The organism is Streptomyces sp. NPDC051105 (genome assembly GCF_040682795.1).
Taxonomy (GTDB): domain Bacteria; phylum Actinomycetota; class Actinomycetes; order Streptomycetales; family Streptomycetaceae; genus Streptomyces.
On the sequence record NZ_JBFBBR010000006.1, the window covers coordinates 171144 to 221646 of the forward strand.

45 protein-coding genes, 1 pseudogene and 1 riboswitch (1 of these 47 running past the window's edge) are annotated in these 50503 nt (G+C 68.7%); of the genes and pseudogenes, 26 read left to right on the forward strand and 20 right to left on the reverse strand.

Annotated features, from left to right (window positions below):
* The 6 genes from AB0N16_RS17145 to AB0N16_RS17170 form a co-directional block, all read left to right on the forward strand.
* Positions 1-1387: the 3' portion of an SDR family oxidoreductase gene (locus tag AB0N16_RS17145; RefSeq protein WP_365797405.1), read on the forward strand. 374 nt of this gene lie to the left of the window's left edge; 1387 of the gene's 1761 nt are visible here — the last part of the coding sequence; the start codon falls outside the window, past its left edge; its stop codon occupies positions 1385-1387.
* Positions 1384-2334: a MerR family transcriptional regulator gene (locus AB0N16_RS17150; RefSeq protein WP_365797407.1), complete on the forward strand. Its 951-nt coding sequence runs from the start codon at positions 1384-1386 to the stop codon at positions 2332-2334. The genes AB0N16_RS17145 and AB0N16_RS17150 overlap by 4 nt, the downstream gene beginning before the upstream one ends.
* A gap of 187 nt (positions 2335-2521) precedes the next feature.
* The gene (locus tag AB0N16_RS17155; RefSeq protein WP_365797881.1) at positions 2522-3091 is read left to right on the forward strand and encodes an RNA 2'-phosphotransferase; all 570 of its coding nucleotides are present in this window, start codon (positions 2522-2524) and stop codon (positions 3089-3091) included.
* Positions 3092-3109: 18 nt separating this feature from the next.
* Positions 3110-3574, forward strand: a complete 465-nt coding sequence (locus AB0N16_RS17160; RefSeq protein ID WP_365797409.1) for a hypothetical protein — start codon at positions 3110-3112, stop codon at positions 3572-3574.
* A gap of 42 nt (positions 3575-3616) precedes the next feature.
* On the forward strand, positions 3617-4519 hold the full coding sequence (locus tag AB0N16_RS17165) for an LLM class flavin-dependent oxidoreductase (protein ID WP_365797411.1): 903 nt from the start codon (positions 3617-3619) through the stop codon (positions 4517-4519).
* Positions 4520-4635: 116 nt separating this feature from the next.
* The gene (locus AB0N16_RS17170) at positions 4636-5523 is read left to right on the forward strand and encodes a Cof-type HAD-IIB family hydrolase (protein WP_365797413.1); all 888 of its coding nucleotides are present in this window, start codon (positions 4636-4638) and stop codon (positions 5521-5523) included.
* A gap of 133 nt (positions 5524-5656) precedes the next feature.
* Here the strand turns inward: AB0N16_RS17170 and cydD are convergent, their stop codons facing one another.
* The 4 genes from cydD to hisC form a co-directional block, all read right to left on the reverse strand.
* Entirely contained in the window at positions 5657-9493 is a 3837-nt protein-coding gene (gene cydD, locus AB0N16_RS17175; RefSeq protein ID WP_365797415.1) for a thiol reductant ABC exporter subunit CydD, read from the reverse strand.
* A 104-nt stretch (positions 9494-9597) separates the two neighbouring features.
* Positions 9598-10605, reverse strand: coding sequence for a cytochrome d ubiquinol oxidase subunit II (gene cydB, locus AB0N16_RS17180; RefSeq protein WP_365797417.1), 1008 nt, complete (start codon positions 10603-10605; stop codon positions 9598-9600).
* An 18-nt stretch (positions 10606-10623) separates the two neighbouring features.
* Positions 10624-12132 (reverse strand): cytochrome ubiquinol oxidase subunit I, encoded by a 1509-nt coding sequence (locus AB0N16_RS17185; protein ID WP_365797418.1) that lies wholly within the window; start codon positions 12130-12132, stop codon positions 10624-10626.
* 268 nt (positions 12133-12400) lie between these two features.
* Positions 12401-13480, reverse strand: a complete 1080-nt coding sequence (gene hisC, locus AB0N16_RS17190) for a histidinol-phosphate transaminase (protein ID WP_365797420.1) — start codon at positions 13478-13480, stop codon at positions 12401-12403.
* A gap of 438 nt (positions 13481-13918) precedes the next feature.
* Here hisC and AB0N16_RS17195 point away from each other — a divergent pair, with 438 nt between their 5' ends.
* From AB0N16_RS17195 to AB0N16_RS17205, 3 genes are all read left to right on the forward strand, one after another.
* The gene (locus tag AB0N16_RS17195; RefSeq protein WP_351748148.1) at positions 13919-15031 is read left to right on the forward strand and encodes a LacI family DNA-binding transcriptional regulator; all 1113 of its coding nucleotides are present in this window, start codon (positions 13919-13921) and stop codon (positions 15029-15031) included.
* Positions 15032-15316: 285 nt separating this feature from the next.
* Positions 15317-16405 (forward strand): metallophosphoesterase, encoded by a 1089-nt coding sequence (locus AB0N16_RS17200; RefSeq protein WP_365797422.1) that lies wholly within the window; start codon positions 15317-15319, stop codon positions 16403-16405.
* Positions 16406-16585: 180 nt separating this feature from the next.
* A complete protein-coding gene (locus tag AB0N16_RS17205) occupies positions 16586-17455 on the forward strand; it encodes a hypothetical protein (RefSeq protein ID WP_365797424.1) in 870 nt (289 codons plus the stop codon).
* An 89-nt stretch (positions 17456-17544) separates the two neighbouring features.
* Here the strand turns inward: AB0N16_RS17205 and AB0N16_RS17210 are convergent.
* Positions 17545-17652: pseudogene (locus AB0N16_RS17210) on the reverse strand (LysR family transcriptional regulator); the annotation flags it as partial.
* Positions 17653-17903: 251 nt separating this feature from the next.
* The gene (thiC, locus tag AB0N16_RS17215) at positions 17904-19724 is read right to left on the reverse strand and encodes a phosphomethylpyrimidine synthase ThiC (protein ID WP_365797426.1); all 1821 of its coding nucleotides are present in this window, start codon (positions 19722-19724) and stop codon (positions 17904-17906) included.
* Positions 19717-19894: riboswitch (TPP riboswitch) on the reverse strand. Its footprint overlaps the gene before it by 8 nt.
* Positions 19895-19965: 71 nt before the next feature.
* Here thiC and AB0N16_RS17220 point away from each other — a divergent pair.
* A complete protein-coding gene (locus AB0N16_RS17220) occupies positions 19966-21486 on the forward strand; it encodes a YibE/F family protein (protein WP_365797428.1) in 1521 nt (506 codons plus the stop codon).
* 150 nt (positions 21487-21636) lie between these two features.
* Here AB0N16_RS17220 and AB0N16_RS17225 read toward each other — a convergent pair whose 3' ends face one another.
* The 4 genes from AB0N16_RS17225 to AB0N16_RS17240 form a co-directional block, all read right to left on the reverse strand.
* Entirely contained in the window at positions 21637-22074 is a 438-nt protein-coding gene (locus tag AB0N16_RS17225; RefSeq protein ID WP_365797430.1) for an SsgA family sporulation/cell division regulator, read from the reverse strand.
* Positions 22075-22177: 103 nt separating this feature from the next.
* Entirely contained in the window at positions 22178-22903 is a 726-nt protein-coding gene (locus tag AB0N16_RS17230) for an IclR family transcriptional regulator C-terminal domain-containing protein (protein ID WP_365797883.1), read from the reverse strand.
* Between the two features lie 274 nt (positions 22904-23177).
* A complete protein-coding gene (locus tag AB0N16_RS17235) occupies positions 23178-23390 on the reverse strand; it encodes a DUF5326 family protein (protein ID WP_351695787.1) in 213 nt (70 codons plus the stop codon).
* A gap of 169 nt (positions 23391-23559) precedes the next feature.
* The gene (locus AB0N16_RS17240; RefSeq protein WP_365797432.1) at positions 23560-23877 is read right to left on the reverse strand and encodes a cupin domain-containing protein; all 318 of its coding nucleotides are present in this window, start codon (positions 23875-23877) and stop codon (positions 23560-23562) included.
* 60 nt (positions 23878-23937) lie between these two features.
* On the opposite strand from AB0N16_RS17240, the gene AB0N16_RS17245 reads away from it, so the two are divergent.
* From AB0N16_RS17245 to AB0N16_RS17265, 5 genes are all read left to right on the forward strand, one after another.
* Positions 23938-24315, forward strand: a complete 378-nt coding sequence (locus AB0N16_RS17245) for a phage holin family protein (RefSeq protein ID WP_365797434.1) — start codon at positions 23938-23940, stop codon at positions 24313-24315.
* A 7-nt stretch (positions 24316-24322) separates the two neighbouring features.
* A complete protein-coding gene (locus AB0N16_RS17250; protein WP_365797436.1) occupies positions 24323-24814 on the forward strand; it encodes a low molecular weight protein-tyrosine-phosphatase in 492 nt (163 codons plus the stop codon).
* Positions 24811-25959, forward strand: coding sequence for a cystathionine gamma-lyase (locus AB0N16_RS17255; protein WP_365797438.1), 1149 nt, complete (start codon positions 24811-24813; stop codon positions 25957-25959). The genes AB0N16_RS17250 and AB0N16_RS17255 overlap by 4 nt, the downstream gene beginning before the upstream one ends.
* A gap of 230 nt (positions 25960-26189) precedes the next feature.
* Positions 26190-27095: a LysR family transcriptional regulator gene (locus AB0N16_RS17260; protein WP_365797440.1), complete on the forward strand. Its 906-nt coding sequence runs from the start codon at positions 26190-26192 to the stop codon at positions 27093-27095.
* A gap of 83 nt (positions 27096-27178) precedes the next feature.
* Positions 27179-27661 carry an NUDIX hydrolase gene (locus AB0N16_RS17265; RefSeq protein WP_365797442.1) on the forward strand — a complete coding sequence of 161 codons (483 nt, stop codon included), beginning with the start codon at positions 27179-27181 and terminating at the stop codon, positions 27659-27661.
* A gap of 4 nt (positions 27662-27665) precedes the next feature.
* On the opposite strand, the gene AB0N16_RS17270 is transcribed toward AB0N16_RS17265, so the two are convergent.
* Together AB0N16_RS17270 and AB0N16_RS17275 are read right to left on the reverse strand one after the other, a co-directional pair.
* Complete coding sequence (locus AB0N16_RS17270; protein WP_365797444.1) at positions 27666-29123, reverse strand: globin domain-containing protein; 1458 nt, start codon at positions 29121-29123, stop codon at positions 27666-27668.
* A 275-nt stretch (positions 29124-29398) separates the two neighbouring features.
* Entirely contained in the window at positions 29399-30058 is a 660-nt protein-coding gene (locus tag AB0N16_RS17275; RefSeq protein ID WP_365797446.1) for an HAD-IB family phosphatase, read from the reverse strand.
* A gap of 193 nt (positions 30059-30251) precedes the next feature.
* Here AB0N16_RS17275 and AB0N16_RS17280 point away from each other — a divergent pair, with 193 nt between their 5' ends.
* The 3 genes from AB0N16_RS17280 to AB0N16_RS17290 all read left to right on the forward strand — a co-directional run bounded on the left by AB0N16_RS17280 (position 30252) and on the right by AB0N16_RS17290 (position 32255).
* The gene (locus AB0N16_RS17280; protein ID WP_365797448.1) at positions 30252-31118 is read left to right on the forward strand and encodes a GNAT family N-acetyltransferase; all 867 of its coding nucleotides are present in this window, start codon (positions 30252-30254) and stop codon (positions 31116-31118) included.
* Between the two features lie 216 nt (positions 31119-31334).
* On the forward strand, positions 31335-31793 hold the full coding sequence (locus AB0N16_RS17285; protein WP_365797450.1) for a MarR family transcriptional regulator: 459 nt from the start codon (positions 31335-31337) through the stop codon (positions 31791-31793).
* A gap of 9 nt (positions 31794-31802) precedes the next feature.
* On the forward strand, positions 31803-32255 hold the full coding sequence (locus AB0N16_RS17290; RefSeq protein ID WP_365797452.1) for a GNAT family N-acetyltransferase: 453 nt from the start codon (positions 31803-31805) through the stop codon (positions 32253-32255).
* A 66-nt stretch (positions 32256-32321) separates the two neighbouring features.
* Here the strand turns inward: AB0N16_RS17290 and AB0N16_RS17295 are convergent, their stop codons facing one another.
* Together AB0N16_RS17295 and dnaB are read right to left on the reverse strand one after the other, a co-directional pair.
* Positions 32322-33707 carry a serine hydrolase domain-containing protein gene (locus AB0N16_RS17295; RefSeq protein WP_365797454.1) on the reverse strand — a complete coding sequence of 462 codons (1386 nt, stop codon included), beginning with the start codon at positions 33705-33707 and terminating at the stop codon, positions 32322-32324.
* A gap of 54 nt (positions 33708-33761) precedes the next feature.
* A complete protein-coding gene (dnaB, locus tag AB0N16_RS17300) occupies positions 33762-35237 on the reverse strand; it encodes a replicative DNA helicase (RefSeq protein ID WP_365797456.1) in 1476 nt (491 codons plus the stop codon).
* A 460-nt stretch (positions 35238-35697) separates the two neighbouring features.
* Between dnaB and AB0N16_RS17305 the strand changes: the two genes are divergently transcribed.
* Positions 35698-37035 (forward strand): MATE family efflux transporter, encoded by a 1338-nt coding sequence (locus AB0N16_RS17305; RefSeq protein ID WP_365797458.1) that lies wholly within the window; start codon positions 35698-35700, stop codon positions 37033-37035.
* A 165-nt stretch (positions 37036-37200) separates the two neighbouring features.
* Here AB0N16_RS17305 and rplI read toward each other — a convergent pair whose 3' ends face one another.
* The 4 genes from rplI to rpsF form a co-directional block, all read right to left on the reverse strand.
* The gene (gene rplI / locus AB0N16_RS17310; RefSeq protein ID WP_351695817.1) at positions 37201-37647 is read right to left on the reverse strand and encodes a 50S ribosomal protein L9; all 447 of its coding nucleotides are present in this window, start codon (positions 37645-37647) and stop codon (positions 37201-37203) included.
* 18 nt (positions 37648-37665) lie between these two features.
* A complete protein-coding gene (rpsR, locus tag AB0N16_RS17315; RefSeq protein ID WP_006381652.1) occupies positions 37666-37902 on the reverse strand; it encodes a 30S ribosomal protein S18 in 237 nt (78 codons plus the stop codon).
* Between the two features lie 47 nt (positions 37903-37949).
* Positions 37950-38546 (reverse strand): single-stranded DNA-binding protein, encoded by a 597-nt coding sequence (locus AB0N16_RS17320; protein ID WP_365797461.1) that lies wholly within the window; start codon positions 38544-38546, stop codon positions 37950-37952.
* 74 nt (positions 38547-38620) lie between these two features.
* Positions 38621-38911 (reverse strand): 30S ribosomal protein S6, encoded by a 291-nt coding sequence (rpsF, locus tag AB0N16_RS17325; protein WP_005482942.1) that lies wholly within the window; start codon positions 38909-38911, stop codon positions 38621-38623.
* 266 nt (positions 38912-39177) lie between these two features.
* Between rpsF and AB0N16_RS17330 the strand changes: the two genes are divergently transcribed.
* The 3 genes from AB0N16_RS17330 (at position 39178) to AB0N16_RS17340 (ending at position 41864) form a co-directional block, all read left to right on the forward strand.
* Entirely contained in the window at positions 39178-39480 is a 303-nt protein-coding gene (locus AB0N16_RS17330) for a hypothetical protein (RefSeq protein WP_351748180.1), read from the forward strand.
* 164 nt (positions 39481-39644) lie between these two features.
* Positions 39645-40766 (forward strand): peptidoglycan bridge formation glycyltransferase FemX, encoded by a 1122-nt coding sequence (gene femX / locus AB0N16_RS17335; RefSeq protein WP_365797464.1) that lies wholly within the window; start codon positions 39645-39647, stop codon positions 40764-40766.
* A 66-nt stretch (positions 40767-40832) separates the two neighbouring features.
* On the forward strand, positions 40833-41864 hold the full coding sequence (locus tag AB0N16_RS17340; RefSeq protein WP_365797466.1) for an alanine racemase: 1032 nt from the start codon (positions 40833-40835) through the stop codon (positions 41862-41864).
* A 105-nt stretch (positions 41865-41969) separates the two neighbouring features.
* On the opposite strand, the gene AB0N16_RS17345 is transcribed toward AB0N16_RS17340, so the two are convergent.
* Entirely contained in the window at positions 41970-43469 is a 1500-nt protein-coding gene (locus AB0N16_RS17345) for a glycosyltransferase 87 family protein (protein ID WP_365797468.1), read from the reverse strand.
* Between the two features lie 168 nt (positions 43470-43637).
* Between AB0N16_RS17345 and AB0N16_RS17350 the strand changes: the two genes are divergently transcribed.
* Entirely contained in the window at positions 43638-44072 is a 435-nt protein-coding gene (locus tag AB0N16_RS17350; protein ID WP_365797470.1) for a hypothetical protein, read from the forward strand.
* 85 nt (positions 44073-44157) lie between these two features.
* On the opposite strand, the gene AB0N16_RS17355 is transcribed toward AB0N16_RS17350, so the two are convergent.
* The gene (locus AB0N16_RS17355) at positions 44158-46338 is read right to left on the reverse strand and encodes a transglycosylase domain-containing protein (RefSeq protein WP_365797472.1); all 2181 of its coding nucleotides are present in this window, start codon (positions 46336-46338) and stop codon (positions 44158-44160) included.
* A gap of 828 nt (positions 46339-47166) precedes the next feature.
* On the opposite strand from AB0N16_RS17355, the gene AB0N16_RS17360 reads away from it, so the two are divergent.
* The 3 genes from AB0N16_RS17360 (at position 47167) to AB0N16_RS17370 (ending at position 50354) form a co-directional block, all read left to right on the forward strand.
* A complete protein-coding gene (locus AB0N16_RS17360) occupies positions 47167-47847 on the forward strand; it encodes a helix-turn-helix transcriptional regulator (RefSeq protein ID WP_365797474.1) in 681 nt (226 codons plus the stop codon).
* A gap of 43 nt (positions 47848-47890) precedes the next feature.
* Complete coding sequence (locus tag AB0N16_RS17365; RefSeq protein ID WP_365797476.1) at positions 47891-48973, forward strand: inositol-3-phosphate synthase; 1083 nt, start codon at positions 47891-47893, stop codon at positions 48971-48973.
* A gap of 118 nt (positions 48974-49091) precedes the next feature.
* A complete protein-coding gene (locus AB0N16_RS17370; protein ID WP_365797478.1) occupies positions 49092-50354 on the forward strand; it encodes an MFS transporter in 1263 nt (420 codons plus the stop codon).
* Positions 50355-50503 lie beyond the last annotated feature (149 nt).

Below are 50503 nucleotides of genomic sequence, written 5' to 3' on the forward strand. Positions count from 1 at the left end.
TATCGCCTCCTTCACCTCGATGTCCGGGCCGTCCCTCGACCACTTCGGACACTGGATCAACGCGCGCGTGAAGCGCCCGACACCCCGCCGGGTGGGCCAACTCCTCGGCCAGGGCGCCAAGTCCTGGTACGTGTACCTGCTGCACACCCCCGTCGTCCCCGAACTGGCTTGGCGCGGCCCGCTCGGCAAGGCCTGGCCGGGAATCCTCCGACGAGCCGAGAAGCTCCCCGCCGGGGACTACCCGACCGGCTCCCTCCGCTCCGACGCGGCGCACGGTGCCTGGCTCTACCGCGACAACGTACGGCCCCGGCTGCGCCGCCCACGCGAGGACGCGTACGCACACGCGCCCGTGCAGCTCATCACGCCCCTGGGCGACGCGTTCCTCTCCGCGCGGCTGTACGACGACCTGGAGCGCTGGGCACCCCAGCTGACCCGCCGCACCCTGCCCGACAAGCACTGGGTCCCGCGTACCCGCCCGGACCAGGTGGCGTCCTGGATCGAGGAGTTCGTGATCTCCGTCGAGGACGGCCGGGGCACCGAGCCGAAGCGGGCGGACCGCCATGCCCAGCGGTTCGGCGGCCAGTTGGTGCTGGTCACCGGGGCGGGCAGCGGCATCGGCCGGGCCACGGCGTTCGCGTTCGCGGAGGCGGGCGCGCGCGTGGTGGCCGTGGACCGGGACGCGGAGGCCGCCGCCCGCACCGCCGAGCTGTCCCGGCTGATCGGAGCGGCGGACGCATGGGCCGAGACGGCCGACGTCTCCGACGAACAGGCCATGGAGAAGCTCGCCGAGCGGGTCCACCGCGAGCGCGGGGTCCTGGACGTACTGGTCAACAACGCCGGCATCGGCCTGGCCGGCTCGTTCCTCACGACGACCACGGAGGACTGGCGCAAGGTCCTGGACGTCAACCTCTGGGGCGTGATCCACGGCTGCCGTCTGTTCGGCGCGCGGATGGCGGACCGCGGCCAGGGCGGCCACATCGTGAACGTCGCCTCGGCGGCCGCCTTCCAGCCGTCACGGGTGTTGCCGGCCTACAGCACCTCCAAGGCGGCGGTCCTGATGCTGTCCGAGTGCCTGCGCGCCGAACTCGCCGCTCAGCGCATCGGCGTAACCGCGATCTGCCCCGGCATCGTCAACACCAACATCGCGTCGACCGCCCGCTTCACAGGGGTCGACGAGGAGGAGCAACGACGGCGGCAGAAGCGCTCGGCCCGCTGGTACGGGATGCGGAACTACCCGCCGGAGAAGGTGGCTTCAGCGATTCTGGAGGCGGTGGAGCACAACAGGGCGGTGGTGCCGGTGACACCGGAGGCGCGAGGGGCTCGGACGCTGTCGCGGGTGGCGCCGGGGGTGCTGCGGAGAATCGCGAGGATGGAGCCGAGACTGTGACGGCCGACCACCCACCGCACAGGACGTACCGCATCGAAGACCTGGCCCACCATTCCCGGACCAGCGTCCGCACCATCCGCGCCTACCAGGACAAAGGCCTGCTGCCCCGCCCGGAGCGCCAGGGCCGCGCCAACCTCTACTCCGACGCCCATCTCACCCGCCTCCACCAGATAGCCGACCTCCTCGCCCGCGGTTATACCCTCGCCTCCATCAAGGAACTCCTCGGTGCCTGGGACACCGGCCGCGGCCTGGCCGGCGTCCTCGGCCTCGTCACCGAGGCCGAGGGCCCCTGGACCGACGAGGAACCGGCCCGTCTCTCCCGCGCCGACCTGGACGCCCGCTTCGGCGGCACCCCCGACGACACGGCCGTGGCCGAGGCCGTGGCACTCGGCGTCCTGGAACCGGTACCGGGCGACCCCGACTCCTTCCTGGTCCCGAGTCCCCAGGAGCTGGCCGTGGCAGCCGAGTTGCACGCTGCCGGGGTACCGCTCACCGCGATCTCGGACCACCTGCGGGAGTTGAGGACCCAGGTGGAGCACATCGCCGCCCGCTTCCTCGAGTTCACCACCGAGCACGTCTTCGCCCGCTACCTCGACGACCCGCACCGCCGCACCGACGCGAAAGCGGCCGAAGCGGCGTCCCTGGTGCGGCGCCTGCGCCCGCTCGCCCAGCAGACGATGGACGCCGAACTGGCCCGGGCCATGCGCCTGTTCGCCACTCGCGAGGTGCGCCGGCGACTTGGTGCCGGGGAGCAGCCGAAGTCCCGGGAGGAGACGCGTACCGTGTCTCTCCCCGCCGACACGATTCAGGCCGTACGGCGCCTGGTTGGCCCGGACCATATCGCCGAGTTCATCGCACTGGCCGCCGAACGAGAGGCACGCGCACGCCGCTTGGACGCGCTGGCCGCACATCACAACCCTGTTACCGATCTTGACGAACCATCCTGAATCGCCCAGCGGTTGTCCACAGCGCTGTCAATTCCCTTGTGGATAACCGAACTTGGTTGTGGATCAAACCTCCGCCAAAAAATAACTGCGTGATCCGTGTCTCTCCCGGCACGCTGGTGGTGTGAACGACAAGAAGAGCCACAGAAGGAACGACAGAACGAACGACGTACAGAACGACAAGCCTGATATCGGACAGAACGACAAGGGGTGGGACGACCGGCGCACCGTGAAGGTGTCGAAGTACCTCTCGAAGCACCTGCGCCACCAGCCGGAACGCATCGGGCTCACGCTCGACGAGGCCGGCTGGGTGGAGATCGACACGCTGCTCGCGGCGGCAGCGGCACACGGCTTCCCGGTCACCCGCGAGGAACTCGACCACGTCGTCGCCGCCAACGACAAGCAGCGCTTCGCGATCGAAGGCGCCCGGATCCGCGCCAGCCAGGGCCACAGCATCGACGTCGAGCTGGGACTGCCCCCGGCGACCCCGCCGCCGTACCTCTACCACGGGACCGTCGCCCGGTACCTGGACGCGATCCGGACCGCAGGTCTCCGCCCGATGAGCAGGCACGACGTGCACCTGTCGGCCGACCGCGAGACCGCCACCCGGGTCGGTGCCCGGCGCGGCCGCCCGGTCGTGCTGTCGGTGGACGCGGGCGCGATGCACCGGGCCGGCCATGTCTTCCACGTCAGTGCGAACGGGGTGTGGCTGACGAAGGCCGTACCGCCGGAATACCTGCGCTTCCCCGACCCGCACTGACCCCGCATGATGGCTGGTATGGACCAGAGTGACCGCAGGGACCACCTCCCCACGACCGAGGCGGCCGTGACCGTTCTCCGAGCGATCGCCGCCGAGGGCGGCCGCGAGATCGAGGTGACGCACGACATCGGCGCGGACCAGACCTCCCGGCGCAGCGCGGCGGGCTTCGGGGTCACCGCGGACCCGGACGGTTCGCTGCCGCACGAGGCATACGCCGAGTTCGGCGGGGTGCCCCGGGTGAGCGTGCGGCTCTACCCGGACGACGACGCGCTGATCACGGTGGAGGGCGTCGAGTTCCACGACCTCCCGCGCGACGACGTGCCGGCCTTCCTCCGCGCCGTCTTCGGCGGGCTGGCCCATGTCCGCGCCCGCCGTTTCCCGCCGACGGCCTCGCTGGTCGTACCGCTGCCCGGGGACCGTACGTACAAGGAGCACCTGGCCGCGAGCTTCCTCACGCCGTGGCTGAACAGCCGCATACGGTGACCGTTTCGTCCGCTGTCGGTGTGGCCCCTTAGTCTCGGACGCATGAGTCTGCGCCTGAGCACCGTGATCCTGCCGTACCGCCGCTGGAGCGAGGGCGGCCGTGCCGCCTGGACGCGGGCCGAGGAGCTGGGGTTCCACACCGCGTACACCTACGACCACCTGTCGTGGCGGAGTTTCCGGGACGGCCCGTGGTTCGGCGCGATTCCGACGCTGACCGCCGCCGCGTCCGTCACCGACCGGCTGCGTCTGGGCACGCTGGTCACCTCGCCGAACTTCCGGCATCCGGTGACGCTCGCCAAGGAGCTGATCTCCCTCGACGACATCTCGGGCGGTCGGGTGACGCTGGGTATCGGCGCCGGCGGCACCGGCTTCGACGCCACCGCGCTGGGCCAGGAGCCGTGGACCGCACGCGAGCGCGCCGACCGGTTCGCCGAGTTCGTGCCGCTGCTCGACCGGCTGCTCACCGAGGACTCGGTGACGTCCGAGGGCGAGTTCTACTCGGCCCACGAGGCGCGGGACATTCCGGGTTGTGTGCAGCGGCCCCGGCTGCCCTTCGCGGTCGCGGCCACCGGCCCGCGCGGGCTGAAGCTGGCCGCGCGGTACGGACAGGCGTGGGTGACCACCGGCGATCCGAAGCTGTACGAGAACGGCACGCCCGAGCAGTCCGTCGAGGCGCTGCGCGGTCAGACGGCGAAGCTCGGCGAGGCCTGCGCGGCGGTCGGCCGGGACGCGTCGGAGCTGGAGAGGATCCTGCTCACCGGCTTCACGCCGGACCGTGCCCGGCCGCTGGAGTCCCTGGACGCCTTCGTGGACTTCGCGGGCCGTCACCAGGAACTCGGCTTCACCGAGCTGGTGATCCACTGGCCCATCCCCGACTCGGACTTCGCGGCCGAGGAGAAGACCTTCGAGCGGATCGCCATGGAGGCTCGGGCCCAGCTGGCCTGAGACCTACGGGCGGGGGCCGAGGTGGGTGGGCCGAGGTGGGCGCACAGGGCCGGGGAGGCGCTTCGGGAGTCGTCTGTGTCTCATCTGCGCGGAGCACCGCACTGGCGTGCGAGCACATGCGCGAGAATGGCCCGGTGACCTCAGCGACCCGACAGCCCGAGACCTCTGCCTTCACGACTCCCCCCCGGCTGATCGCCACCGATCTCGACGGCACCCTGCTGCGGGACGACAAGTCGGTCTCGCCGAGGACGGTCGCCGCGCTGGCCGCCGCCGAGGAGGCGGGCATCGAGGTCTTCTTCGTCACCGGCCGCCCGGCCCGCTGGATGGGCGTCGTCAGCGACCACGTCCATGGCCACGGCCTGGCAATCTGCGGCAACGGCGCCGCCGTGGTCGACCTGCACGGCGGCCCCGGCGCCCACCGCTTCGTGAAGGTGCGTGAACTGGCCAGGGAGAACGCGCTGGACGCGGTACGGCTGCTGCGCGACGCCGCGCCCGGCACGGTGTACGCGGTCGAGCAGACGTACGGCTTCCACCAGGAGCCGGCCTATCCCAAGCTGCACCTGGAGACACCGGACCATCTGCTGGCCGCCGAGGAGATCCTGGCGGCCGACGGCCCGAGCGCCGGCGAGCCCGTAATCAAGATCCTCGCCTACCACCCCGACCTCGACCCCGACGCCTTCCTCGCCCTCGCCCGCCTCGCCGTCGGTGAGCGCGCCAACGTCACCCGGTCCAGCCCCAGCGCCCTCCTGGAGATCAGCGGTCCGGGGGTCTCCAAGGCCAGCACGCTGGCCCTGGAGTGCGCCGAGCGCGGCATCTCGCACGAGGAGGTCGTGGCCTTCGGCGACATGCCCAACGACGTCGAGATGCTGACCTGGGCCGGGCAGTCGTACGCGATGGGCAACGCCCACCCCGACGTGATCGCCGCCGCCTCCGGCCGCACGGTCGCCAACAACGAGGACGGTGTGGCGGTCGTGATCGAGCAGTTGCTGGCCGCGCACATCTGAAGCCACCGGATGCGGTACGGCGCTCACCGCCGCCATCGCTACGGCACCCACCGCCGCCATCGGTACGGCGCTCACCGCCGTCTCGGGTACGGCACAGCCTGCCGGTTCCGGTTTCGGTGCGGCGCCTGCCAGGTCACCCTCGTCCCGCCCCTGTCGGGGCCGATACCGGGGCTGTGACGGCTGTCGCCGCCTCCCGCTCCGCCATCCCCCGCAACGGGCCGGCCACGGCGGCCAGCTCCGCGTACGGCCCGCGCTGCACCACCCGGCCCTCGTCGAGCACGATCACCTCGTCCACGGCCTCCAGGCCCGCCAGCCGGTGGGTGATGAGCACGGTCGTACGGCCCTCGGTGGCGGCCAGCAGATCCGCGGTGAGCGCGTCCGCCGTCGGCAGGTCGAGATGCTCGGCGGGCTCGTCCAGGACGAGCACCGGGAAGTCCGCGAGCAGCGCGCGGGCGAGCGCCAGCCGCTGCCGCTGGCCGCCGGACAGCCGGGCCCCGTGCTCGCCGACCAGGGTGTCCAGTCCGTCGGGCAGCCCGTCCACCCAGTCCAGCAGCCGGGCTCGGCCCAGCGCGTCCCGCAGGTCCTCCTCGGTGGCGTCCTTGCGGGCGAGCAGCAGGTTCTCGCGAACGGAACTGTCGAAGAGGTGCGCGTCCTGGGCGCACAGCCCGACGAGCCGCCGTACGTCGTCGCTGTCCATGTCGTACGCGTCCACGCCGGCCAGCGAGTAAGAGCCCGCGTCCGGGTCGAGGAACCGCAGCAGGACCTGGGCGAGGGTCGTCTTACCGGAGCCGGAGGGACCGACCACGGCGATCCGTCGCGCCTCGTGGAGGGTGAGGTCGAGCCCGGCGAGCGCGTCCCGACGCTGGCCCTCGTGGCGGGCGGACAGGCCCTTCAGTACGACGGGGAAGGGCGCGGCGGGCGCCTGGCGCGGCCGCTCGGGCTCCCGAACGGGCTCGGGCGCGTCCAGCACCTCGTAGACGCGCTCGGCACTCTTGCGCACCCGCTGCCGGTGCCGCACGGCGAGCGGGAGTCCCAGTACGGCCTCGAAGGCGGCCAGCGGCGTGAGCACGACGACCGCCATCGCCACCCCGCTCAACCGGGCGTCGGCGACCCCCTGGGCGCCCAGCAGCGCCGTGGCCGCGACGGTCAGGCCGGTCAGCAGAGCGGTCAGTCCGTCACCGAGCGCGGTGGCGGCGGCGGCCCGCGAGGCGATCCGGGTAAGCGTGCCGTCGGCCTGCCGGGTGTCGTCGGTACGGGCGGGCAGCGCGCCGGCGACGGTCAGTTCGGCGGTGCCGGTGAGCAGGTCGGTCACCCGGGTCGCGAGCAAGCCGCGGGCGGGTGCCAGCCGCTGCTCGGCGCGTCGGGCCACCGCGGAGGTCACCAGCGGAACACCGACACCGGCCGCCAGCAGCCCGACGGCCAGAGCGGCGCCCGCCTCGGGCAACAGCCAGGCCGTGAACCCCACGGCCCCGGCGGACACGGCCACCGCGACCCCGGCGGGCAGCAGCCACCGCAGCCAGTAGTCCTGCAGGGTGTCCACGTCGCCGACGAGCCGGCTGAGCAGATCCCCGCGCCTGGTCGCCCGAAGCCCGGCAGGTGCGAGTCGTTCAAGGCGCCGGTACACGGCAACCCGGGTGTCGGCCAGCATCCGCAGGACGGCGTCGTGCGACACGAGCCGCTCGCTGTACCGGAACACGGCCCGTCCGATGCCGAAAGCCCGCGTGGCCGTCACGGCGACCATCAGATACAGCACCGGCGGCTGCTGCGAGGCCCGTGAGATCAACCACCCGGAGGTCGCCATCAACCCCACAGCGCTGCCGAGCGCGAGAGCCCCCAGCAGAAGCGCGAGCGACAACCGCCCCCGCCGAGCCCCAGAGGCCGCACGAACCCGCCCCAGAACACCCTGCTGAGCCCCAGCCACCGACTTCCCCGAGCCCTCCGCGGAAAGACCGACCCGCCCCACCAAGCCACTCCCGGACAGACCGAGCCCCTCCACCGACCCACTTCCCGACCGACCAGGCACTTCGATCTGCCCGAGCAAGTCCGTCGACCCGCTTTCCAGCCCACCAAGCAACTCCGCCGAACCGCTTTCCAGCCCACCGAGCAACTCCGCCGAACCGCCTTCCAGCCCACCGAGCAACTCCGCCGAACCGCCTTCCAGCCCACCGAGCAACTCCGCCGAACCGCCTTCCAGCCCACCGAGCAACTCCGCCGGTCCGCTTTCCAGCCCACCGGCCTGCTCGATCGCCTCGCCTTCCCATCGACCGAGTCGGGTGGTGGGTGGGCGAAGGGGTTGGAGGTCCAGGGGGCGGAGCCCCCTGGGGGCCTCGCTGCCCGAGAGTGTCACCACCCGGTCTGCCGCAGCGAGCAGGGCCGGCCGGTGCACCACCAGCAGCACCGTCCGCCCCGCGGCAAGCCGCCGTACCGCCGCCACAACCTCCGCCTCGGTCGCCCCGTCCAGCGCAGCCGTCGGCTCATCCAGCAACAGCACAGGCCGGTCCGCAAGGAACGCCCGCGCCAGCGCCAGCCGCTGCCGTTGCCCGGCGGACAATCCGGCCCCGTCCTCACCGAGCACGGTCCCCGCGCCCTCCGGCAACGCGTCCACGAACTCCAGCGCCCCCGCGTCCCGCAACGCCCGCCGTACCGCCGCGTCGTCCGCGTCGGGACGCGCGAGCCGTACGTTCTCGGCGATCGTCCCGGCATACAGATGGGGCCGCTGCGGCACCCACGCGATCCGCGACCGCCACGCCTCCAGGTCCACCTCGCCGAGTTCGGCTCCCCCGATCCGCACCCGGCCGGCCATCGGCCGCACGAACCCCAGCAGCACGTTCAACAGCGTCGACTTGCCCACCCCGCTCGGGCCGATCAGTGCAACGGTCTCGCCGGGTTCCACGGTGAACGACACGTCGGTCACCGCGTCCGCCGAGCGATCCGGGTAGCGGACCGTCACTCCTTCGAAGGCCAGGGCAGCATCAGAAGGGATCTCCCCCGCACCGGACGCCGGCACCGGCGTCTCCAGCACCGCGAAGATCTCCTCCGCCGCCGCGAGCCCCTCCGCCGCCGCGTGGAACTGGGCACCCACCTGCCGCAGCGGGAGGTACGCCTCGGGCGCCAGCACCAGAATGACCAGCCCGATGTACAGGTCCATATCGCCGTGCACCAATCGCATACCGATGGTGACGGCGACCAGCGCCACCGACAGCGTGGCCAGCAGTTCCAGCGCGAAGGAGGAGAGAAAGGCGATCCGCAGGGTCCGCATGGTTGCCTGCCGGTACTCGCCGGTGATCCGGCGGATGGACTCGGCCTGTGCCTTGGCGCGCCCGAACACCTTCAGCGTGGGCAGTCCGGCGACCACGTCCAGGAAGTGGCCGGACAGCCGGGACAACAGCCGCCACTGACGGTCTGTACGGGACTGGGTGGCCCAGCCGATCAACACCATGAAGAGCGGGATGAGCGGCAGAGTGCCGACGATGATCGCCGCGGACACCCAGTCCTCGGTGACGATCCGGGCGAGCACCGCGACCGGTACGACCACCGCCAGCCCCAACTGGGGCAGATAGCGGGAGAAGTAGTCGTCGAGAGCGTCGACGCCGCGCGTGGCGAGGGTGACCAGCGACCCGGTCCGCTGACCGCTCAGCCAGCCGGGACCGAGCGCCACCGCACGGTCGAGAAGCCGCCCCCGCAGTTCCGACTTGACGGCCGCGCTCGCCCGGTGCGCGGCCAGTTCAGTCAGCCAAGAGACCAGCGCCCGGCCGAGGGCGACTGCCGCCAACAACAGCAGGGGAGTGCGGAGTTCGGATACCGAATGGCCATGCTGGAAGGCGCCGACCACCACTTCGGCGACGAGCATCGCCTGGGCGATGACCAGTCCGGCCCCGACCGCACCGAGGCCGACGACCGCGATCAGGAAGAGACGAGTGGCTCGGGCGTAGCGCAGCAGGCGCGGATCGATTGGTTTCACGTGAAACATGCCCTTCGGTCCGGAGTGGGTGTTTCACGTGAAACACCCACTCCTTGGACTCATACGGACTCAGTGCAAGGCCGATGCGGGGTGGGAGCCGACTCCGTGCCGGCTCAGTGCGCGGCTTCGGCTGCGATGTGCTGCGTACCGATCCGCTTGCGGAACACCCAGTACGTCCACCCCTGGTAGAGCATGACGAGAGGTGTGGCGATCGCCGCGAGCCACGTCATGATCTTCAGGGTGTAGGGGCTCGACGAGGCATTGGTGACCGTAAGGCTCCAGTCCGCGTTGAGCGACGACGGCATGACGTTCGGGAAGAGCGACAGGAAGAGCATCGCCACGGCGGCCACGATGGTGATGCCGGACAGGGCGAACGCCCATCCCTCACGGCCCCGCAGGTTGGCCCCGAGCGCGGCGACCAGCGCGGCGACCGCCACCACCAGGGCCACCAGGCTCTTGCCGTCTCCACTGTCGACCTGCGTCCACAGCAGGAAGGCCAGCGCCAGGAGGGCGGCGAGCAGACCGACCTTGGTCGCCAGCTTCCGCGCCCGTACCCGGATGTCACCCACGGTCTTGAGTGCGGTGAACACCGCCCCATGGAAGGTGAACAGGGTCAGCGTCACGAGTCCGCCGAGCAGGGCATGCGGGTTGAGCAGGTCCCAGACGGTGCCGACGTACTCGAAGTGCTGGTCGATCTTCACGCCCCGCACGATGTTCCCGAAAGCCACGCCCCACAGGAACGCCGGGATCAGCGAGGTCCAGAAGATCGCGGTCTCCCAGTTGCGCTGCCATTTCTCCTCGGGCCGCTTCGCCCGGTATTCGAAGGCGACCCCCCGGACGATCAGACAGACCAGGATGACCAGCAGGGGCAGATAGAAGCCGGAGAAGAGCGTGGCGTACCACTCGGGGAAGGCGGCGAAGGTCGCGCCGCCCGCGGTGAGCAGCCACACCTCGTTGCCGTCCCAGACCGGGCCGATCGTGTTGATCAGCACCCGCTTCTCGGGCCGGTCACGGGCGAGCAGCTTGGTGAGGATGCCGACCCCGAAGTCGAACCCCTCCAGGAAGAAGTAGCCGGTCCACAGGACGGCTATCAGGACGAACCAGACGTCGTGAAGTTCCATGACTGCGTCTCCCTCGGCCTAGTACGAGAAGGCCATCGGCTTGTCGGCGTCACGCGCCTCGCCGCCGATCTTCGTGGGCGGGTTGAGGTCGTCCTCGGTGAGCTCGGGCGGGCCGGCCTTGATGTACTTCACGAGCAGCTTGACCTCGACGACGGCGAGGACGGCGTAGAGCGCGGTGAAGGTGATCATCGAGATGAGGATCTCGGCCTGGGAGACACCGGGGGAGACGGCGTCACGGGTCTGCAGGACGCCATAGACGACCCAGGGCTGACGGCCCATCTCGGTGAAGATCCAGCCCCAGGAGTTGGCTATCAGCGGGAAGCCCAGCGTCCAGATCGCCACCAGCCAGTACAGCCTGCCGAGCTTCGGGCTGAGGGCCTTGTTCTTGAAGAGGACAAGATGCGGCACCTCGTCCTCACCGACCCGCAGATGCTGCGGCAGCATGAACTTCTTGCGGGTGAGCCAGAGTCCGGCCAGGCCGATGGCGAAGGACGCCATGCCGAAGCCGATCATCCAGCGGAACGCCCAGAAGGTGACGGGGATGATCGGGCGGTAGTCGCCCGGACCGTACTTCTGCTGCTCGGCCTTGTTGGTGTCGTTGATGCCGGGGACGTACGAGTTGAAGTCGTCGTCGGCCAGGAACGACAGCAGGCCGGGGACGGACAGTTCGACGGTGTTGTGGCCCTTGCTCACGTCCCCGTAGGCGAAGATCGAGAAGGGCGCCGGCTTCTGGCCGTCCCACAGGGCCTCGGCGGCGGCCATCTTCATCGGCTGCTGCTTGAACATGACCTTGCCGAGGGTGTCACCGCTGATCGCGGTGAACATGCCGGCGATGACGACGGTGACCAGACCCAGCCGCAGCGAGGTCTTCATCACGGTGATGTGCTTCTTGCGGAACAGGTGGAAGGCGGCGATGCCGACCATGAACGCGCCGCCGGTCAGGAAGGACGCGGACAGCGTGTGGAAGGCCTGGGCCAGCGCGGTGTTCTGGGTGAGAACGGCCCAGAAGTCGGTCAGTTCGGCGCGCCCCTTCGCCTTGTCGATCTTGTACCCGACGGGGTGCTGCATCCAGGAGTTGGCCGCGAGGATGAAGTACGCGGACAGGATCGTGCCGATGGAGACCATCCAGATGCAGGCCAGATGGATCTTCTTGGGCAGCTTGTCCCAGCCGAAGATCCACAGTCCGATGAAGGTGGACTCGAAGAAGAACGCGATCAGCGCCTCGAAGGCGAGCGGGGCACCGAAGATGTCACCGACGAACCGCGAGTAGTCCGACCAGTTCATGCCGAACTGGAACTCCTGCACGATGCCGGTGACCACACCCATCGCGATGTTGATCAGGAAGAGCTTGCCCCAGAACTTGGTCGCCCTGAGGTACTTCTCCTTCTCCGTGCGCACCCATGCGGTCTGCAGTCCGGCCGTGAGGGCGGCCAGTGAGATCGTCAGCGGGACGAACAGGAAGTGGTAGACGGTGGTGATGCCGAACTGCCAACGCGCCAATGTCTCCGGCGCCAGGGCCAGGTCCACGTCGTCAGCCTCCTTACGTCGCCGTAGTGCAGCGGCAGGTTGCCCCTTTTGTCGCAGACATCGCGGATCAAAAGGGACACGCTTGTGAATGCATTCACATTCACAAGCCATTATGACGTACGGATTTTCAACGCAGGCAGGGGGGTCCTGTCTTCTCCGTCACGTCGCCCCACCGGCCTCGGTTTCACGTGAAACCCATACGCAACGGGGCCGCCTCGACAGCGACCCCGTGCGTGTGGAACTGGCCTACTGCTGGAGCTTCTTGCGGCTAGAACTCCTTGCGGAAGTTCTCCGCCGCCTTCACGAAGATGTCGTTCGCCTCGGTCTCCCCGACCGTCACCCGGACACCCTCGCCCGGGAACGGCCGGATGACCACGCCATGCTCCTCACAGAGCTGCGCGAAGGCCGTCGTACGCTCCCCCAGCCGCAGCCACACGAAGTTTGCCTGGGTCTCCGGAACCGTCCAGCCCTGGGCGCGAAGCGCCCCGACCACACGCTGCCGCTCGCACACCAGCGAGCCGACCCGGCCGAGCAACTCGTCCTCCGCCCGCAGTGAGGTGATCGCCGCCTCCTGGGCGAGCTGGCTCACGCCGAACGGCACCGCCGTCTTACGCAGCGCGGCCGCCACCGGCTCATGGGCGATCGCGAAGCCGACGCGCAGCCCGGCGAGGCCATACGCCTTGGAGAAGGTCCGCAGGACACAGACGTTCGGTCGTTCCCGGTAGATCTCGACGCCGTCGGGTACCTCGGGGTCGCGGATGAACTCCCGGTAGGCCTCGTCGAGCACCACCAGCACATCGCCGGGGACCCGGTCCAGGAACCGCTCCAGCTCGGCCCGCTTCACGACCGTGCCGGTCGGGTTGTTGGGGTTGCAGACGAAGATCAGGCGGGTGCGGTCGGTGATCGCGTCCGCCATCGCGTCCAGGTCGTGCACGTCGCCGGGCGTGAGGGGCACCTGGACCGAGCGGGCACCGCTGATCTGCGTGATGATGGGGTACGCCTCGAAGGACCGCCAGGCGTAGATCACCTCGTCGCCGGGGCCACTGGTCGCCTGGATCAGCTGCTGGGCGACTCCGACCGAGCCGGTGCCGGTGGCCAGATGGCCGAGCGGGACGCCGAACCGGTCCGACAGCTCGTTCATCAGTGCCGTGCACGCCATGTCCGGGTAGCGGTTGAAGGCGGCGGCGGCCGCGGTCACGGACTCCATCACGCCGGGCAGCGGAGGATACGGGTTCTCGTTGGAGGAGAGCTTGTAGGCGACCGGGCCGTCCGCCGCGGCAGGCTTGCCCGGCTTGTAGGTGGGGATACCCTCCAGCTCGGCGCGCAGCTTGGGGCTCGTCTCGCTCACCACAGTCCTCCTCGCGACCACCGACGGAACCGTCCGCACCGCCGGCATCCAATACTGCTCACCTTATGAGGATTCGGCTCCGCTGCGTACAGCAGCGGAGCAGGCCCGTAGGCGGCGACCTGACCTCATCCGTCCCACCGGCATCACGGGCATCACCGCACGAAGGCGCATTTTTCGGGGGCGCGCCCTACATATATCTACGCGCCGGTGGCTCGCGCCGTGGCGCGCATCACCCGTGAAGGTGAGTTGAGACCTCTTCGAGACATGGGGCACTTGGCAGGCCCATACGTGCCGACACGTCACGTCTCCCCATTGGATCGTTCAACTGACTTTCTTTCTAAGGTAGTTGACCCCCTTTGCCCTTGCAGAAACGTGCCTGTCAACGCGTGCATATGCGTCCGCACTACCCCACCGCATGAGCCCTACTATCGGCTCGCCATGACAGCAGCAGGGAAGCACCAGGTGAGCCGCGCGGAAACCTCTCGGCGAGGCAGCCGGCCGGGCCGGGCGGGCATCAGAGATGTGGCCGCCGCCGCCGGAGTCTCCATCACGACCGTCTCCGACGCCCTGAACGGCAAGGGCCGGCTCCCGGACGCCACCCGGCGCCACGTCCGCGAGGTCGCCGACCGGCTGGGGTACCGCCCCTCGGCCGCCGCCCGTACCCTCCGTACCGGCAAGTCGGGACTCATCGGCCTGACCGTGACGACGTACGGGGATGAACCTTTCACCTTCACGGAGTTCGCGTACTTCGCCGAGATGGCACGGGCCGCCACCTCCGCCGCGCTCGCCCGCGGCTACGCCCTGGTGATCCTGCCCGCGACCTCACGCCACGACGTGTGGTCGAACGTCGCCCTGGACGGCACGGTCGTCATCGACCCCTCCGACCAGGACCCGGTGGTCAGCGAGCTGGTCCGGCAGGGACTGCCGGTGGTCTCCGACGGCCGCCCGGCCGGCTCGCTCCCGGTCACCGCCTGGGTGGACAACGACCACGAGGCCGCCGTACTCGGCATCCTCGACCATCTCGCCGACGCCGGCGCCCGCCGGATCGGCCTCCTCACCGGCACCACGACGGACACGTACACCCATCTGTCCACCACCGCCTATCTGCGCTGGTGCGAACGCGTCGGCCAGGACCCGGTCTACGAGGCCTACCCGGCGCACGACCCCTGTGCGGGCGCCGTCGCCGCCGACCGGCTGCTGGCCCGCCCGGACCGCCCCGACGCCGTCTACGGCCTCTTCGACCCCAACGGCACCGACCTGCTCGCCGCAGCCCGCCGCTACGGGCTGCGCGTGCCGGACGACCTGCTCCTGGTGTGCTGCAGCGAGTCGACCGTGTACGCCAACACCGAGCCGCCCATCACCACGCTCTCCCTGAAGCCACGCCGCATCGGGACAGCGGTGGTGCAGCTGCTCATCGACGCGATCGAGGGAGTGGAGTCGGACCAGCCGGTCGAGCAGGTGATACCGACCGAACTGATCGTGCGTACCTCCTCCCAGCGACGCCCGCAGCGCACCACGGTCAGCCCGCCTCGGGCACCGGAGGAGGAGTAGCACGGACGGCCCGTACGCACGCACGGCCGATCCGTACGCACACGGAGGCGGCCGACGCGCCTGCCGGGCGTCGTCGAGTGACGGCCGGCAGGTGAACGGCGGGTGGTCGAACCCCTGCCCAATCGGGGCGAAAGCCGCGCTGAACTGGAGTCCTGCTCCGATTCACCACCCCTGGGTCATCACACGGCGCGACGGGCGTTCCTATGATGGGCGCACGACACCGCGGGCCGCTGCGACCAGGCAGTCCGAAGCGGTGCAGATGCGGCGCGATGGTGGAGGGGTCTGATGACTCAGGGGGCCGGTCAGGGACCCGAAGCGGAACGGACGGCGGCGTTGCGCGACTTCCGGGTGCCCGCGTACGTCAACGAGACCGGTCCGTACGTCCAGAGCACCCACCCCGGCGACGTCGCACCGGCGCTGGACGAGCCGTACCCCGACGGATATCCCGAGGGGTACACGCCCACCCAGCGCGATCTGCCCGTCATCAACCGCGGGGACACGCTCCAGATGCCCGTGGACCCGGCCACCGCCCCGGCCGCTCAGCTCGCGGCGGGTCCCGGCCCGCTGTACGTGGTCGGGGACGTGCACGGCTACTTCGACGAGCTGATCGACGCGCTGCGGGAGCAGGGGCTGATCGACGCGGACGGGCACTGGTGCGCGGGCACGGCCCGGCTGTGGTTCCTCGGCGACTTCACCGATCGGGGACCGGACGGGATCGGAGTCATCGACCTGGTGATGCGGCTGTCCGCCGAGGCGGCCGCGGCCGGCGGCTACTGCAAGGCTCTCATGGGCAACCACGAGCTGCTGTTGCTCGGTGCCAAGCGGTTCGGCGACACCCCCGTCAACTCCGGCGCGGGTACCGCCACCTTCCAGGCGGCCTGGCTGCTCAACGGCGGCCAGAAGACCGACATGGACCGGCTCCAGGACCACCACCTCCAGTGGATGGCCCGCCTGGACGCGGTCGAGGAGGTCGACGGCTATCTGCTCGTCCACTCCGACACCACCGCCTACCTCGACTACGGCGACTCGATCGAGGCGGTCAACGACACGATCCGCGAGACCATCACGCGAAACGACGCGGACGAGGTCTGGGATCTCTTCCGTAAGTTCACCAAGCGGTTCTCCTTCCGGGACGAGGGAGGTGCAGACGCCGTCCGTTCCCTTCTCGATACGTACGGCGGTACCCGCATCGTTCACGGGCACAGCCCGATTCCCTATCTGCTGGGCGACGTCGGCTCCGAGGACGGCGAAGAGAACACCGGCCCCGTCGTGGAAGGACCGCACGTCTACGCGGACGGGCTCGCCATCGCCATGGACGGCGGAGTGACCATGGCCGGAAAGCTGCTGGTCAGGCAACTTCCGCTGGACGTCTGAGCGTTCGGCACGCTGTTCTGTACCCCGATGTCACACGCGGGCCACCCCCAATTTCCGGCAACCCCCTGTCACCGCGTGCCTTAACGGCTCTACCATCGGTTTATCCGTAGCAGGCTCCCCTCCGTTTCTGCCCGACGGCTCGCTGGCGTGCGAGCCCCAAGCCCTACGGAGCATCGGGGGATGCACATGAACAGCGTTCCGCAGCACCTGCACAGCGAGGACCGCCAGGAATACGAGCGGATCCTCGATGAGGCGCTGCGCTCCGCCCCTTACCGTCCCGAACTGGCCGGTTCCGGCCAGCATTTGAACTCCGAACAGCTGCGCACCATGGCGCTCAACGCCACCGCACTGATAGCGGCGGCCGCGGCGACCGAGTACCAGCACTATGTGAAGGTCCGCGAGGAACTGCGCAATCCGGCGCGGTCCACCCCGGCCACCGTCCATGAGGCCGACTCCGCGGAGTCGGCCACGGGCGGTGCGATGGGGCTCGCCACCACCCTCGGCGAGGCCGCCGAGACCACCGGCGCCGGCGGCTTCGCGCTCGCCCTGGTCCTGGCGCCCGTGCTCGCCGGTACCGCCGCCGCGATCTTCCTGCTCGTCGGCTACGCCCTGAAGATGCTGGACCCGGCTCCGGCGTTCGCCCAGACCATGCTCACCGCGGGCTGGGTCTTCGGCGTCGTGACCGCGGCCGCCATCCTCATGGCCGGCACCGGGCTGCTGCTCACCGCACTGCGCAACAGTCCCTCGCTGGAGGCCGGAGCCTACGGTGAACCCGGTGGGGAGGTGGCCAAGGCCAGGGACGCCTGGCGGGACGCCCTGCTGGAGCGCGGCATCCTCCCCTTCCTGCGGGAAGCTCTGGCCACCGAACCCGGCACGGCCGGACTGCGCCCTACGACGCCGTCGGCCCCGGGGGGCCGGATGCCGCGTCTCGGCTACGACCGTCCCGGTTTCAGCACCGACGACGGCACCGCACCCACCGCCCGGCCGAGCTTCACGAGCCCGGACTACACCAGCCCGGACTTCGGAGGCCCGGAACACCAGCCGGAATAACCCGGCTTGCGCCCCCGCCCGGGGGCGCAAGCCGGACACCCGGTCACGAGACACGGACGCGAAGCCGACCGGCAGAGCGCTCGCGGAGTCATCTGGCGCACCCGCCCGGTCGTGATCCCCAACACCTCGGCGGTCCGCCCGAAGTGCAGTTCCTCGGCAAGCGTCAGGAAGATCTCGGTCTCCAGTCGCTCCAGCATGAGCCCACCTCGGCGCTTAATCCGGCTCAACGGTCGTATGCCGATCACGCCTTGATGGCTCGCCCCCCGGCCGATCATGGAAGGCACCCCCATCCAGTCACTCATGAGACCGGATCCGCAGGTCTACCTCCGCGACCCGGACGGCAACGCGGTGGAGCTGCGCTGGTACCCGCAGGACGCCGAAGGGTGACCGAGCCGACGGCGTCGGTCCAGGGTGTCCGACAACCCGGACCGGCACCTCGGCCAGGAACTCACTCCGCCAGCGGCAGATACACCCGGTTTCCGCTGGCCGCGAACTCCTTCGACTTCTGGAGCATCCCCTCCGCAACCTCCTCGGGAGACACCCCCTCAGCCGCCCCAGCACCGAACCGCTCCGTGATGCTGTGGCTGATCTTCATCGAGCAGAACTTCGGCCCGCACATGGAGCAGAAATGGGCCGTCTTCGCCGGCTCCGCCGGAAGCGTCTCGTCGTGGAACTCGCGGGCCGTGTCCGGATCCAGGGCGAGATTGAACTGGTCCTCCCACCGGAACTCGAAGCGGGCGTCGGACAGCGCGTCGTCCCACTCCTGCGCACCCGGGTGGCCCTTGGCGAGGTCGGCCGCGTGGGCGGCGATCTTGTAGGTGATCACGCCGGTCTTGACGTCGTCGCGGTTGGGCAGGCCGAGGTGCTCCTTGGGCGTGACGTAGCAGAGCATCGCCGTGCCCCACCAGGCGATCATCGCGGCACCGATACCGGAGGTGATGTGGTCGTACGCCGGCGCGACGTCCGTGGTCAGCGGGCCGAGCGTATAGAACGGAGCTTCATCGCAGATCTCCTGCTGAAGGTCGATGTTCTCCTTGATCTTGTGCATCGGGACATGGCCCGGGCCCTCGATCATCGTCTGTACATGGAAACGCTTCGCGATCCGGTTGAGTTCCCCGAGCGTGCGCAACTCCGCGAACTGAGCCTCGTCGTTGGCGTCCGCGATGGAGCCCGGGCGCAGGCCGTCACCCAGCGAGTAGGTGACGTCGTAAGCGGCGAGAATCTCGCAGAGTTCCTCGAAGTTCTCGTACAGAAACGATTCCTTGTGGTGCGCGAGGCACCAGGCCGCCATGATCGACCCGCCGCGCGAAACGATGCCGGTCTTGCGGTGGGCGGTGAGCGGCACATACGGCAGGCGCACTCCCGCGTGGACGGTCATGTAGTCCACGCCCTGCTCGGCCTGTTCGACGACTGTGTCCCTGTAGATCTCCCAGGTCAGCTCCTCGGCCCGGCCGTCGACCTTCTCCAGGGCCTGGTAGAGCGGAACCGTGCCGATGGGGACGGGGGAGTTGCGCAGCACCCACTCGCGCGTGGTGTGGATGTTGCGTCCGGTGGAGAGGTCCATGACCGTGTCGGCGCCCCAGCGGGTTGCCCAGGTCATCTTCTCCACCTCCTCCTCGATGGAGGAAGTCACCGCGGAGTTGCCGATGTTGGCGTTGACCTTCACCAGGAACCGCTTGCCGATGATCATCGGCTCGATCTCCGGGTGGTTGACATTGGCCGGCAGCACGGCCCGTCCCGCCGCGATCTCCTCACGGACGACTTCGGGGGAGACGTTCTCCCGGATGGCGACGTACTCCATCTCCGGGGTGACCTCACCCCGGCGGGCGTACGCGAGCTGTGTGACCGCCTCGCCGTCCCGGCTGCGGCGCGGCTGGCGCGGGCGGCCCGGGAAGACCGCGTCCAGGTTGCGCAGCCCGCCACGCGGCGAGGTGTGCTTGATCCCGTCGTCCTCGGGACGGACGGGGCGGCCCGCGTACTCGGCGGTGTCGCCGCGGGCGATGATCCAGTTCTCCCGCAGCGGCGGCAGGCCCCTGCGGACGTCGGTCTCGACGAGCGGATCGGTGTACGGGCCGGAGGTGTCGTAGAGCGTGACCGACTGCCCGTTGGTGAGATGCACCTGACGGACCGGCACCCGAAGGTCGGGGCGCGAACCCTCGACATACCCCTTGTGCCAGCCGATGGACTTCCCTGCTCCTTGGGGGGTTTCGCCCGCAATGGGCTGTTCGTCCTGGCTGAAGGCAGGCGTGCGTACGTCCTTGTTGGCCATGAGACCTACTCCCTACGCCGGCATTACCCGGTAACAGGTTCGGCGGTCGACGCAGCGGCTTCCGTCAGGCGGCGTTTCATGTGAAACATCACTCGTTCCACGTGGAACATCGCGAATACGGAGGTCAGCGCCCTCTCAGCCCGGTGCTCCGAGCTCCCGCGTGTGCAAAGGTGCCTCCACGCTAGCGTCAATTCGGGCGCGGTGAACAGAGGGCCCCTGCCGTTCTTGCGATGATCGGGCGGTGACCACGACACAGCAGCACCCCTATCCGCCCCCCGACCCAAGGCGCGGCAACGGCGCCGCACAGGGCGGCGGAACCGGCCACGGGGGCCATGGTGCCGGTGACGGACACGACCACGGGCAGGGCCACCAGTACGACCAGGGGCACGCCCACAGTCACGACGACGGCCATACTCTCGGCCACCCGCCCGGCCAGGGATCCGGCCAGGGCGGCTCCGGGTCAGGCGGCGGGCACGGTCACTCGCACAGCCACGGCCCCGCCGCGCCGGTCTCCAAGCATCTGCGCAAGGTCATCGCGGCGATCCTCATCCCCTTCACCGCCGCGGTCGTCGTCGGCCTCGTGGTGCTCTGGCCCGGTGGCGCCCCGTCGCACGAGCGCACCGGCGTCGGCTTCGACCGGCAGACGCAGGCGGCCACGGTCACCAAGGTCGTCTCGGTCAGCTGCAAGTCGGTCAACGCTTCCGGGGACAGCTCGACCGGCGACACCTCCACCTCGGAGGGCAGCTCCGCGAAGCAGGAGGAGGACGGCACCTGCAAGAAGGCCACGGTCCGGGTCGACACCGGCAAGGACAAGGGCCGCACGTTCACCGAGATCGTGCAGCCCGATCAGTCACGTCAGCTGGACGAGGGCGAGAAGGTCGTGGTCGCGTACGAGCCCTCGGCGCCCAAGGACCTGCAGTACTCGGTCACCGACGTGAACCGGAAGTTCCCGATGGCCCTGCTGGCCGGGATCTTCGCACTCGCCGTCGTCGTGGTGGGCCGGCTGCGTGGTGTGATGGCGCTGGTCGCGCTGGCCGTCAGCTTCCTGGTGCTGACCCTGTTCATCCTGCCCGCGATCCTGCAGGGCTCGAATCCGCTGCTGGTGGCGGTGGTCGGGTCCAGCGCCATCATGCTGATCGCCCTGTACATGTGCCACGGCCTGTCGGCCCGGACCTCGGTGGCGGTGCTCGGCACGCTGGTCTCGCTGTGCCTGATCGGCGTCCTCGGCTCGGAGTTCATCGACTGGGCCGCGCTCACCGGCAACACCGACGACAACACCGGGCTGATCCACGGCCTGTACCCGTCGATCGACATGAGTGGTCTGCTGCTGGCCGGCGTCATCATCGGTTCGCTGGGTGTCCTGGACGATGTGACGGTGACCCAGACATCGGCCGTCTGGGAGCTGCACGAGGCCAACCCGACGATGGGCTGGCGCGGGCTGTACCGGGCGGGCATCCGCATCGGCCGGGACCACATCGCCTCCGTCGTCAACACTCTCGTCCTGGCCTACGCGGGCGCCGCGCTGCCGCTGCTGCTGCTCTTCTCGATCGCACAGAGCAGCGTGGCGACGGTCGCCAACAGTGAGCTGGTCGCCGAGGAGATCGTGCGCACGCTGGTCGGCTCGATCGGCCTGGTCGCCTCGGTGCCGGTCACCACGCTGCTCGCGGCGCTGGTGGTCTCGGCCGACCGGCAGAGCAAGGAAGCCGTCGCGGCCGTGGAGGCCCCGGCACGTGGCGGGCGAGGGCGTCGCCGGAAGCGGTGACCGTGCGGCGAGGGGGCGGTGGGCGGCGCAAGAGGAGGGTCCGCACGAGGAGAAGCGCGCCGGCAGCCGCCCACGGACGCGCAGAAGCGTTCCTGCGCGTCCTCACGCGGTTCGGTGGAGCGTCTCGCGTCCCGTGCCGTATCGCTCGCTTCAGCCCGCGCTCTGTTCCTCGGCCAGGATGCGGTCCAGTGCCTCGTCCAGATGGGCGTCGAAGTCGGCGAGCGTACCTTCCTGGCCCAGCGGCACCAACTTGTCGGTACGGTCGAGAAAGGCCACCAGCGGTGGTGCCGAAGACCGGAACACCGCCTGGTCGCCGCCGACCTGAAGCCTGATCAGGATCTCGCCCAGCACCTCGGAATCGGCGGGTGCGATATGCACATCGCCCTCCCCGCACGGCCGGCCCACCCCGTCGATCAGCAACTCACGGCCGAAGGCCCAGGTCACCGGCGCATCCCCGGGCAGATGGAAGGTGAGCCGCACGGCATACGGATCACAGGTCTCGTAGCGCAACTCCACGGGGATGCGGAAGGAGAGCTCCTCCGAGACGAGAAAGCTCATCATGACTTCTGCTTGTACGGACTCGCGCATCGCCTACCCCGTCATATGACACCGACTGGCCGGGATTTATCTATCCCTTTGATGGTGGTCAAATCTTGCTGAACGTACACAGCAGATCACAAGGAGTGAGTTTTCAGATACTGATAGCGATCGCCAGAGAACCCAGATGCCGTCCCACCTCCGTCTGCAACTGCCGTGCGGCGGGCAGCAGCCGGTCTGCCTGGTGAAGAGGGAGGGAGATGGCCACCGTGGCCGCCGTGGTGCCGACAGTGATGGGGATCGCCGCGCACACCGTGCCCAGTGCGTACTCCTGGCGCTCCACCAGCGGCGCCATCCGCCGCGTCCGCTCCAGCCGCCGTAGCAGCGCGTGATCGTCACGGACCGTGTAAGGGGTGAGGGGCTGCAGGGGATAGCGGTCGAGATGGTCACGGCGGGTGTTCTCGTCCAGCTGGAAGAGCAGACACTGGCCGACGGCATGGGCGTGCCCGGTCTCGCGGAAGTCGGCCCACTCCTCGACCGCCGGGTTGCTCGGGGAGTCGGAGACGCACACGACCTCGATCTCGCCGTCCCGGTACATCGCGTAGTAGACCGGCGCGCCGATCGAATCCCGCCAGTGGGCGAGGGTGTCGACTACCGTGCTGCGACGTTTCTGCTGCGCTCCGCTGCTGCTCAGCCGCTCCGCCGCTTCACCGAGGAAGAACAGGCCCTTGTCGCGGCGCAGATAGCCCTCGTGGACGAGGGTGCGCAGCAGGTGGTAGGCGGTGGGCAGCGCGAGGCCGGTCTCGCGGGCCAGTTGTTTGGCGGGGGCGCCGTGTTCGTGTCCGGCGACACACTCCAGCAGCCGCATCGCACGCTGCACGGAGCCGATGAGGGTGGCCGAGTGCGGCTGTGCGGGGTCGGCCGAGGTGGCCGGCCGCTGCACGGGGGGTGTGCCGGAACGGCGTTGGGTGGGGGGCGGTGGAAGTTCCGTGGGTGCGGAGGTGGCGTCAAGCGTGGCCAAGGGTCACTCCCGGAGCGCGAGGGGGTCAGCGACTCTAACCGTCCGCCACCGCTTCCAGTCGGCCCGTGCGGGAAACTTCCCTCCCCCGAGGGAACCGGTGATTCCTGTTACCGGTCACCGATTCCCACGGTCCTCACCAGTCGCTCTTCGACGAGGAGTTCGACATGAACTTCCGCACGATGTAGATCAGTCCCCCGACAAGCGCCACGAAGATCAGCAACTTGAAGAGCAGGTAGGCCAGGAAGCCGACGATGGAGCCGATCAGACCGCCGAAGACCACCAGTGCGATGACCGGCACCGCGATCCACTTCACCCACCACGGCAGACCTGTGAAGATCTCTCGCATTGCCCTGCCCTCTGCTTTCCCGTGCGCTTCGGCACGTACGGTCGGTCTCGTGCCTGCCGCACGATGCGATGTCCTGCACTCGATGCTAGAGCCGCGAGGGTGCCGTTCGGGGGCCTCTGATCCCTTGTCCTCCCCTGACCTCTCCCCTAGGGAACCCTGAGGGGAGAGGTCAGGCCTCGGGCGGAGAGAAGACGACCAGGACCCTCAGGTCCTCGCTGATGTGATGGAACCTGTGGGCCACCCCGGCCGGCACGTACACCACGCTGCCTCGCGCCACCTGCGTGGTCTCCAGGCCGACGGTGATCGCCGCGCGGCCGCTGACGACGAAGTAGACCTCGTCCTGGTTGTGCGGCTTCTGCGGGTCCTGCTCGCCCGCGTTCAGGGCGTAGAGGCCGACCGACATGTTCCGCTCCCGCAGGAACTGCAGGTAGGCCCCGTCGTTGGCGGCGCGTTCCGCCTCCAGTTCGTCCAGCCGGAATGCCTTCATCGCCGTTGTCCGCCCTCGCCCCACTGCTCGTATCTGATCTCGTCTGCCACGATCAGACACATGAAGAATTTCGTAGTCAAGACGATCGCCAACGCGGGCGCCCTGGCCGTCGCCGTGTGGCTGCTCGACAAGATCACCCTGACCGGCGACAGCACCACCAAGAAGGTCTGGACGCTGATCCTGGTCGCCCTGGTCTTCGGCCTGGTGAACTTCCTGGTCAAGCCGATCCTGAAGATCCTGACCTTCCCGCTGTTCATCCTCACGCTCGGTCTGATCACCCTGGTGGTCAACGCGCTGATGCTGCTGCTGACGTCGTGGGTGTGCGACAAGCTCGACCTGAGTTTCCACGTGGAGGGGTTCTGGACGGCCGTTCTCGGCGGTCTGATCATCTCCATCGTGTCCTGGGCCCTGAACATGATCCTTCCCGACTCGGACTGAGTCCCCGATGACCTACCGCGTCTGCTTCGTCTGCACCGGCAACATCTGCCGTTCCCCGATGGCCGAATCCGTCTTCCGGGCCCGCATAGCCGAGGCCGGGCTCGACGACCGTGTCGAGGTCGACAGTGCCGGCACCGGTGGCTGGCACGAGGGGGACGGCGCCGACCCGCGCACCGTCCGCGTCCTCCAGGAGCACGGCTACTACGGCGACCACACCGCCCGCCAGTTCCAGGCGTCCTGGTTCGCCCGCCTCGATCTCGTGATCGCCCTCGACTCCGGCCACCTCAAGTCCTTGCGCCGCCTCGCCCCCACCGAGCAGGACGCACGCAAGGTCCACCTGCTGCGCTCCTACGACCCCGGTGCCGCCGACGACCTCGACGTACCGGATCCGTACTACGGCGGTCTGGACGGCTTCGAGGAGTGTCTTGAGATGGTGGAGGCGGCGAGCGAGGGCCTGCTGACCGCGGTACGCGACACAGTGGAGGGAACGACGGCATGAGCGATTCCGAGTCCGGCTTCGGCTCCGTGGCGGGTGATGGCACGCGCGCGGTGCGCGCGGGACTGCCCGAGCCGGTGAAGAACGAACCGACCCTTCCCGGGCCGGTGTTCGCCGCACACTTCCACCTGCCGGGCGAGGTCAGCGGACCGTACGCCTACGGCCGTGACGAGAACCCGACCTGGACCCATCTGGAGCGCGCCATCGGCGAGCTGGAGGCGCCCGGTGAGGACGTCGAGACGCTGGTGTTCGCCTCCGGTGTGGCGGCCGTCGCGGGCGTGCTCTTCTCGCAGCTGCGCGCCGGAGACGCGGTCGTGCTGCCGTCCGACGGCTACCAGGTGCTGCCCCTGGTCCGCGCCCAGCTGGAGGCGTACGGCATCGAGGTGCGCACCGCGCCGACCGCCGGCGACGCCCAGCTCGACGTCCTGGACGGGGCGAAGCTGCTGCTGATCGAGTCGCCGTGCAACCCCGGGCTCGACGTGTGCGACATCCGGCGGCTTGCCGAGGCGGCACACGCGCGTGGCGCCCTCGTCGCCGTCGACAACACCCTCGCCACCCCGCTGGGCCAGCGGCCGCTGGCGCTGGGCGCCGACTTCTCCGTGGCCAGCGGCACCAAGCAGCTCACCGGGCACGGGGACATCCTGCTGGGGTACGTCGCCGGGCGGGACACGGCGGCCATGGCCGCCGTACGCCGCTGGCGAAAGATCATCGGCGCGATCTCCGGACCCATGGAGGCCTGGCTGGCCCATCGCTCCCTGGCCACTCTCCAGTTGCGGGTGGACCGGCAGAACGCCACCGCCCTGGTGCTCGCGGAGGCGCTCCGCGACCGGCCGGAGGTGACCGGACTGCGCTACCCGGGACTGTCCGACGACCCCGCGCACAAGATCGCCTCACAGCAGATGCGGCGCTACGGCTCGGTGATCTCCTTCACGCTGCCCACGCGCGCGCGTGCCGAGCGTTTTCTGGAGGCCCTGCGGCTGGTCGACGACGCGACGAGTTTCGGCGGGGTGCGCTCCACGGCCGAGCGGCGGCGGCGCTGGGGCGGGGACGACGTGCCGGAGGGTTTCATTCGGCTGTCGGTCGGAGCCGAGGATCCCGAAGACCTGGTGGCCGATGTGCTCCGCGCGCTCGATGAGTCGGATCGGTGACCGGATTACGGACGCCCTCGCCGACCCGGCTACGCATAACGGACGGTCCGAGCCTCCCCCCTCGTGGCTCGGACCGTCCCGGTTCCCGCGCGCCAAGAACCGCGCGACCAAGGCTAGTTGACTCTGCGTCAGTGTCCAATCACTGTAGGGGCAGAGACCTATCGACTTATTTATAGTTGTGGACCTGCCCCCGAGGGCCGACGGGGGCAGGGAGAAGGGGAGGGTGAGCGATGGATCTGGCCTTGCTGCGGACCTTTGTGACCGTGCACCGGGCCGGCTCCTTCACCCGCGCCGCCGCCCTGCTCGGACTCTCGCAGCCGGCCGTCACCTCTCAGATCCGCACGCTGGAAAGACAGCTGGGCCGTCCGCTCTTCCTGCGGCAGGCCCGTGGGGTGACCCCGACGACCATCGGCGACGAACTCGCCCACAAAGCAGCCCCGCACCTCGACGCGCTCGTGGAGATAGCGGAACGCGGCCTCGACGACGACTCCTCGGTACGTACCCTCCATCTCGCCGGCCCGCCGGAGTTCACCGCCGAGCGCGCCCTGCCCGCCCTCTCCGAGCTCGCCGGCGACGACGGCCAGGGCTTCGCGCTGCGCGCCTCGTTCGGCACCGCAGAGGAGACCCTGGAAGGGCTGTCCGCCGGACATCACGACCTGGCCATCAGTACGGCCCGGCCGCGTGGCGCCCTGCTCACCGCCACCGCCCTCTGCGACGAGGAACATGTACTGGTCGCCGCTCCCCGCTGGGCCGAGGAGATCGGGACCGGAACGGTACGGGACAAGGGCGCGCCCGTCCTGGAGAACCTGCCCGTCGTCGAGGTCCACGAGTCGCTGCCCTTCGTCTCGCGCTACTGGGGCTCCGTCTTCGACGCGCGGCCCGCTGCCTCCGGCACGGTTGTCGTGCCCGATCTGCGCGCCGTCCTCGCCTGCGCGGTCGCGGGCGCCGGCCTTGCCGTGCTGCCCCGCTATCTGTGCACGGCCGCCCTGGACCGAGGTGAGGTCATGGCGCTGCACGAGCCCGCTGTACCCCCGCTACGGACCTACTTCCTGGTGGTGCGGACCGGCACACTCGCCATGCCGCATGTGGCGCGGGCACACGAATGGCTCCAGCACGCGGCTGTGGACTGGGGCTGAGAACGTCAGGGGGTGACACGATGCGCCCGTACGGTGGCGCTTCGCGATGTTTCACGTGGAACCAGCTGGGCCACATTTCTCCCATGACCGTCCGACCCGTGGTCAAGCGCACCGCCCGTGCCGTTCTCCTGGACGGCGACGACCTGATCCTGATCAAGCGCACCAAGCCAGGTGTCGATCCCTACTGGGTCACCCCCGGTGGCGGGGTCGAGCCGGAGGACACCACTGTCGTCGACGCCCTGCATCGCGAGGTACACGAGGAACTCGGCGCCAAGATCACCGACGTGGTGCCCTGCTTCGTGGACACCGTGGAGCACATCGGCGACAGCGGCAGCACCACCGGCGTGAAGGTGCAGCACTTCTTCGTCTGCCGACTGGAGTCCATGGACCCGGCCCTGCGGCACGGCCCCGAAGTCGACGAGCCGGCCGGCGAGTACGAGATCGTGCGCGTCCCCTTCACCCGCGTCGGGATCGCCTCCGTGCACCTCGTACCGCTCTCCCTGCGGCACTACCTCGACGGCAACATCGAGGGCGTACGGGCCATGCACGCTCCCGACCTCGGTTGACGGATCAGTCGCCGACGACGACCAGTTCCTCGACCGAGTCATGCCGTATCCGGTGCGCCGGGATGCCGACGTCCCGCAGGGCGTGCACACCGTTGCGGATCATGCCGGGCGGGCCCGAGAGATAGCCGTCGTAGCCGGTCCATGGGCCGTAGGCGCGGATGGCGTCGGGGAGCTGGAGATGCGCCTGCTGGTCGACGACCGCGCGGACCGAGAGCCAGGGATGGCTCTGCTGGAGCCGGAGCAGGGTGTCGATGTCATACAGGTCGTGGTCGGTGCGGGCGCCGTAGAACACCTCGACCGGGCGGCGTACGCCGCGCTCGGCGATGTCCTCGACCAGCGCCTTGATGGGGGCGATGCCGGTGCCACCGCCCAGGCAGAGCAGTCCGTTGTCCTTCGTATGGTCGACGGTCATCGAGCCGACGGGCGGGCCGAGGCGGATGACGTCACCGGGGCGGGCGCGGTGCACCAGCGCGTTGGAGACCCAGCCCGCCGGAACGGCCTTCACATGGAACGTCAGCAGCCCGTCCGAGCGGGGCGCGGAGGCAAAGGAGTAGTGCCGCCAGACCCTCGGCCACCAGGGCGTCTCCATGCTCGTGTACTGCCCGGCGAGGAAGGGATACGGCTGGTCCGGGCGGACCGTGAGCACCGCGACGTCCGCGGTCCTGAGGTCGTGGGCGACGACCTGCGCATGCCACCAGGCCGGTGCACGCAGTTCGTCCGCCGACGCCGCGTCGATCATCACCTGGGACATCGTCGTGTACGCCCGCACCCAGGCCGCCTCCGTCTCCGGATCCCAGATGGCCGCGGCGTACTTGCTCAGCGCACCGATGAGGCACTCGCCGACCGCCGGGTAGTGCTCCGCGCGGGTGCCGTACTTGCGGTGGCCGCGACCCAGATTCTGGAGGTACTCGACCAGGACGGGCGTGTTGTCGATGTGCTCGGCCGCAGTGAGCAGGGCCTTCAGCAGCCGGTCCCGCTGGGTGTCCATCGCGGCCGGGAACAGCGGACGCAGTTCGGGATGGCGTACGAAGAGCAGTGCATAGAAGTACGAGGTGACCCTGTCGGCTATCGGAGCGACCTCGGCCATGGTGCCGCGGATGCGGATCGCGTCCGGGGAGGCCTCCGGACGCGGCTGTGCGCTGCGCTGCGGCGGGACGTGCTGTTGAAGCGTGGGGGGCACTGGCTCTCCGGCCGTGGGGGCGAAGCGGCCGGGGGCCGGGGGCCGCCCGGCCGGCGGGGCCTGGGCGGGGTTCTGGAGGCGGGCCGGCTCCTCTGTCGGCGGTATTCGCTCCCGGGCCTCTCCGGACGCGGGACGGTGGCTCCGGGGAGCCTCCTGCTCCCCGGCCGGCGCCACGACCGGATGCTCGGCGGCGGGCTCGACCGGGGTGTTGCTGGGGGACGTGAACCAGCTGCTTCCGCCGGCCCCGTCGTTGCCCGCCGACGTGGTGGTCGGAGCATCCATGGTGTGCCTCGCCTCGAACATCTTTCGGTCGGTCTGCACTTCACTCGGAAGGTGCTTGTATTCCCCCGTTGACGGCTAGCTCTCCCCGGCCAGGCCCGTGGCCGACATGGCCACATTGAACCCATGCTTCCTTCGCGTACGGACAAGTAAGGCGAAAGTGTGACATGGGCCGCAGTCACTCGCGCCAGAACGTCTCATCCGGGACATGAACCGGAGTCGACCCTACCGGCCGTCGCTCCGCACACAAGTCCCCCCTGTCTCCCCCGCCAATCCCACTAAGGGCGACCCATAAGGTCCCTCAACTCCCGAGCGCCGCTCGCCAATTCATAGACATCCCATAGATCACGGCCCGTGTAGGAGTACGTCGCGAGACCGGCGAGATGTCCGTCCGCATTGACCGCCACGGACACCGGAACCACAGCGAACAATTCCCTGTCCGACACGGAATCCCCATACGCGACACAGTCCGCTCGGCCAACCCCGAACTGCTCGCACAGGCGGTCCGCGATGGTCACCTTGGCCGCAGGATCAAGGATGCCCGCCGGGTCCACCGGCTCCACGAAGGGAACCGCCGGGAAACGCGATCCGAAGGCCGCATGGGCTCCCCAGTCCAACAGGCGCTCCACGAAGAACGAGGGAGAGAGCGAGACCACCGCGCAATAGTCACCCGCTTCCCTGATCTCGGCCCAGACCTCCCGGATACGGGCCAGCCAAGGCGCTCCGGCGAATGCCGCGGCCACCTGCGCATCGGTCAACTCGGCCCAGAGGGAGTACACCCGAGCCGCATACTCCGGCGGGGTTATCCGTCCTGCCGAAATCGCCCGATCAAGCTCCACCGTCTCGGCTTCCAGGCCGAGTTGCCGGGAGATCTCGACGGGGGCGGAGGTGCCGTGCAGCAATGTGCCGTCGAGATCGAAGAGATGAAGTCTCGCCATGGGCCCCCAGGCTAGCGGGAAGGGTTCACCACCCTCGAAGAGGTCACGGGCAGCGGCTGAGTGGGGATGTTTCACGTGAAACGTCCCTTGTCTGTCCTGGGGCTGCGCTCAGGGCTACGGCATGACCAAAAGCGCGTGCGTCTACCTGGAAACAGGTGGACGCCGCGGGTGCCGGTCGGACAGCCTGACCTGCGTGCCCACTCCTTCCGTCGCCACCCTGCCCATACGCCGACTCACGCCACGCGATCTCACCGCCTGTGCCGACTTGTCCGAGGATCGGGGATGGCCCCGCGAGGAACACAAATGGCGCCTGCTCCTCACGGCCGGGAAGGGGTACGGGATCGACGACCCCGGCGGGGGGCTGGTCGCCGCCTGTGTCATCACGGAGTACGGCCCGGGGGAACGCCCGAATCTCGGCGCGATCGGCATGGTCCTGGTTGCCGAACGGCATGCCCGTCAGGGCGTCGGGCGCCGACTGATGCGCCACATCGTCTCGGCTATGGGGACGACTCCGCTGACTCTGTACGCGACGCCGTACGGCCGTCCGCTCTACGAGGAGCTGGGGTTCAAGACCACGGGACGCTCGGAGATGCTGACCGGGCCCTTCACCCCGGGCGGGGCCGAGCCCCGGGTGGCGACACGGGCGGCCGCGGCCGAGGACCTCCCCTCCATCCTGCGGCTGGACGCAGAGGTGTTCGGTACCGACCGCACACCTCTCATCGCCCGCCTGCCCGCGTTCTCGGACCAACTGCGTGTGGCCGTGGACGGCGACCGGATCGTCGGCTACGCGGCCGCCTGGCCGAACATGGCCACCCATGTCGTCGGACCGCTGATCGCCCGGGACACGGAGACGGCGAAGTCCCTCATCGCCTCACTCGCCGACCACACCGACCGCCCACTCCGCACCGACATCGACATCCGGCACGAGGAACTGCTGGCATGGGCGAAGGAGCGGGGGCTGGCCTCCGTTGCCATGAACTCCGTCATGACTTACGGCCTCGCGGAGTTGCCGGGAGACTGGACACGGCGCTTCGCACCACTGACGGTGGCGGCCGGCTGAGGATCTCCCGGTCCGGCGAACGCCGACGGCCTCGGCGGCGCGCTGGGCCTCGGATCAGGAGTTCGGCGTCCCGGGTAGTGAGCGGGCCGTCATCGGCACGACGCAGGTGACGGCCACGAAGCGCAATGGTTGCAGACGCTGACTATATGCAACCAAGGGATATTGCGGACCTGCTCTATCCTGGTTTCAGCCGCTCCGGGACGGAGGAACACGCCAATGACAGCGACGGACCCCGCGCTCACCGCCCTTGCCCAGGGCTGGTGCGCTCTCTCCCTGCTACACGGGAGGATCGAGGCGCACATCGAGCGAGCCCTCCAGGGAAACCACGACCTGAGCGTGCGCGAATACTCTCTGCTGGACGTCCTCAGCCGCCAGCACGACGGCGAAGGGGGCCATCTGCAGATGAAGCAGGTCGCCGACGCGGTCGTCCTCAGCCAGAGCGCCACCACCCGGCTGGTGACACGCCTAGAAGACCGGGGCCTCCTGGAGCGCTACCTCTGCCCGACCGACCGGCGCGGCATCTATACGAACGTCACCGAGGCGGGGCTGCGGCTGCTCGAAGAGGCTCGTCCCACCAATGACACCGCACTGCGCGAGGCCCTCGACGAGGCGGCCAGGAACGCGGAACTGGCTCCCCTGGTACGAGTCGTGGAGTCGCTCAACGTGCCCGCATAGGCTGCGGGCATGGGAGATCTAGACATACGTGCCGCGGTCGCCGACGACATCCCGGCCATCGTCGGCATGCTGGCCGACGACCCACTGGGCGCCCGGCGGGAATCACCGGACGATCTGGCGCCCTATCTGAGCGCCCTGGAGCGGCTCAGCGCCGACCCCAACCAGCAGCTGGTCGTCGCCGTACGCGAGGGCCGCGTGGTCGGCACACTCCAGCTCACGATCATCCCCGGGCTCTCGAGGCGCGGCGCCACGCGGTCGATCATCGAGGGCGTACGCATCCACGCCGACGAGCGCGGCGGCGGGCTGGGCACCCGGTTCATCGAGTGGGCGATCGAGGAATCCCGCCGTCAGGGCTGCCAGTTGGTGCAGCTGACCTCGGACGCGTCACGCACCGACGCCCACCGCTTCTACGAGCGGCTCGGTTTCACCGCCTCGCACGTCGGTTTCAAGCGTGAGATCTGACCGCCAGGCACCGACGGCATGGGCTCAAAGGGTGGTGTTTCACGTGAAACACCACCCCCGGCTCGTCTAACCAATCCCCCGCCACCCCTCGGGGTCCACCCCACCGGGGACGGGAGCCGTCTCCTCGTACGGCTGACGCGTGAACACGAACGAACCGAGGTCCAGGTGGCTCACGGTGCCGTCCGGACGACGTACGGGCCGTAGAGGCTCTCCGGCGTAGTAGCCCTCAAGGCCGGTCCAGGTGCCGTCACCGTGGGCCCGGAAACGCGCACGGCGGCCGGCGCCCGACAGCGGCCCGAGCGAGACCAGTCCGTCGGCCGTCACCCGCAGCGCGAAGGGGTGCGTACCCCAGTACCACTGGCCAGCCAATTCCAGAACAGACGGCTCGACCTGGGCCAGGGGCCGCCATGGCTCGGGAATGCGCGGTTCGGCCTCCGCGACGATACGGACGAGATCGGCGCCGACGGCGGACAGCAGCGGGCCTGAGGTGCAGTTCGCGAGCACCACGGCCGCCACATCGTCGTCCACGCTGATGGTGAGGTTGGCCAGGAAGCCGGGCAGCGAGCCGGAGTGCCCGATCAGCAGCCGGCCGTCGCGCCGCTGGATCTGGAGACCGAGGCCGTAGGTGGCGCCGTCCAGGACGTCGGCGGGCTCGGCGGGAGCCGCCGGGATGCGCATCTCCCGTACGGACTCCGCGCTCAGGACCCGTTCGTCGCCGGCCGCCAGGAACACGGCGAAGCGAGCCAGGTCGTCAGTGGTCGACCAGAGCTGTCCTGCCGGTGCCATCCGGCCGAGGTCCTCCAGCGGCTCCGGGAGCATCGCGTCGGCCCAAGGATGCACCGCCCACCCGCCCGCGTGCGGCGCCCGTGGCTGGGCGCTCGTGCGGTCGAGGCGCAACGGTTCGAGCACCTCCCGCCGGAGCACCTCCTCCCAGGGGGCACCGCGGAGCTCCTCGACCAGGGCGCCGAGCAGGGTGTAGCCGGGGTTGGAGTAGTGGTGTCGACGCCCGACAGGGTGCAGGAGGGGCTGCTCACCGAGAACATCACTGAGCTCCGGCCGCAGCGAGCCCGGGGTGCGCTCCCACCAGGGTGCGGGCGACTCGGCCGCCAAACCCCCTGTGTGCGCGAGCAGTTCGGCGATCGTCGCCTCCCCGGCGCCGGTGCCCGGCAGATGCTTCTCCAGTGGATCGCCGAGATCGAGCAGCCCTTCGTCGCGCAGCCGGAGCACCAGAACGGCCGTGAACGTCTTGGTGATCGATCCGATCCGGTACTGCACGTTCTCGTCTGGCTCGTGCCCGTCCACCGAGGTCCGCGCCCCGTGCCAGACGGCCCGCCCACCCCGCACGACCGCCGCCACCAGCGACGGCGCCCGCCCCTCGGCCTGGGCGACCGCGATCCGGTGCAACAGCGTCCGCCGGGTGGCGGGGAGCAGCTCTTCCTGAAATGTCGTCATGCACCCAGTCCACCCGGTGGGCGGACCTGCGTCGAGTTCATTTCGGTGGTCGGATCAGGTCTGTGCCATGTCCACGAAACGGGAGTAGTGGCCCTGGAAGGCCACGGTGATCGTCGCGGTCGGGCCGTTTCGGTGCTTGCCGACGATGATGTCCGCCTCGCCCGCGCGCGGTGACTCCTTCTCGTAGGCGTCCTCGCGGTGGAGCAGGATGACCATGTCGGCGTCCTGCTCGATGGAGCCGGACTCACGCAGGTCGGACACCATCGGCTTCTTGTCGGTGCGCTGCTCGGGACCACGGTTGAGCTGTGAGAGCGCGATCACCGGGACCTCCAGCTCCTTGGCGAGCAGCTTCAGGTTTCGGGACATGTCCGAGACCTCCTGCTGACGGCTCTCGGAGCGTTTGGACCCGGACTGCATCAGCTGCAGATAGTCGATGATCACGAGCTTGATGTCGTTGCGCTGCTTGAGCCGGCGGCACTTGGCACGGATCTCCATCATCGACAGGTTCGGGGAGTCGTCGATGTAGAGCGGTGCGGCCGAGACGTCCGGCATCCGGCGGGCGAGCCGGGTCCAGTCGTCGTCGGTCATCGTGCCGGAGCGCATGTGGTGCAGGGCGACCCGCGCCTCGGCGGACAGCAGACGCATCGCGATCTCGTTGCGGCCCATTTCGAGGGAGAAGATGACGCTGGGCAGGTTGTGCTTGATCGACGCGGCCCGGGCGAAGTCCAGAGCCAGAGTGGACTTACCCATGGCGGGACGCGCGGCGATGACGATCATCTGACCCGGGTGGAGGCCGTTGGTCAGCGAGTCCAGGTCTGTGAAGCCGGTGGGTACGCCGGTCATCTCGCCGGTACGCGAGCCGATCGCCTCGATCTCGTCGAGGGCGCCCTCCATGATGTCGCCGAGCGGCAGATAGTCCTCGCTGGTCCGCTGCTCGGTGACCGCGTAGATCTCCGCCTGGGCGCTGTTGACGATCTCGTCGATGTCGCCGTCGGCCGCGTATCCCATCTGCGTGATGCGGGTCCCGGCCTCGACAAGACGGCGCAGTACGGCCCGTTCGTGGACGATCTCCGCGTAGTACTCGGCGTTCGCCGCCGTCGGCACCGTCTGGACGAGGGTGTGCAGATAGGAGGCCCCGCCGACCTTGTTGATCTCGCCGCGCTTGGTGAGCTCGGCGGCGATGGTGATGGGGTCGGCCGGCTCGCCCTTGGCATAGACGTCGAGGATCGCCTGGTAGATCGTCTCGTGCGCGGGCTTGTAGAAGTCGTGGCCCTTGAGGATCTCCACGACATCGGCGATGGCGTCCTTGGACAGCAGCATGCCGCCGAGCACGGACTGTTCGGCATCCAGGTCCTGCGGGGGGACTCGCTCGAAGGTGGAACCTCCGCCGTCCCAGTCGCCGCTGTCCCGGCCCCGGTCGTGCCTGTCGTCCCGCCCTCGGCCGCCCTCACCGCGTCCACGGGAAGCGGGCAGACGATCGCTTGGACCGGCCTCGGCCCACGGATCGTCCAAGGGCTCGGAAATACTCACCGAGCCACCTCCTCCCGTCCGCCCGGCGGACCTCGCCGTGGCCCCATTTCTACGGCACGGCACTGACAAACCAAGTCGCCCCATTCCGGTTCTGGACGCGTCGGTTTTGTGAGGTTTCCGAGGCCATAAGGAGGAGTGGGCGCCGCACCACGGTAGGCCCGCGGGCACCGTCAGCCAATCTGGTTATCCACAGGCCATGTGGACGACGGCCCGTATGCTGTGGAGAACCTCCCAAAACCTGTGCACGACGCGGTGGACAGCCCTGTGAACAAGCCCTCGATCTCTCTCCGTCATCGGCTCTGACCTGCACCTTTCCCATCCACCGGCTGTGCAGAAGAAAAACTTCCCCAGTCGGATCAAGATCGCTTCGAACGGCGCGCGGCAGCGCGGGCCACGCAAGCCTCGGTAAGGGTCAGTGCGCAATTGCATCTCTTACCTGTGGACGATTAGATTAGTGCCCATGTCACAGGCTCCCGCGATCCCCGAAGCCACCCGACGGCGGCACGACCGAGAGATCGTCGCACTGGCCGTACCGGCCTTCGGCGCACTCGTCGCCGAGCCGCTTTTCGTCATGGCCGACAGCGCGATCGTCGGCCATCTCGGGACCGCACAACTCGCCGGCCTCGGCGTCGCCTCGGCCCTCCTCACCACCGCCGTGAGCGTCTTCGTCTTTCTCGCTTACGCCACCACGGCGGCCGTGGCCCGCCGGGTCGGCGCCGGCGATCTCCAGGCGGCCATCCGTCAGGGCATGGACGGCATCTGGCTGGCGCTGCTACTCGGTGCCGGCGTCATCGCCGTCGTCCTGCCTCTGGCACCCGGCATCGTGGATCTCTTCGGCGCTTCGGCCACCGCGGCGCCCTTCGCGACGACCTACCTCAGGATCTCCTCGCTGGGGATCCCGGCCATGCTGGTGGTGCTCGCCGCCACCGGCGTCCTGCGGGGCCTCCAGGACACCCGGACCCCGCTGTACGTCGCCGTCGCAGGCTTCGTCGCCAACGCCGGGCTGAACGCCGGGCTCGTCTACGGCGCCGGACTGGGCATCGCCGGCTCCGCCTGGGGCACCGTCATCGCCCAGTGCGGGATGGCGGCCGTCTATCTGACCGTCGTCGTCCGGGGAGCCCGCAGGCACGGGGCATCCCTTCGCCCCGACGTCGCCGGGATACGCGCTTCGGCACAGGCCGGCGTACCTCTCCTCGTCCGGACGCTCTCGCTCAGGGCCGTCCTCATGATCGCCACGGCCGTCGCGGCCCGGCTCGGCGACGGCGATATCGCGGCGCACCAGATCGTGTTGTCCCTGTGGAGCCTGCTGGCCTTCGCCCTGGACGCGATAGCGATCGCCGGGCAGGCCATCATCGGCCGCTATCTCGGTGCGGGCGACACTGCTGGCGCCCGTGAGGCCTGTCGACGCATGGTCCAGTGGGGCATCGCCACCGGGATCGTTCTGGGCCTGCTTGTGATGGCTGCCCGACCACTCTTCCTCCCGCTGTTCACCAGCGATCCGACCGTGAAGGACACCGCGCTGCCCGCACTGCTCATCGTGGCGCTCTCCCAGCCGATCTCTGGCGTGGTCTTCGTCCTCGACGGCGTTCTGATGGGGGCGGGAGACGGGCCCTATCTCGCCGGGGCCATGGTCGTGACCCTGGCCGTCTTCACACCGGTGGCCCTCCTGGTCCCCGTCTTCGGCGGCGGGCTCACGGCGCTCTGGGGAGCCATGACCCTGATGATGGCCACGCGCATGCTGACCCTCTGGCTGCGGACACGCTCGGGCCGCTGGATCGTGGCCGGTGCAACCCGCTGACGGCCGACCGGCACGGCCCATCGACTGTTTCACGTGAAACGTGAAACACCGCGAGCCGCCACGTTTCACGTGAAACACCCACCCGACCTCATCGTCGGCAAGCCAAAGGGGCCGCACCCTCACGGGTACGGCCCCTTTCAGCTACTGCTCAAACCGAGCGCAGCGTCAGGCCGCGACGACCTCGATGTTGACCTTGGCGGCAACCTCGGGGTGCAGACGCACGAACGTCTCGTGGGCACCCAGCGTCTTGATCGGCGCGCCCAGCTCGATGCGGCGCTTGTCGACCTCGGGGCCACCGGAAGCCTTGATCGCCGAGGCGACGTCGGCCGGGGTGACGGAACCGAAGAGACGACCGGCGTCGCCGGAGCGGACGGCCAGACGGACCTTGACACCCTCGAGCTGGGCCTTCACGGAGTTGGCCTGCTCGATGGTCTGGATCTCGTGGATCTTGCGAGCACGACGGATCTGCTCGACGTCCTTCTCGCCACCCTTGGTCCAGCGGATAGCGAACTTCCGCGGGATCAGGTAGTTGCGAGCGTAACCGTCCTTGACGTCGACGACGTCGCCGGCGGCACCGAGGCCAGAGACCTCGTGGGTGAGGATGATCTTCATGTGTCGGTCACCCTTCCCTTATCGCGCGGTGGACGTGTAGGGCAGCAGCGCCATCTCACGGCTGTTCTTGACGGCCGTGGCGACGTCACGCTGGTGCTGCGTGCAGTTGCCGGTCACGCGGCGGGCACGGATCTTGCCGCGGTCGGAAATGAACTTCCGCAGCATGTTCGTGTCCTTGTAGTCCACGTACTGGACCTTGTCCTTGCAGAACGCGCAGACCTTCTTCTTAGGCTTGCGCACAGGCGGCTTCGCCATGGTGTTTCTCCTGTGTGATCAAGAAGTGGGGATGCGAGCCATTGCCCTTAGAAGGGGGGCTCGTCCGAGTAGCCGCCGCCACCGCCGCTGCTGCTGCCGGAGCCGCCGCCCCAGCCGCCGCCACCCTGGTTGCCGCCGCCGGCGGCGGGAGCGCCGGAAGCCCAGGGGTCGTCGCTGGGAGCGCCGCCCTGCTGGCCGCCACCGGAGCCGCCGCCCCAGCTGCCGCCACCCTGGCCGCCACCGCCGCTGAAACCGCCCTGGCCACTGCGGCCGCCACCACCGGCGGTCTTGGTGACCTTGGCCGTGGCGTTCCGCAGGCTGGCGCCGACTTCCTCGACGTCCAGCTCGTAGACCGTGCGCTTGACGCCCTCACGGTCCTCGTAGGACCGCTGCTTCAGCCGGCCCTGCACGATGACGCGCATGCCTCGCTGAAGCGACTCGGCGACGTTCTCCGCCGCCTGACGCCAGACCGAGCAGGTCAGAAAGAGGCTTTCGCCGTCCTTCCACTCGTTCGTCTGGCGGTCGAAGGTGCGGGGAGTGGACGCGACGCGGAACTTCGCGACCGCCGCACCGGACGGGGTGAAGCGCAGCTCGGGGTCATCGACAAGATTGCCGACGACCGTGATGACGGTCTCGCCTGCCATGGGGGAACCTCTCGGCGGGTTTGCTGCTGGCTGCTTGCTGCTACTCGAAACCCGAGATCAGCTGAGCTGGGAGCTCAGTGGGTCTCGGGACGGAGGACCTTGGTCCGGAGGACCGACTCGTTCAGGTTCATCTGGCGGTCGAGCTCCTTCACGACCGCAGGCTCGGCCTGCAGGTCGATGACCGAGTAGATGCCCTCGGGCTTCTTCTTGATCTCGTACGAGAGACGACGACGGCCCCAGGTGTCGACCTTCTCCACCTTGCCGTTGCCCTCACGGACGACGGAGAGGAAGTTCTCGATCAGGGGGGCGACAGCGCGCTCCTCCAGATCGGGGTCGAGGATGACCATCACCTCGTAGTGACGCATGTGGAACCCACCTCCTTTGGACTCAGCGGCCACGGTCGTTCCGTGGCAGGAGGGTTGTGATGCGTGCGCAACGGTATCGGCCGCCACTGACATACGGGGGGCTTCCCTCGGGATCCCCGGCCGCGGGCCTGGGCAGACACCGGTGCAGAGGGTACAGACTACCCGCACACCTGCTTCCGGTTGAAATCCGACCGCCGGGGCCCTCAATCTGTACGCATCGGGTGTGTACGGCGCTACGATGCGCCGCCTTCCGCAGGAGGTGCCCTATGGCACAGGCATTGCGACCCAACACCGCCGGCTCCCTGTTCGCCACCGACGGCAAGACCCATCCGCTCCAGGACTCTCTGATGGCGGTCACACTGGCACTCGGGCTGATCGCCTTCATCACGTCGTTTTTCCACAGCCTGCACCTGCTCAGCTCGTGGACCGGTCTGATCGGCATCTTCACCGGCCTGTTCGGGCAGTGGGTCTCGATCACCACACGCGAGCGTTTCGGTCTGATCCTGGGTCTCGGTGCCGCGGGCATCGGCTTCTTCATCGGCATGGCGCACGGCGGCCTGTTCGGGTAGGCCTCCGGCACCTTGCGCACCACCGCCTACACCCCGGCCGCACCTGAGCCGGGGCGTAGGGGGTGTACGCCCAGTCGGGCCGCGGGCGAGGCGCAGTAGGCTTCGGCGCGAGAGCCGGAGCCCCTGTACCCATGGGGACACACCAGCCCGAGGAGCGCCCCGACATGAGCCTGACCCTGCGGACCATCAGCCGCGAACAGCATCTGGCCTACATCCAGAGCCTGCCGGCTGCCAGCCACATGCAGGTCCCGGCCTGGGCAGATGTGAAGGCGGAGTGGCGTTCGGAGAACCTCGGCTGGTTCGACGACCGCACCGGCGAGATGGTCGGCGCCGGCCTGGTGCTGTACCGCCAGCTGCCCAAGATCAAGCGCTACCTCGCGTACCTCCCCGAGGGCCCGGTCATCAACTGGTTCGCGCCGAATCTCGACGAGTGGATCCAGCCGATGCTGGCCCACCTCAAGCAGCAGGGCGCGTTCTCCGTGAAGATGGGCCCGCCGGTGATCATCCGGCGCTGGGAAGCCAACTCCATCAAGGCCGGCATCCAGGACCCGGACGTGAAGCGGCTGCGCGACATCGAGGCCGACTTCATCGAGCCGCGCGCCTTCGAGGTGGCGGACAAGCTGCGCCGGATGGGCTGGCAGCAGGGCGAGGACGGCGGCGCCGGCTTCGGTGACGTGCAGCCGCGCTACGTCTACCAGGTGCCGCTGGCGAACCGTTCCCTGGAAGACGTCCACAAGAACTTCAACCAGCTGTGGCGGCGCAACATCAAGAAGGCCGAGAAGGCCGGCGTCGAGGTCGTCCAGGGCGGCTACCAGGACCTGGCGGAGTGGCAGCGGCTGTACGAGATCACGGCCGTGCGCGACCACTTCCGGCCGCGCCCGCTGTCGTACTTCGAGCGCATGTGGACGGCGCTCAACACCGAGGACCCCAACCGGATGCGGCTGTACTTCGCCCGGCACAACGGGGTGAACCTGTCCGCGGCGACCATGCTGATCGTCGGCGGGCACGTCTGGTACTCCTACGGCGCCTCCGACAACATCGGCCGCGAGGTGCGCCCGTCCAACGCCATGCAGTGGCGGATGCTGCGCGACGCCTACGCGCTCGGCGCCACCGTCTACGACCTGCGCGGCATCTCGGACTCGCTGGACGAGACGGATCACCTCTTCGGTCTCATCCAGTTCAAGGTGGGCACCGGTGGCCAGGCAGCCGAATACCTCGGCGAGTGGGACTTCCCGCTGAACAAGCTGCTCCACAAGGCGCTCGACATCTACATGTCGCGCCGCTGACGTCACGCTCCGTGCTTCTATAGCCCTGACACACCCCAGCCATCCAGAAAGGTTCCAGGTCCGGCCATGGCGCTCACGCTCTACGTCGACACCGCGCGCTGGCGGGCGCACCACAAGCACGTGCAGGAGCAGTTCCCGGGCCTCGTCCCGGTCTGCAAGGGCAACGGCTACGGCTTCGGGCACGAACGCCTGGCGGAGGAGGCCACGCGTCTGGGCTCGGACATCCTCGCGGTCGGTACGACGTATGAAGCCGCGCGTATCAAGGACTGGTTCGGCGGCGATCTGCTGGTGCTGACGCCGTACCGGCGCGGCGAGGAGCCCGTGCCGCTGCCCGACCGGGTGATCCGCTCGGTGTCGTCGATCGACGGCGTGTACGGCCTGGTGGGCGCGCGCGTGGTCATCGAGGTGATGTCCACCATGAAGCGGCACGGCATCAGCGAGCAGGACCTGCCGCAGTTGCACTCCGCCATAGAGAACATCCGCCTGGAGGGCTTCGCCATCCATCTGCCGCTGGACCGTACCGACGGCTCGGATGCCGTCGAGGAGGTCATCGGCTGGATGGACCGGCTGCGCGCGGCCCGGCTGCCGCTGCACACGATGTTCGTCAGCCACCTCAAGGCCGACGAACTCGCCCGGCTGCAGCAGCAGTTCCCGCAGACCCGGTTCCGGGCCCGGATCGGCACCCGGCTGTGGCTGGGGGACCACGACGCCACCGAGTACCGCGGCGCGGTCCTGGACGTCACCCGCGTCGCCAAGGGCGACCGGTTCGGCTACCGGCAGCAGAAGGCGGCGTCGGACGGCTATCTGGTGGTCGTGGCGGGCGGTACGTCGCACGGGGTGGGCCTGGAGGCCCCGAAGGCCCTGCACGGCGTCATGCCGCGCGCCAAGGGCGTCGCACGGGCCGGCCTGGCCACGGTGAACCGGAACCTTTCGCCGTTCGTCTGGGGCGGCAAGCAGCGCTGGTTCGCGGAGCCGCCGCACATGCAGGTGTCGATCCTGTTCGTGCCGACCGACGCTCCGGAGCCGCACGTGGGTGAGGAACTGGTGGCCCATCTGCGGCACACCACCACCCAGTTCGACCGCATCGTGGACCGCTGACGGGTTCTCAGAACAGCGAAGGGGGCCGCACACGGAGTTCCGTGTGCGGCCCCCTTCCTTCGGTCCGGGGTGTTCGCCCAGACGCCCAGCGCCCGGGCTGTTCGCTCAGAGCGAACTGTCCTCGGAGGAGCGGCTTCCCCATTCCACCTGCGGCCCCTCGAACTGGGCGGCATGACGCGGGGGACGGACGGCCGCGCCGAGCACGAAGACGTCCTTCGCGCCGTCCAGCACGCCGCCCGAGGGGTCGTCGTCCCCGGAGCGGCGCACCACGTCCCGCTCGGGCATGAGGATGTCGCGTACGACCATCGCACAGAGGTAGAGCGTGCCGAGCAGGTGCACGGCGATGGCCCAGTGGTAGCCGTGGGTCGGCAGGCCCTTGTGGGCGTCGCCGCTGGTCGTGTACGCGAGGTACATCCAGATCCCCAGGAAGTACGCCACCTCGCACGCCTGCCAGATCAGGAAGTCCCGCCACTTGGGCCGGGCCAGCACGGCAAGCGGCACCAGCCACAGGACGTACTGCGGGGAATAGACCTTGTTGGTGAGGATGAAGGCCGCCACCACCAGGAAGGCCAGCTGAGCGAAGCGCGGCCGGCGCGGGGCGGTGAGGGCCAGGGCGCCGATGCCCAGGAAGCAGAGCACCACCAGGGCCATCGCCGCGTTGTTCACGAAGCCGGTGCTGGGCGGGGTGGTCGTGTTCTGCGCCCAAATCAGCCAGAAGGAGCCGAAGTCGACGCCCCGTTCCTGGCTGAAGGTGTAGAACTTCGACCAGCCGTCGAAGGCGAAGATCATCACCGGCAGGTTCACGACGAGCCAGGCGACGACGGCACCGCCCGCCCCGACGAAGAACTCCCGCCATTTGCCCGCACGCCAGCACAGCAGGAGCAGCGGCCCCAGCAGGAACACGGGGTACAGCTTGGCGGCCGTAGCAAGCCCCAGAAGGACACCGAAGGCAAGGGGACGGCTCCGGGACCACATCAGCATCGCCGCGGCCGTCAGGGCGACCGCCAGGAGGTCCCAGTTGATGGTGGCGGTCAGCGCGAAGGCGGGCGCCAGGGCGACCAGCAGGCCGTCCCAGGGGCGCCGGCGGTGCGTACGGACCACACACACCGCGATGACGGCGGCGCAGATCATCAGCATGCCGGCGTTGACGAACCAGTACACCTGCTCCTGGAGCTGGATGCTGCCGCTGCTCGGCGTGAGCCACGCGGCCACCTCCATGAACACACCGGTCAGCACCGGGTATTCGAGGTAGTCCATGTCACCGGGGAGCTTGTCGAAGTACGGCACCAGACCGTCGGCAAAGCCTCGCCCCTGGTAGAGGTGCGGAATGTCCGAGTAGCAGGCGTGGGTGTACTGGGAACTCGCGCCGAAGAACCAGCCGCCGTCATAGCAGGGCGCCTTCTGGATCAGGCCCAGGGCGAACATGCCGATCGCCACGAGGACCACGACCCGTAGTGGCGTCCACCAGGTCGTCCCGAGCAGCGCACGCCGCCCGATCGGGCCACCGATCAGCTCACTACCGGCTGCGGCGACGGGATCTTCCCGGGTCGGTCGCACCGGCTCCGGCTCGCGCACGCCCGCGGGCGTCGTCTCTGCACTGGGCATGGGGGACATCCTGCCGTATGTACCTGAGGACGACACACCGCCAGGGAATGCACCTGTTATTTTGGATTAATACACCCTAATTATGAAGATTATTAATCTTGCTGCGGTGACTTTCCCAGACCTAAGGTCGCCCCCAGGTCCAAGGCGCATCAAAACCTGGGGGAAAAAATGAAGAAAGCGGCGAGGTTCGGCCTGGTTGCTCTTAGTTCCGCCCTGCTCGTGGGTTTTGCGGCCACTCCGTCGCAAGCGCTCGTGGTGCACACCGCGAGCTGTTCCGCAACCGGCTCCAGTGGATCTCTCATCACTACGGGATGGGACTACAACGACAGGAGCATCCCTAATCTCTCCCTGACGCTGAAGGACACCCTCGCCGACGGGCACCACACACAGATCCGGCTGGTGGTGCAGTACCCGGATTCGGTCGGCTATTTCCCGTGGCACTACGACTACGACGGCGCGGGCACCACCCTGCAGTTCAACTCTTACGTCTCCTCGGGTGGCACCATCACCGATGCCGGAGTTCAGGTGGGCACCTACGAGGGCTCCACGCAGAAGAGTGTCTGCACGAAATGGGTTTCCGGATCCACGCAAGACCCCAGCTAGTAAGTCCTTGCACTGAGGCCGGTACACACAGAGGCCGGTGTTCGTCGCCTTTGAAAGGCGACGAACACCGGCCTCTGCCATTCAGTCAGCCCGTCGACCCGCCGAAGAGGTTTCCGCCACCGTTGGCATTGCCTCTGGTGTCTCCTTCACCGGTCGTCTCCGTAGCCGTCGGCGAGGACGTCGTGCCTCCGGTGCTGCCCGAGTCGGTGCCACCATCGCTGGCGCAGTTCCAGGCGAACTGGCAGCTCTCGCTCGCGCTGGGCGACGGCGAGGTGGCCGTCTCGCTGGGCGTGGCGCTCGGCGTCTCGCTGGGCGTCTCGCTCGGCGTGATGCTGGGCGTCGGAGTCGGGGAAGGCGCCCCCGCCTCGTCGGCGATCTCACCGATCTTGGTGGCCTCCGGGAAGCCGGGGTCGTTCTTGCCCTTCAGAGCGGCCTTCATGTACTCGGTCCACACCGAGGTCGGGATGTCACCGCCGTGGATGGACGGCACGCCGGCGGTGCCGTTCATGGAGAGCAGTTCGGCGTCCTTCGGGTTCTCGCGGAACATCGCGACCGACGTCGCCAGCTGCTGGGTGTAGCCGACGAACCAGGCCGACTTGTTGCTGTCGGTGGTACCGGTCTTGCCCGCCGCCGTACGGCCCAGAGCCTTGGCGTTCTGACCCGTACCGTTCTGGATGACGTTCTGCAGTACGTCGGTGACGTTGTTCGCGACGTTGGCGGACATGGCCCTGCTCGACTTCGGCTTGTCGAAGCCGCCCAGCTCCTGTCCGTCCTGCTTGACCTCGGTCACGGAATACGGATCCACGTGTTTACCGGACGCCGCGAAGGTCGCATAGGCATCGGCCATGCGAATGGCGCTGGGGGTGGAGGTACCGATGGCGAACGACGGGTTCAGACCCTGCAACATGCTGTCGGTCAGAATTCCAGACGCATGGGCCATGTCACGCACATGTGTGAGTCCCACGTCCACACCCAGTTGAACGAACGGGGTATTGATGGACTGCTCCATCGCCTTGCGCAGGGAGATGTACCCCCAGGCGTGGTCACTCTCGTTCCTCTGGCGGAAGATCGAGTTGTCCTTGTTCAGGTAGTACGTGCCGTCCGGCCGCTGCACCTTCAGATTGTCGTTGCCGTTGTACTTGCTCAACGGCGAGACCCCCTCGGGGGAGGTCTTGTACGTCCCGTACTCCATGGCCGCGGCCAGGACGAACGGCTTCCACGTCGAACCGACGGGGACACCGGAGGTGTCGGCGTTGTTGGTGAAGTGGTTGTTCTCGTAGCCGGCGCCGCCGTACAGGGCGACGATCGCCCCGTCATTGGGCACCACCGACGCCGCGCCGAACTGGACGTACTTGTCCTTCTCGCGGTTCTTCGGGTCCAGACGCTCCTTCTGGACCTTCTGCACGGCCGCGGTCAGCGAGTTGACCTTGTCCTTCTGGAAGGTCGTGTAGATCTGGTAGCCGCCCTGGTCGAACCGCGCCTCGGTGATGTCGGAGTGCGAGAGCACGTACTTCTTGGCCGTGTCGGCGAGGTAGCTGATCTGGCCGGTCATCCCCTTGGTCGCCTTGCGGCCCTGGGGCAAGGGGTACTTCTTGATCGCATCCTGGTACTGGGCATCGGTGAGGTGCTTGTCTTTGTGCATCTCCTCGAGGATCCAGGCCCAGCGGTCGTGGGAGCGCTTGTAGTTGGCTTCCTTGCTGGCCGCGGTATCGATGTCCGGGTTGCCCGCCGGGTCGTAGTACGTGGCGCCCTTGAGGAGGGCTGCCAGGACCGCGCACTGACTCGGCGTGAGGTCCTTCGCGTCCACGCCGTAGTAGGTCTGGGCGGCGGCCTGGATGCCGTACGCCCCACGGCCGAAGTACGAGGTGTTCAGGTAGCCCTGGAGGATCTCCGGCTTGGTGAACTTGGTACCCACCTTGACGGAGATGAACATCTCCTTGAACTTGCGTGTGAGCGTCTGGTCCTGGCTGAGGTAGGTGTTCTTGACGAACTGCTGGGTGATCGTCGAACCACCCTGCGTCTCACCGCCCTGGGCCATGTTGACGAGAGCACGGGCGATGCCCTTGAAGTCGACACCGGGGTCCGAGTAGAAGCTCTTGTTCTCCGCCGAGATCACCGAGTACTGCATCGCCTCGGGGATCTCGGCGATGCCGACGTTCTGCCGGTTGACGCCGGTGCCCGTCGCGACCATCTGTTTGCCGTCGGCCCAGTAGTAGACGTTGTTCTGGGACTTGGCCGCGGTGTTCTCGTCCGGGACGCCCACCATGGCGTATCCGACGCCGACCAGCGCCACCAGGCTGCCGAAGAAGGTGATGCAGAGCCCGGAGACGAGCTTCCAGGAGGGGACCCAGCGGCGCCAGCCGAACCTGTTCGCCCTGGGGTAGTCGATGATGCGCTTCTTGCCGGGCGCCGTGGACGCCCGGCCTCTGCCACGCCCGGGCCCGGCAGGGCCACCCGGACCGCGGCTCGCGTTGTCGGCCGCTCTGCGGCGGCTTCCCGTGTTTCTCTGCGCCGCCCGGCGTGCCTCGGCACGGCTTCCGTACGGACGCTCTTCGCCTTCCGAGCTCTGAGAGTCCGACCCATAGGAACTGGACCCATAGGAGTCGGAAGGAGACCCGGTGGCGCCTCGCGGTGCCGCACGGCGGCCGGAGGACGGGCCGGACTGGCCGCGTCGGGCCGCGGCACGTCCGCCTCCCTGCGGCTGCTGCGGTTTGCGACGGTGCTCGCTCATCGAACGATTACTCCTCGGGCAGGCGCACCCGTGCGCGCCTGGAAACGGCGGCTGGTTTCCGGTCCCCCCGAAGTACGGATGTGGTCGGTCCTGCATTCACCCGTACTGCACCGGGGACAGGGACGCCCCCCAGGCGTCACTTGGTTCCCGGTGGTGTGCATGCCGCACAGACTACGCACCACCAAAACCCGCCGAGCCCCGAAGTTCACCCCAAATCAGGCAAGTTGCCTCCTACGAATCGGTGATGTGATCCCGTTCACCGTCGCTCCTCTTGTCGCGCCGGGATCGCCGATCTATCGTCGGGATGTATCGAGCCGATACATCAGAGCGAGATAAGCGCGTCAGAGACGAGAGGAGGCGACCATGAGCCGACGGTCCGGCATCCTTGAGTTCGCCGTGCTCGGCCTGCTCCGCGAATCCCCGATGCACGGCTATGAGCTGCGGAAACGGCTCAACACCTCGCTGGGCGTCTTCCGGGCGTTCAGCTACGGGACGCTCTATCCCTGCCTCAAGACGCTGGTCACCAACGGCTGGTTGATCGAGGAACCGGGGAACACCACCGAGGACCCCCTCGCCGCACCGCTCTCCGGCCGCCGCGCCAAGATCGTCTACCGGTTGACGGCCGAAGGTAAGGAGCATTTCGAGGAGCTCCTCTCCCAGACCGGCCCCGACGCGTACGAGGACGAGCACTTCGCGGCACGGTTCGCCTTCTTCGGGCAGACCTCGCGCGATGTACGGATGCGCGTACTGGAGGGCCGTCGCAGCCGGCTGGAGGAGCGCCTGGAGAAGATGCGCTCCTCGCTGGCACGCACCCGGGAGCGCCTCGACGACTACACGCTTGAGCTCCAGCGCCACGGGATGGAGTCCGTGGAGCGCGAAGTGCGCTGGCTGAACGAGCTCATCGAGAGCGAGCGGGCCGGGCGGGACACGAAGAGTCCCGCTTCCGGAGGGTCCGCTCAGCAGAACACCACCAATGGAGCGCCGGGCAACCTGCCCCGGTCCGGGGAGACCCGGCCGGATTTGCCCGACGACACCACCACGTGAGACCCGATCAGGGCCTCACTCGTACACACAGGGAGCAACCGGAATGGGTTCGGTTCGCGTAGCCATCGTCGGCGTGGGCAACTGTGCCGCGTCGCTGGTCCAGGGAGTCGAGTACTACAAGGACGCCGATCCGGCGTCCAAGGTCCCCGGCCTGATGCATGTCCAGTTCGGCGACTACCACGTCAAGGACGTCGAGTTCGTCGCCGCGTTCGACGTGGACGCCAAGAAGGTCGGTCTCGACCTGGCGGACGCCATCGGCGCATCCGAGAACAACACCATCAAGATCTGTGACGTGCCGAACACCGGCGTGACCGTCCAGCGCGGACACACCCTCGACGGCCTCGGCAAGTACTACCGCGAGACCATCGAGGAGTCCGAGGCCGAGCCGGTCGACATCGTCCAGATCCTCAAGGACAGGCAGGTCGACGTTCTCGTCTGCTACCTGCCCGTCGGCTCCGAGGACGCGGCGAAGTTCTACGCCCAGTGCGCCATCGACGCCAAGGTCGCCTTCGTCAACGCCCTCCCGGTCTTCATCGCCGGCACCAAGGAGTGGGCGGACAAGTTCACCGAGGCCGGCGTCCCGATCGTCGGTGACGACATCAAGTCGCAGGTCGGCGCCACCATCACGCACCGCGTCATGGCGAAGCTGTTCGAGGACCGGGGCGTCGTCCTGGACCGCACGATGCAGCTGAACGTCGGCGGCAACATGGACTTCAAGAACATGCTCGAGCGCGAGCGCCTGGAGTCCAAGAAGATCTCCAAGACGCAGGCCGTCACCTCCCAGATCCCCGACCGGGACCTCGGCGAGAAGAACGTCCACATCGGCCCGTCCGACTACGTGCAGTGGCTGGACGACCGCAAGTGGGCCTACGTCCGCCTGGAGGGCCGTGCCTTCGGTGACGTCCCGCTGAACCTGGAGTACAAGCTCGAGGTCTGGGACTCCCCGAACTCCGCGGGTGTCATCATCGACGCCCTGCGTGCCGCGAAGATCGCCAAGGACCGCGGTATCGGCGGCCCGATCCTCTCCGCGTCGAGCTACTTCATGAAGTCCCCGCCGGTCCAGTACTTCGACGACGAGGCCCGCGAGAACGTGGAGAAGTTCATCCGCGGCGACGTCGAGCGGTAACTCGGCACCACACCGAACATCGACGTCCGCCGCTCGCAAAAAAACGCTCCTGCCAGGGCTGTGAGAGTCCCCGGGTCCCCCGACCCGGGGACTCTCCCCGTGTGTGAGGCTGTGCCCCATGCCCGTCGTCCGCGACCTGCGTGTCCTGCTGCGCCTGCGGGACTTCCGCCGCCTGCTCACCGTCCGTCTGCTCTCCCAGGGTGCCGACGGCGTCTACCAGGTCGCGCTCGCCGCCTACGTCGTCTTCTCCCCGGAGAAGCAGACCTCACCAGGCGCGATCGCCTCGGCCATGGCGGTCCTGCTCCTCCCGTACTCCCTCGTGGGCCCCTTCGCCGGCGTCCTGCTGGACCGCTGGCGCCGCCGCCAGGTCTTCCTCTACGGCAATCTGCTGCGTGCGCTGCTGGCCGCGGTCACCGCCGTCCTGATAGCCGGCCATGTCCCCGACTGGCTCTTCTACGTCTCCGCCCTGTGCGTCACGGCCGTCAACCGCTTCGTCCTTTCGGGGCTGTCCGCCGCCCTCCCACGCGTGGTCGCCCCCGAACGTCTGGTGCTGGCCAACTCCCTGTCCCCGACCGCAGGAACCCTCGCCGCGACCGCCGGCGGAGGGCTCGCCTTCGCCGTGCGGCTGCTGGCATCCGATTCCGACGCGGCGGTCGTGCTGCTGGGCGCTGCGTTGTACCTGTCCGCGGCCCTCACCTCGCTGACCATGGCCCCCGGCCTCCTCGGCCCCGAACGGCATCCGGCTCAGCCGAGCCTGGGAACGGCTGTGATCACCACCGCGCGCGATCTCCTGGAGGCGATACGGCACCTCGCCGCACCGCGGCGCCGCGAGGCGGTCTGGGCACTGCTCTCCATGACGGTGATGCGCTTCTGCTACGGCGCCCTGCTCGTCCTGGTACTGATGCTGTGCCGCTACGCCCTCTCCTCCGACCCCGACGACGGGCTCGGGCTGCTGGGGCTGGCGTTGGGAATATCCGGCGCGGGCTTCTTCGCGGCAGCCGTGGTGACGCCATGGGCCGCGGGGCGGCTCGGTCCCGGGCGATGGATCGTCGTGTGCGCCGCGTCCGCCGCCGTACTGGAGCCCGCTCTGGGTCTCCCGTTCACGACAGCCCCCATGCTCGTCGCCGCCTTCGTCCTGGGGCTGATCACCCAGGGCGCGAAGATCGCCACCGACACCATCGTCCAGTCGTCCGTCGACGACGGCTTCCGCGGCCGGATCTTCTCCGTGTACGACGTACTCTTCAACGTCGCCTTCGTGGGGGCGGCCGGCGTCGCAGCCCTCATGCTCCCACCGGACGGCCGCTCCGCGACCCTCGTCATCGCCGTCGCCTTCATCTACGCGGCGGTTGCAGCGGCCATGGCTCGCTTCGAACGCCGCTGAGGGGCGCGGCAGAGTCATGGATCCCCTCCGGCAACGACAGCGACCCTGACCTCGGAGGGGAAGAGCAGCGACGAGGGGCGATGTTTCACGTGAAAGCCACAGGTCGGCCGGGAGGGGTTCGCCGCCGGCCATGATGCGCAGCGGTGAGG

Coding starts and splice junctions, on each gene's coding strand:
- AB0N16_RS17160 (WP_365797409.1), top strand. CDS start 3,110: ATGGACCAGAGTGACCGCAGGGACCACCTCCCCACGACCGAGGCGGCC.
- femX (WP_365797464.1), top strand. CDS start 39,645: ATGAGCCTGACCCTGCGGACCATCAGCCGCGAACAGCATCTGGCCTAC.
- rpsF (WP_005482942.1), bottom strand. CDS start 38,911: ATGCGTCACTACGAGGTGATGGTCATCCTCGACCCCGATCTGGAGGAG.
- AB0N16_RS17305 (WP_365797458.1), top strand. CDS start 35,698: ATGTCACAGGCTCCCGCGATCCCCGAAGCCACCCGACGGCGGCACGAC.
- AB0N16_RS17360 (WP_365797474.1), top strand. CDS start 47,167: ATGAGCCGACGGTCCGGCATCCTTGAGTTCGCCGTGCTCGGCCTGCTC.
- AB0N16_RS17275 (WP_365797446.1), bottom strand. CDS start 30,058: ATGGCGAGACTTCATCTCTTCGATCTCGACGGCACATTGCTGCACGGC.
- AB0N16_RS17340 (WP_365797466.1), top strand. CDS start 40,833: ATGGCGCTCACGCTCTACGTCGACACCGCGCGCTGGCGGGCGCACCAC.
- AB0N16_RS17250 (WP_365797436.1), top strand. CDS start 24,323: ATGACCTACCGCGTCTGCTTCGTCTGCACCGGCAACATCTGCCGTTCC.
- AB0N16_RS17255 (WP_365797438.1), top strand. CDS start 24,811: ATGAGCGATTCCGAGTCCGGCTTCGGCTCCGTGGCGGGTGATGGCACG.
- thiC (WP_365797426.1), bottom strand. CDS start 19,724: ATGGCCAACAAGGACGTACGCACGCCTGCCTTCAGCCAGGACGAACAG.
- rpsR (WP_006381652.1), bottom strand. CDS start 37,902: ATGGCGAAGCCGCCTGTGCGCAAGCCTAAGAAGAAGGTCTGCGCGTTC.
- AB0N16_RS17320 (WP_365797461.1), bottom strand. CDS start 38,546: ATGGCAGGCGAGACCGTCATCACGGTCGTCGGCAATCTTGTCGATGAC.
- AB0N16_RS17285 (WP_365797450.1), top strand. CDS start 31,335: ATGACAGCGACGGACCCCGCGCTCACCGCCCTTGCCCAGGGCTGGTGC.
- AB0N16_RS17260 (WP_365797440.1), top strand. CDS start 26,190: ATGGATCTGGCCTTGCTGCGGACCTTTGTGACCGTGCACCGGGCCGGC.
- AB0N16_RS17265 (WP_365797442.1), top strand. CDS start 27,179: ATGACCGTCCGACCCGTGGTCAAGCGCACCGCCCGTGCCGTTCTCCTG.
- AB0N16_RS17270 (WP_365797444.1), bottom strand. CDS start 29,123: ATGGATGCTCCGACCACCACGTCGGCGGGCAACGACGGGGCCGGCGGA.
- AB0N16_RS17170 (WP_365797413.1), top strand. CDS start 4,636: ATGCGCGAGAATGGCCCGGTGACCTCAGCGACCCGACAGCCCGAGACC.
- AB0N16_RS17330 (WP_351748180.1), top strand. CDS start 39,178: ATGGCACAGGCATTGCGACCCAACACCGCCGGCTCCCTGTTCGCCACC.
- rplI (WP_351695817.1), bottom strand. CDS start 37,647: ATGAAGATCATCCTCACCCACGAGGTCTCTGGCCTCGGTGCCGCCGGC.
- AB0N16_RS17245 (WP_365797434.1), top strand. CDS start 23,938: ATGAAGAATTTCGTAGTCAAGACGATCGCCAACGCGGGCGCCCTGGCC.
- AB0N16_RS17235 (WP_351695787.1), bottom strand. CDS start 23,390: ATGCGAGAGATCTTCACAGGTCTGCCGTGGTGGGTGAAGTGGATCGCG.
- cydB (WP_365797417.1), bottom strand. CDS start 10,605: ATGGAACTTCACGACGTCTGGTTCGTCCTGATAGCCGTCCTGTGGACC.
- AB0N16_RS17240 (WP_365797432.1), bottom strand. CDS start 23,877: ATGAAGGCATTCCGGCTGGACGAACTGGAGGCGGAACGCGCCGCCAAC.
- AB0N16_RS17370 (WP_365797478.1), top strand. CDS start 49,092: ATGCCCGTCGTCCGCGACCTGCGTGTCCTGCTGCGCCTGCGGGACTTC.
- AB0N16_RS17200 (WP_365797422.1), top strand. CDS start 15,317: ATGACTCAGGGGGCCGGTCAGGGACCCGAAGCGGAACGGACGGCGGCG.
- AB0N16_RS17195 (WP_351748148.1), top strand. CDS start 13,919: ATGACAGCAGCAGGGAAGCACCAGGTGAGCCGCGCGGAAACCTCTCGG.
- AB0N16_RS17365 (WP_365797476.1), top strand. CDS start 47,891: ATGGGTTCGGTTCGCGTAGCCATCGTCGGCGTGGGCAACTGTGCCGCG.
- AB0N16_RS17165 (WP_365797411.1), top strand. CDS start 3,617: ATGAGTCTGCGCCTGAGCACCGTGATCCTGCCGTACCGCCGCTGGAGC.
- AB0N16_RS17295 (WP_365797454.1), bottom strand. CDS start 33,707: ATGACGACATTTCAGGAAGAGCTGCTCCCCGCCACCCGGCGGACGCTG.
- AB0N16_RS17290 (WP_365797452.1), top strand. CDS start 31,803: ATGGGAGATCTAGACATACGTGCCGCGGTCGCCGACGACATCCCGGCC.
- AB0N16_RS17225 (WP_365797430.1), bottom strand. CDS start 22,074: ATGCGCGAGTCCGTACAAGCAGAAGTCATGATGAGCTTTCTCGTCTCG.
- cydD (WP_365797415.1), bottom strand. CDS start 9,493: ATGTTTCACGTGAAACCAATCGATCCGCGCCTGCTGCGCTACGCCCGA.
- AB0N16_RS17350 (WP_365797470.1), top strand. CDS start 43,638: ATGAAGAAAGCGGCGAGGTTCGGCCTGGTTGCTCTTAGTTCCGCCCTG.
- AB0N16_RS17355 (WP_365797472.1), bottom strand. CDS start 46,338: ATGGTGGGCGTCCCGGACGAGAACACCGCGGCCAAGTCCCAGAACAAC.
- AB0N16_RS17345 (WP_365797468.1), bottom strand. CDS start 43,469: ATGCCCAGTGCAGAGACGACGCCCGCGGGCGTGCGCGAGCCGGAGCCG.
- AB0N16_RS17205 (WP_365797424.1), top strand. CDS start 16,586: ATGCACATGAACAGCGTTCCGCAGCACCTGCACAGCGAGGACCGCCAG.